This is a genomic window from Streptomyces sp. NPDC058646, assembly GCF_042716875.1.
Lineage (GTDB): Bacteria > Actinomycetota > Actinomycetes > Streptomycetales > Streptomycetaceae > Streptomyces.
The window spans coordinates 55637-111392 of sequence record NZ_JBHXRK010000013.1; the positions used below are offsets into that span (position 1 = coordinate 55637).

53 protein-coding genes and 4 pseudogenes (1 of these 57 only partly in view) are annotated in these 55756 nt (G+C 70.1%); 33 read left to right on the top strand and 24 right to left on the bottom strand.

Going from position 1 to position 55756, the window contains the following annotated elements; translation table 11 throughout:
* Positions 1–69, bottom strand: partial view of a DUF1206 domain-containing protein gene (locus ACFWUZ_RS17725; RefSeq protein WP_384373097.1) — the beginning only. It extends 822 nt beyond the left edge of the window; the window shows 69 of its 891 coding nt (coding positions 1–69); its start codon is at positions 67–69; the stop codon falls past the left edge of the window.
* Between the two features lie 232 nt (positions 70–301).
* Between ACFWUZ_RS17725 and ACFWUZ_RS17730 the strand changes: the two genes are divergently transcribed.
* The 4 genes from ACFWUZ_RS17730 (at position 302) to ACFWUZ_RS17745 (ending at position 5327) form a co-directional block, all read left to right on the top strand.
* Positions 302–490, top strand: a complete 189-nt coding sequence (locus ACFWUZ_RS17730) for a hypothetical protein (protein WP_384373099.1) — start codon at positions 302–304, stop codon at positions 488–490.
* Between the two features lie 1794 nt (positions 491–2284).
* Entirely contained in the window at positions 2285–3670 is a 1386-nt protein-coding gene (locus ACFWUZ_RS17735; protein ID WP_384373101.1) for an ATP-binding protein, read from the top strand.
* 2 nt (positions 3671–3672) lie between these two features.
* Positions 3673–4743 (top strand): tetratricopeptide repeat protein, encoded by a 1071-nt coding sequence (locus ACFWUZ_RS17740; RefSeq protein ID WP_384373345.1) that lies wholly within the window; start codon positions 3673–3675, stop codon positions 4741–4743.
* A 449-nt stretch (positions 4744–5192) separates the two neighbouring features.
* Positions 5193–5327, top strand: coding sequence for a hypothetical protein (locus tag ACFWUZ_RS17745; protein ID WP_384373103.1), 135 nt, complete (start codon positions 5193–5195; stop codon positions 5325–5327).
* A gap of 24 nt (positions 5328–5351) precedes the next feature.
* Here ACFWUZ_RS17745 and ACFWUZ_RS17750 read toward each other — a convergent pair whose 3' ends face one another.
* Positions 5352–6047 (bottom strand): RICIN domain-containing protein, encoded by a 696-nt coding sequence (locus ACFWUZ_RS17750; protein ID WP_384373105.1) that lies wholly within the window; start codon positions 6045–6047, stop codon positions 5352–5354.
* A 566-nt stretch (positions 6048–6613) separates the two neighbouring features.
* Positions 6614–7951, bottom strand: coding sequence for a protein kinase (locus tag ACFWUZ_RS17755; protein WP_384373107.1), 1338 nt, complete (start codon positions 7949–7951; stop codon positions 6614–6616).
* Between the two features lie 424 nt (positions 7952–8375).
* Here ACFWUZ_RS17755 and ACFWUZ_RS17760 point away from each other — a divergent pair.
* Positions 8376–9129: pseudogene (locus ACFWUZ_RS17760) on the top strand (IS5 family transposase).
* Here ACFWUZ_RS17760 and ACFWUZ_RS17765 read toward each other — a convergent pair.
* The 4 genes from ACFWUZ_RS17765 to ACFWUZ_RS17780 all read right to left on the bottom strand — a co-directional run bounded on the left by ACFWUZ_RS17765 (position 9110) and on the right by ACFWUZ_RS17780 (position 12338).
* Complete coding sequence (locus tag ACFWUZ_RS17765) at positions 9110–9517, bottom strand: Imm10 family immunity protein (RefSeq protein ID WP_384373109.1); 408 nt, start codon at positions 9515–9517, stop codon at positions 9110–9112. The pseudogene ACFWUZ_RS17760 and the gene ACFWUZ_RS17765 overlap by 20 nt on opposite strands.
* A 300-nt stretch (positions 9518–9817) precedes the next feature.
* Entirely contained in the window at positions 9818–10981 is a 1164-nt protein-coding gene (locus ACFWUZ_RS17770) for an oxygenase MpaB family protein (RefSeq protein WP_384373111.1), read from the bottom strand.
* A 27-nt stretch (positions 10982–11008) separates the two neighbouring features.
* Positions 11009–12061, bottom strand: a complete 1053-nt coding sequence (locus tag ACFWUZ_RS17775) for a polyprenyl synthetase family protein (RefSeq protein ID WP_384373113.1) — start codon at positions 12059–12061, stop codon at positions 11009–11011.
* A complete protein-coding gene (locus tag ACFWUZ_RS17780; protein WP_384373115.1) occupies positions 12054–12338 on the bottom strand; it encodes a polyprenyl synthetase in 285 nt (94 codons plus the stop codon). Before ACFWUZ_RS17780 ends, ACFWUZ_RS17775 begins: the two co-directional genes overlap by 8 nt.
* A 990-nt stretch (positions 12339–13328) precedes the next feature.
* Between ACFWUZ_RS17780 and ACFWUZ_RS17785 the strand changes: the two genes are divergently transcribed.
* Positions 13329–13745 carry a hypothetical protein gene (locus ACFWUZ_RS17785; protein ID WP_384373117.1) on the top strand — a complete coding sequence of 139 codons (417 nt, stop codon included), beginning with the start codon at positions 13329–13331 and terminating at the stop codon, positions 13743–13745.
* Positions 13746–14147: 402 nt separating this feature from the next.
* On the opposite strand, the gene ACFWUZ_RS17790 is transcribed toward ACFWUZ_RS17785, so the two are convergent.
* Positions 14148–14327: a hypothetical protein gene (locus tag ACFWUZ_RS17790; protein ID WP_384373118.1), complete on the bottom strand. Its 180-nt coding sequence runs from the start codon at positions 14325–14327 to the stop codon at positions 14148–14150.
* Between the two features lie 49 nt (positions 14328–14376).
* Between ACFWUZ_RS17790 and ACFWUZ_RS17795 the strand changes: the two genes are divergently transcribed.
* The 5 genes and pseudogenes from ACFWUZ_RS17795 (at position 14377) to ACFWUZ_RS17815 (ending at position 18730) form a co-directional block, all read left to right on the top strand.
* Entirely contained in the window at positions 14377–14826 is a 450-nt protein-coding gene (locus ACFWUZ_RS17795) for a papain-like cysteine protease family protein (protein ID WP_384373120.1), read from the top strand.
* 10 nt (positions 14827–14836) lie between these two features.
* Positions 14837–15718, top strand: coding sequence for a hypothetical protein (locus ACFWUZ_RS17800; RefSeq protein WP_384373122.1), 882 nt, complete (start codon positions 14837–14839; stop codon positions 15716–15718).
* Between the two features lie 402 nt (positions 15719–16120).
* Complete coding sequence (locus ACFWUZ_RS17805) at positions 16121–17086, top strand: YihY/virulence factor BrkB family protein (protein WP_384373124.1); 966 nt, start codon at positions 16121–16123, stop codon at positions 17084–17086.
* Between the two features lie 61 nt (positions 17087–17147).
* Positions 17148–17252, top strand: a pseudogene (locus ACFWUZ_RS17810) (IS5/IS1182 family transposase); the annotation flags it as partial.
* 275 nt (positions 17253–17527) lie between these two features.
* A complete protein-coding gene (locus ACFWUZ_RS17815; protein WP_384373126.1) occupies positions 17528–18730 on the top strand; it encodes an esterase/lipase family protein in 1203 nt (400 codons plus the stop codon).
* Between the two features lie 237 nt (positions 18731–18967).
* Here ACFWUZ_RS17815 and ACFWUZ_RS17820 read toward each other — a convergent pair whose 3' ends face one another.
* Positions 18968–19315 (bottom strand): ATP-binding protein, encoded by a 348-nt coding sequence (locus ACFWUZ_RS17820; RefSeq protein ID WP_384373128.1) that lies wholly within the window; start codon positions 19313–19315, stop codon positions 18968–18970.
* A 596-nt stretch (positions 19316–19911) separates the two neighbouring features.
* On the opposite strand from ACFWUZ_RS17820, the gene ACFWUZ_RS17825 reads away from it, so the two are divergent.
* Positions 19912–20226: a hypothetical protein gene (locus ACFWUZ_RS17825; RefSeq protein ID WP_384373130.1), complete on the top strand. Its 315-nt coding sequence runs from the start codon at positions 19912–19914 to the stop codon at positions 20224–20226.
* Positions 20227–20522: 296 nt separating this feature from the next.
* Here ACFWUZ_RS17825 and ACFWUZ_RS17830 read toward each other — a convergent pair whose 3' ends face one another.
* Positions 20523–20897 carry a hypothetical protein gene (locus ACFWUZ_RS17830; protein WP_384373347.1) on the bottom strand — a complete coding sequence of 125 codons (375 nt, stop codon included), beginning with the start codon at positions 20895–20897 and terminating at the stop codon, positions 20523–20525.
* 374 nt (positions 20898–21271) lie between these two features.
* Here ACFWUZ_RS17830 and ACFWUZ_RS17835 point away from each other — a divergent pair, with 374 nt between their 5' ends.
* Complete coding sequence (locus ACFWUZ_RS17835; protein ID WP_384373349.1) at positions 21272–22213, top strand: LysR family transcriptional regulator; 942 nt, start codon at positions 21272–21274, stop codon at positions 22211–22213.
* A gap of 193 nt (positions 22214–22406) precedes the next feature.
* Here the strand turns inward: ACFWUZ_RS17835 and ACFWUZ_RS17840 are convergent, their stop codons facing one another.
* Positions 22407–23924 carry a serine/threonine-protein kinase gene (locus ACFWUZ_RS17840; protein ID WP_384373132.1) on the bottom strand — a complete coding sequence of 506 codons (1518 nt, stop codon included), beginning with the start codon at positions 23922–23924 and terminating at the stop codon, positions 22407–22409.
* Between the two features lie 434 nt (positions 23925–24358).
* Between ACFWUZ_RS17840 and ACFWUZ_RS17845 the strand changes: the two genes are divergently transcribed.
* Entirely contained in the window at positions 24359–25651 is a 1293-nt protein-coding gene (locus ACFWUZ_RS17845; RefSeq protein ID WP_384373134.1) for a hypothetical protein, read from the top strand.
* Positions 25652–25780: 129 nt separating this feature from the next.
* Here the strand turns inward: ACFWUZ_RS17845 and ACFWUZ_RS17850 are convergent, their stop codons facing one another.
* Positions 25781–26224 carry a MarR family winged helix-turn-helix transcriptional regulator gene (locus ACFWUZ_RS17850; RefSeq protein WP_384373136.1) on the bottom strand — a complete coding sequence of 148 codons (444 nt, stop codon included), beginning with the start codon at positions 26222–26224 and terminating at the stop codon, positions 25781–25783.
* On the opposite strand from ACFWUZ_RS17850, the gene ACFWUZ_RS17855 reads away from it, so the two are divergent.
* The 4 genes from ACFWUZ_RS17855 to ACFWUZ_RS17870 all read left to right on the top strand — a co-directional run bounded on the left by ACFWUZ_RS17855 (position 26199) and on the right by ACFWUZ_RS17870 (position 29575).
* Positions 26199–27101 carry an MFS transporter gene (locus tag ACFWUZ_RS17855; RefSeq protein WP_384373138.1) on the top strand — a complete coding sequence of 301 codons (903 nt, stop codon included), beginning with the start codon at positions 26199–26201 and terminating at the stop codon, positions 27099–27101. The two genes, ACFWUZ_RS17850 and ACFWUZ_RS17855, sit on opposite strands and share 26 nt — an antisense overlap.
* Positions 27102–27356: 255 nt before the next feature.
* Positions 27357–27632, top strand: a complete 276-nt coding sequence (locus ACFWUZ_RS17860; RefSeq protein WP_384373140.1) for an isoamylase early set domain-containing protein — start codon at positions 27357–27359, stop codon at positions 27630–27632.
* Positions 27633–27736: 104 nt separating this feature from the next.
* Positions 27737–28978 (top strand): PP2C family protein-serine/threonine phosphatase, encoded by a 1242-nt coding sequence (locus ACFWUZ_RS17865; protein ID WP_384373142.1) that lies wholly within the window; start codon positions 27737–27739, stop codon positions 28976–28978.
* Between the two features lie 189 nt (positions 28979–29167).
* Positions 29168–29575 (top strand): STAS domain-containing protein, encoded by a 408-nt coding sequence (locus ACFWUZ_RS17870; protein ID WP_384373144.1) that lies wholly within the window; start codon positions 29168–29170, stop codon positions 29573–29575.
* A gap of 273 nt (positions 29576–29848) precedes the next feature.
* Here the strand turns inward: ACFWUZ_RS17870 and ACFWUZ_RS17875 are convergent, their stop codons facing one another.
* The 3 genes from ACFWUZ_RS17875 to ACFWUZ_RS17885 all read right to left on the bottom strand — a co-directional run bounded on the left by ACFWUZ_RS17875 (position 29849) and on the right by ACFWUZ_RS17885 (position 31882).
* Complete coding sequence (locus ACFWUZ_RS17875) at positions 29849–30139, bottom strand: hypothetical protein (RefSeq protein ID WP_384373146.1); 291 nt, start codon at positions 30137–30139, stop codon at positions 29849–29851.
* Positions 30140–30394: 255 nt separating this feature from the next.
* On the bottom strand, positions 30395–30817 hold the full coding sequence (locus ACFWUZ_RS17880; protein ID WP_384373148.1) for a hypothetical protein: 423 nt from the start codon (positions 30815–30817) through the stop codon (positions 30395–30397).
* Positions 30818–31285: 468 nt separating this feature from the next.
* Positions 31286–31882 carry a hypothetical protein gene (locus ACFWUZ_RS17885; RefSeq protein ID WP_384373150.1) on the bottom strand — a complete coding sequence of 199 codons (597 nt, stop codon included), beginning with the start codon at positions 31880–31882 and terminating at the stop codon, positions 31286–31288.
* Positions 31883–32389: 507 nt separating this feature from the next.
* Here ACFWUZ_RS17885 and ACFWUZ_RS17890 point away from each other — a divergent pair.
* Complete coding sequence (locus tag ACFWUZ_RS17890) at positions 32390–33844, top strand: acyltransferase family protein (protein ID WP_384373152.1); 1455 nt, start codon at positions 32390–32392, stop codon at positions 33842–33844.
* 15 nt (positions 33845–33859) lie between these two features.
* On the opposite strand, the pseudogene ACFWUZ_RS17895 reads toward ACFWUZ_RS17890, so the two are convergent.
* Positions 33860–34399, bottom strand: a pseudogene (locus tag ACFWUZ_RS17895) (isochorismatase family protein); the annotation flags it as partial.
* Positions 34400–34457: 58 nt separating this feature from the next.
* On the opposite strand from ACFWUZ_RS17895, the gene ACFWUZ_RS17900 reads away from it, so the two are divergent.
* The 5 genes from ACFWUZ_RS17900 to ACFWUZ_RS17920 all read left to right on the top strand — a co-directional run bounded on the left by ACFWUZ_RS17900 (position 34458) and on the right by ACFWUZ_RS17920 (position 38325).
* Positions 34458–34889 carry a cupin domain-containing protein gene (locus ACFWUZ_RS17900; protein ID WP_384373154.1) on the top strand — a complete coding sequence of 144 codons (432 nt, stop codon included), beginning with the start codon at positions 34458–34460 and terminating at the stop codon, positions 34887–34889.
* A gap of 373 nt (positions 34890–35262) precedes the next feature.
* Positions 35263–35757, top strand: coding sequence for a MarR family winged helix-turn-helix transcriptional regulator (locus tag ACFWUZ_RS17905; protein WP_384373156.1), 495 nt, complete (start codon positions 35263–35265; stop codon positions 35755–35757).
* Positions 35758–35885: 128 nt separating this feature from the next.
* Complete coding sequence (locus ACFWUZ_RS17910; RefSeq protein ID WP_384373158.1) at positions 35886–36530, top strand: DsbA family protein; 645 nt, start codon at positions 35886–35888, stop codon at positions 36528–36530.
* Between the two features lie 166 nt (positions 36531–36696).
* The gene (locus tag ACFWUZ_RS17915; protein ID WP_384373160.1) at positions 36697–37506 is read left to right on the top strand and encodes an MBL fold metallo-hydrolase; all 810 of its coding nucleotides are present in this window, start codon (positions 36697–36699) and stop codon (positions 37504–37506) included.
* 387 nt (positions 37507–37893) lie between these two features.
* Positions 37894–38325, top strand: coding sequence for a nuclear transport factor 2 family protein (locus ACFWUZ_RS17920; protein ID WP_384373162.1), 432 nt, complete (start codon positions 37894–37896; stop codon positions 38323–38325).
* Between the two features lie 12 nt (positions 38326–38337).
* Here ACFWUZ_RS17920 and ACFWUZ_RS17925 read toward each other — a convergent pair.
* Positions 38338–38715 (bottom strand): annotated as a pseudogene (locus ACFWUZ_RS17925) (transposase); the annotation flags it as partial.
* Positions 38716–38945: 230 nt separating this feature from the next.
* On the opposite strand from ACFWUZ_RS17925, the gene ACFWUZ_RS17930 reads away from it, so the two are divergent.
* From ACFWUZ_RS17930 to ACFWUZ_RS17950, 5 genes are all read left to right on the top strand, one after another.
* Positions 38946–39260, top strand: coding sequence for a hypothetical protein (locus ACFWUZ_RS17930; protein WP_384373130.1), 315 nt, complete (start codon positions 38946–38948; stop codon positions 39258–39260).
* Positions 39261–40008: 748 nt separating this feature from the next.
* Positions 40009–42081 carry a HelD family protein gene (locus ACFWUZ_RS17935; protein WP_384373351.1) on the top strand — a complete coding sequence of 691 codons (2073 nt, stop codon included), beginning with the start codon at positions 40009–40011 and terminating at the stop codon, positions 42079–42081.
* A gap of 148 nt (positions 42082–42229) precedes the next feature.
* Entirely contained in the window at positions 42230–42772 is a 543-nt protein-coding gene (locus tag ACFWUZ_RS17940) for a GNAT family N-acetyltransferase (protein ID WP_384373353.1), read from the top strand.
* Positions 42773–43591: 819 nt separating this feature from the next.
* Entirely contained in the window at positions 43592–43870 is a 279-nt protein-coding gene (locus ACFWUZ_RS17945) for a cold shock domain-containing protein (protein WP_384373164.1), read from the top strand.
* 71 nt (positions 43871–43941) lie between these two features.
* Positions 43942–44268, top strand: coding sequence for a hypothetical protein (locus ACFWUZ_RS17950; RefSeq protein ID WP_384373166.1), 327 nt, complete (start codon positions 43942–43944; stop codon positions 44266–44268).
* A gap of 603 nt (positions 44269–44871) precedes the next feature.
* Here the strand turns inward: ACFWUZ_RS17950 and ACFWUZ_RS17955 are convergent.
* From ACFWUZ_RS17955 to ACFWUZ_RS17965, 3 genes are all read right to left on the bottom strand, one after another.
* The gene (locus tag ACFWUZ_RS17955; RefSeq protein ID WP_384373168.1) at positions 44872–45432 is read right to left on the bottom strand and encodes a GNAT family N-acetyltransferase; all 561 of its coding nucleotides are present in this window, start codon (positions 45430–45432) and stop codon (positions 44872–44874) included.
* 196 nt (positions 45433–45628) lie between these two features.
* Positions 45629–47998, bottom strand: a complete 2370-nt coding sequence (locus tag ACFWUZ_RS17960; protein ID WP_384373170.1) for an ABC transporter permease — start codon at positions 47996–47998, stop codon at positions 45629–45631.
* Positions 47998–48762, bottom strand: a complete 765-nt coding sequence (locus ACFWUZ_RS17965; RefSeq protein ID WP_384373172.1) for an ABC transporter ATP-binding protein — start codon at positions 48760–48762, stop codon at positions 47998–48000. The genes ACFWUZ_RS17960 and ACFWUZ_RS17965 overlap by 1 nt, the downstream gene beginning before the upstream one ends.
* A gap of 108 nt (positions 48763–48870) precedes the next feature.
* Here ACFWUZ_RS17965 and ACFWUZ_RS17970 point away from each other — a divergent pair, with 108 nt between their 5' ends.
* Positions 48871–50091: a sensor histidine kinase gene (locus ACFWUZ_RS17970; RefSeq protein WP_384373174.1), complete on the top strand. Its 1221-nt coding sequence runs from the start codon at positions 48871–48873 to the stop codon at positions 50089–50091.
* Complete coding sequence (locus tag ACFWUZ_RS17975; protein ID WP_384373176.1) at positions 50076–50723, top strand: LuxR C-terminal-related transcriptional regulator; 648 nt, start codon at positions 50076–50078, stop codon at positions 50721–50723. The genes ACFWUZ_RS17970 and ACFWUZ_RS17975 overlap by 16 nt, the downstream gene beginning before the upstream one ends.
* Before the next feature lie 193 nt (positions 50724–50916).
* Here ACFWUZ_RS17975 and ACFWUZ_RS17980 read toward each other — a convergent pair whose 3' ends face one another.
* The 3 genes from ACFWUZ_RS17980 to ACFWUZ_RS17990 form a co-directional block, all read right to left on the bottom strand.
* A complete protein-coding gene (locus tag ACFWUZ_RS17980; protein ID WP_384373178.1) occupies positions 50917–51360 on the bottom strand; it encodes a DUF2267 domain-containing protein in 444 nt (147 codons plus the stop codon).
* A 57-nt stretch (positions 51361–51417) separates the two neighbouring features.
* The gene (locus tag ACFWUZ_RS17985) at positions 51418–51813 is read right to left on the bottom strand and encodes a DUF2267 domain-containing protein (protein WP_384373180.1); all 396 of its coding nucleotides are present in this window, start codon (positions 51811–51813) and stop codon (positions 51418–51420) included.
* Between the two features lie 96 nt (positions 51814–51909).
* Positions 51910–52344 (bottom strand): Hsp20/alpha crystallin family protein, encoded by a 435-nt coding sequence (locus ACFWUZ_RS17990; RefSeq protein WP_384373182.1) that lies wholly within the window; start codon positions 52342–52344, stop codon positions 51910–51912.
* Between the two features lie 127 nt (positions 52345–52471).
* Here ACFWUZ_RS17990 and ACFWUZ_RS17995 point away from each other — a divergent pair, with 127 nt between their 5' ends.
* Both ACFWUZ_RS17995 and ACFWUZ_RS18000 read left to right on the top strand, forming a co-directional pair.
* A complete protein-coding gene (locus ACFWUZ_RS17995) occupies positions 52472–53143 on the top strand; it encodes an HSP18 transcriptional regulator (protein WP_384373184.1) in 672 nt (223 codons plus the stop codon).
* A 73-nt stretch (positions 53144–53216) separates the two neighbouring features.
* Entirely contained in the window at positions 53217–53615 is a 399-nt protein-coding gene (locus ACFWUZ_RS18000) for an STAS domain-containing protein (RefSeq protein WP_384373186.1), read from the top strand.
* Between the two features lie 407 nt (positions 53616–54022).
* Here the strand turns inward: ACFWUZ_RS18000 and ACFWUZ_RS18005 are convergent, their stop codons facing one another.
* Positions 54023–54763, bottom strand: a complete 741-nt coding sequence (locus ACFWUZ_RS18005; protein ID WP_384373188.1) for a class I SAM-dependent DNA methyltransferase — start codon at positions 54761–54763, stop codon at positions 54023–54025.
* Between the last annotated feature and the right edge of the window lie 993 nt (positions 54764–55756).

Genomic DNA, 55756 nt, shown 5'->3' on the forward strand with positions numbered 1-55756 from the left:
CATGGCGCGGCTGTCGGCCACACGCTGCCCCGGCGTCTTGCCCTGGGCGGCATCCTTCTCGGTCGCCATACCCGACACCTCCCCGTGCGCGGACGCCATGGCATCCAGTCACAGCCCCTACCCCCACCATGGCACCAAGCAGCGCACCCGACCAGCGCAGTCCTCCGCTTCCAGAGAAGGCGGAAGGTCATGGCATATGGGTGAACTCCGCTCGGGCAGTGCACGCGGTCCTGGCCATCGCCGTCGTTGCCGGCCCCCGTCTGTTCCGAGCCCTTATCGATCTCAGCCTCGGACTCAGCGCATGGGGCTGGGTTGCCGGACTCGCCAGGCCAGCATCCTCGTCAGCACCACCTACGGGTGGCTCATCGCCTCTTCCGACACCCACGGCTTCACCTGCCGGCTGTTCCCCACCATGATCGTCGTCTGCAACCTCGGCGCCTTCTGCGTGACTCCCTACGCCCTCGTCCGCGGCACCATCGGGTGCGGCTGACCTGTCGCGTACTTGCACCCTTCCGCGCGGCCGGCGATCCCTGGACACGGCGGGACGTTCCCCCGATGTTTCCTCCCTTGTGTGCCCAGCTCCAGGCCGACAGACCGGCTCCCGGAGCCGTCCCACGCGTCCGGGACCGGCAAGCGGGCTCACTATCGGCCTCGGCAGAGTCCCGCTCCTCGGGGCCGGCGCCTCGCCATTCCACGATCGGGCCCGATGAGGACGTGGCCGGCCTGCTGTCCGGGCGGTCGCGGGAAGAATGCGAAGCTGCGCGTACCGGACTGCGGCGGGCCGCGGTAGAGCAGGCAGCTGGGTCGGAAGTGCTTCCGTCCGCGCACCACGTCTCCGAGCGCGTACGGCGCGGACGCGGGCCCGGACTGCGCTCCGTTCGGTCGGTGTAGACGCCGATGCAGTCGATCCCGAGCCCGCGGCCGACCAGGGCGGCCTGGGGATGAAGCAGAGGATGGGCGAGCAGGGCATCGGCCCCGCTACCCGCGACCTGCAGGAGGTGCTCTGCCGCGATGGCGGCCATCTCCTGTGAGTTCTTCGTCCGGGCGCCCCGTGAGGTGAACGACCCGATCGCCGCTTCATGACGGTCAAAGGGCATGGCACGGACCCCGAGCCCCAGAGTTCGAAAGACGGACGCGTAACGGTTGGAGGTCACCACCACGACGTCGTGCCCCGCTCTCACCAGGCCGGAGGCGAGGCCTGTGTAGGGGGCGATGTCACCAGCCGTACCCCACGTTGCGGGACGCTCACAGGGGCCACCGGGTCGCAGTCCATGGCTTGAACCTTTCGTTGACGGGGTGGGGAGGGAGCAAGCCCAGCAGCGCAGGAAACCCTCCTCCCCCGCAGCAGTAGGAGGCGGAGCGACAGTGAGCGGCGCAAGGGCGGTGATCACACCTCGGACAGGCTGCTTCGGACCCGACGTCAACTGATCCGGCGCAGAAGGGCACCCGATCATCTCGGCGGATCGATGCGACCCTCCGGGTACATCCTCCAGGACGGGCCAGGTCCTGCCGCCTGTCCCGACCGGCCCGGTCGTCACTCGAAAGCGCCGACCCGTGGCAGCACACCAGCCAGTGCGCGCCAGTCGTCCACACCGGTACAACGGAACTCCCGTCCGGGCGTTACGCATCCTGCGGTGAAGCGTGTACGTCGGCTGAGCGAGGCGCACGCGAGGGGCACCCACGGCCCGGGCACAGTGCTCGTTGTTGCAGAGCGCGCCGCGATCAACATGGACTGGGCACGGTACGGAGCCGCCCCGGACGCCCCTCGAAGACGTGCAGGTTTCCACCGTCACCGGGATGTCCGCCCCTGCGGAAGGCGCAGTCTGGGCTACGGGCCTGCGCGAGAAGGCACGGGAGCTGGAACGGCGCCTACCCCGCTGACCAGAGCAGCCGCGTCCAAAGGAACCGATCGCAATCCCTCACGGCTGCAGCCCGTCATGAGAAGCACACGGCGGAGATGTCTTCCTCTGCACCCGTGCCGCGGTCGTCGCCGCCGGCCGCGGCGAATTCGACAGCGGCCTCCAGGCACCCGCGGCCTTCACTCCTTACGCCACCGACCTCATCTGGGACCGCGACACACGCTGCTCCCACGAGTCGTGCTCGAACACCGAGGGCCGGGCTGGTTGAACGGCACGGCCCGCAGATGGTGACGAACTCCAGCGCCGTTGATCGTCCTCACGGAGTGTGGGCCAGAACCTGGCTCTCACCTACGCAGCCCCCTTGGTGATCCACCACACACCACCCCGCCTGGACTCCCGTCGGCGGTCCCGCGTAAACATGGATCATGCCGGAAGAGTCTCCCGCCCCCGAATCCCCGCTGATACACAGCCTGCGCACAGCCGTGGCCGCCGCCCCCGGGGATGTCCCTCTGCGGCTGCACCTCGCGGAGTTGCTGCTTTCCGCGGGTCTGCACGACGCTGCAGTGACGGAGGTCGCAACAGCCTTGCAGCATGCTCCGGGGGACGGAGCGGCGCGGGAGTTGATGGTGCGGGCGATGGGGATGCCGGCAGCCCCCACGCCCGCGGCCCGGAACACGTCCACGGTCGCTGATCCTGTGTCGTCCCCCGAGCCGGCCGCGTCCGCCGAGCCGGCCGCGTCCCCCGAGCCGGCCACGTCCGCCGAATCGGCGGCGCCGGCGGATCCGGTAGGCGCCCCCGATGAGTCGTCCCGCCCTGCCCGGTTCGACTGGCGGGCGGCCGAGCAGGAGGTCGACGGCATCGTCGAGCCCCGCTTCGTCGAGCCCCCGCTCAGCGCCAGCGGCAGCGGCGACCCCGGGGACGCCGCTGCCTGGGAGGTGTCCGCTCCCGGCGTCGTGCGGCTCGCCGACGTCGGCGGCATGCAGGAGGTCAAGGACCGCCTCGAAGCCGCGTTTCTCGCGCCGATGCGCAACCCCGAACTGCGCAAGCTGTACGGCAAGAGCCTGCGCGGCGGGCTCCTGCTCTACGGTCCGCCCGGCTGCGGCAAGACCTTCATCGCCCGTGCCGTCGCCGGCGAGCTCGGCGCGAGCTTCCTGTCCGTGTCCGTCAACGACGTCCTCGACATGTGGATGGGCAACTCCGAACGCAACATGCACGAGATCTTCGAGACCGCCCGCCGTCAGGCGCCCTGTGTCGTCTTCCTCGACGAACTGGACGCGCTCGGCGCCAAGCGCAGCCGTACGCAGCACAGCGGCATGCGCAACACCGTCAACCAGCTCCTCACCGAGCTCGACGGCATTCACTCCGCCGCGAATGAAGGCGTGTTCGTCCTCGCCGCCACCAATGTCCCCTGGGACGTGGACATCGCGCTCCGGCGTCCGGGACGGCTCGACCGCACTCTGCTCGTCCTGCCGCCCGACGCCACCGCCCGCGAGGCGATCCTCCGCTACCACCTGCGCGAGCGTCCCATCGAGGCAGTCGATCTGGGACGTCTCGTCAAGGCGACGGACGGCCTCTCGGGTGCGGACCTGGCCCATGTCTGCGAGTCGGCGGCCGAGAGCGCGCTGCTCGACTCGGTACGCACCGGCCTGATCCGCATGATCGGAACGAAGGACCTGCTCGAGGCTGCGAAGTCGGTGGTCCCGTCGACCGAACCGTGGTTCGCGGCGGCGCGGAACGTGGCGATGTTCGCCAACGAGGGCGGTATGTACGACGACCTGGTGACGTACCTGAAGAAGAGGCGGAAGCTGTGAGCATGAATCCGGTGGTGGCGCGCGCCGGTGCGCTGCAGGCGGCAGACCGGTTCGAGGAGTCCAAGGCCGTGCTGGCCCCCCACCTCGCCGAGGAGCCGGACGACGAGTGGGCCTGGCAGCTGCTCGCCGTCGCCCACGAGAGACTCGGCGAGTACGAGCTCGCGGAGCGGGCAGCCACCGAGATGCTCCGGATCTCGCCCGGGCACGTCGGCGCGCTCATTCTGCTGTCCCGGGTGCTGCTCCGCCTGGGCAGGCCGTCCGAGGCTCGGGCCGCGGCAGAGGAGGCCATCCGCAGAGCGCCCGACAAGTGGTCCTCGCATCTCGCGCTGTCCGGCGTCCTCGTCGCCTATGCGACGGCCCCGCCTGCCGATCACGAGCGAGCGTACGAGGCGGCCCACGAGGCGGTACGCCTCGCCCCGCAGGAGCCCGACGCCTACCAGGCCCTGTGCTTCGCGGCCGTACGCACGCAGCGACAGGACGTCGCGAAGCGGGCCCTGGTCGAATGGCTGCGCCTCGACCCGTCCAACGAGACAGCACAGGCCATGCACACCGACGCGATGGCCGACACCCCGGACGTCACGGCCGCCCGGGCCGCGGAGATGTACTCCGCAGGCCTGGCCGGCGCACCCCAGTCCCCGCTGCTGCGCAGCGGCCTCGACCATGCCACGTACCGCCTGCTGCGGGGAACACGCTGGCTCGCGCTCGTCTGCCTGGCAGCTGCGGGAGTGATGATCGACCTCTTCGCCACGGCCAAGGACCCGATCTTGCGGGAGCTGCCCGTACCGCTCGGCAACCGCATCTGGGTGCTGATGGTCATGGCCGCGATCTGGGGCTTCGGCGCACTGTTGCGCTACCACCGGCTGCGTACCGGAGTGCAGCTCAACATCCGCTCCCTCGTACGCCGTGGCCGCTGGGCCCGGATCGTGCTGGGACAGGCTGCGTGGACCATGCTCTGCGCACTGCTGATATCCCAGATTCCGTGGACCGATCGGAGTGTGCCCGAGGTCCTCTTCTGGGCCGGCTTGGTGGTGCCGCTTTCGACCATGGCGTACGACCGCAGGAGGACCGGGTGACCGGATGATCCGCAGCAGTCGTCGGGCCTCGGCGTCTAGGTCTCACAGCGGCCGGCCCCCCGCGTAGCCACCGACAGCCGGCCGATCGACGTGCCCCGGTGCGGGCTCATCGTGGAGGCGGAAGAGGAGAGGGAAGGGCTGGAGGCGGAAGTTTCCGCTCCACCAGCCTCTGCCTCGCCCCGGCCGCCGGTTGGTTCAGCGCCAGCCACCGTGGCGAGGGTCCGGGTACTCGCCGAACGGGGGTCATGTACGGGCCGCGCCGAACGCCCAGGGCGACCGTGCCGTCGGGTACATCGACCACCCCGACAGCTTCGTCGAGTTCGACGTCTTCGCCGCTTCCGCCGGGGACCACACCCTCTCCGTGCACTTCGGCAACGGCTCCCTGGACCACACGGGCGCCCGGGTGGCCTCCTCGCACCTGCTCTCGGTCAACGGCAGCGCCGGGCGCCGTGCACTACCCGCACACCGGGTGGGACACCTGGCGCACCGCGCGGGCGCCGCTCACCCTGAGGGAGGGCTGGAACACCGTCCGGCTGGGCAAGGGCGAGTGGTACGCCGAACTGGACAGCGTGGATGTCGCCTGACACCACCGGCACGGTCGGGCGGCGTCAGCCCCACCTCTGGTGATCCGTACGGGCGCAGGGCAGGGCCCGCAGGCCGGCCTCGGCGCTGTCGTCGAGGCGGGCGCCCGTGGCCTTGCTGCGGACCTCGACCGACTCGTCGGGCCAGGGAGTGACCGCCCACTTCTGGGACGGGGCGGCGGTACGGGCCGCCGTGGCCAGGCCGTCCGGGCCATGGGCAAGGCAGGCGCCGGTGGCGTGGTTGCGCAGCCGGAGGGCGCCGTCCGGCTGCCGGTGCAGGGTCCACCGCTGGTAGCTCATGCCGTTGCAGGGGTAGGTGCGCAGTCGTTTGTCGACGCTGTGGTCCAGGCAGGCGCCGGTCCGGCGGCTGACGACGATGCGCACGGTGTCGGCCGGCCCCGGCCCGCCCGTCGCGGGCTCCCCTGCGTCGGGTGCCGTTCCTGCTGCTCTTTCGGCTGCGGACCTGCCCTGGGTGGTGAGGGCGCCGTCCGCCCGCGCTCCGGGCGCTGACGGCATGAGGAACCAGGTGAGCACCGCGCCCAGCGCAGCCCTGGCCAGGGCGCCGGCGAGGGTGCACGCGCGGCGGCCGCCCGGCAGCGGCCACACCCTGCGCCGCGGCGCGGGGGCCCGGGGAACCGCGCTGTCGGCCGCCCCCGCGGGTGCCGCGGCGGGTGCAGCGACCTCGGCGGCCTCGGCCACTTCCTCCTCGGCGACCTCGGCCACGTCCTCTGGCTGATGCGCCTACCGCAGGCGGCCGGGGCTCGTTGCGCTCGGCGGCCTCCCACAGCGCGCGGTACTCCGCAGCATCGGCGCCCAGCGCCCGGCACAGGTCCCGGAGACGGTCCAGGGCGGAACGGTCTGCCCGCGGAAGTAGCGCGACAGCGACGAGTCGCTGATGGGCATCCGGTTCTCCAGGATCGCGCAGTGTGCAACCGGATCGCTGTTGGAGGGCACGCAGCGCGGCGCCCATTCGGCGGGCGTCCGTGGTGTGCCGGTCCGTGCCGTCGAGGTAGCTCATTCCCTGCCCTCTCCCCAGAAGGCCGCTGAGGTGTCCCATGCGGCGCGGCCTGTTCCGGGACGCGCCCGTCCCAGGGGTCTCGCTCGCCGGGGCGCGGCTCGTACAGGGCCGGGCGGCCGACGCCGAACTGCCCGATCTCCGTCATCAGCGCGGCACCGGTCTGGATCTCATCCGCCGTCCAGCGGGCGGGACACGGCAGCGGGTGGTGGGGGCAGTGCTCGGGAGCGCCAAGCACTGCTTCAGCGCGGGTGCTCTCTCGAGCAGTGTTGGTTCACCGTCCCTTGTCCTTCTTTGCCTTGTCCTGCCCAGGGTTATCCTTCGTCTTCGGAGCCCCCGGCGCCCTCGCCGGCCGTTCTGTGACCGGTCGCGCGGAAGATGGGCCGGTTGAGCTGGTCGGCGCGTCGGGTTCTGGTGGAGTGGAGGGCGCCGCGGCCGGCGGCTGCGGGGTTGATGCCGAGGCGGATGGCTCGGGCGCCGCGGATCGTGACTCCGGCGGGGCTGCCTCCTCGCTGTTCGTCGGGGCCGACGGCTGCTGATGCGAGGGAGCGGTGGCGGGTGGGTTCTTGTCTGCGGGGATGCCGCCGATCAGCAGCGCGCAGATGCCCGCGACGCTCGCGGACGCAAGGCCCCACCAAACCGGACGGTTACGCCGGACATCCCCCTTCTGTGTAGGTTCGGGCGTTCGTGCGGCGTCAGCGGTGGGGGGCGGGGGAAGGGAGCGGTGTGTGGAGGTCTCATCAAGGGCTGCGCTGACTGCGGTGCGGGGTCGCGGTGCTCGTGCGAGGTCCTGCAGGCGGTGGTGAACGGCGGCGGCGTCGGGGCGTGCCTGGGGGGCCTGGTCGGTCATCGCGGTCAACAGGCGGGCGAGGCCCTCCGGCAGTCCTTCGGGTATGCGGGGCCGACGCATGAGGTGGGCGGTGCCGATCTCCACGGGGGTTCCCCGGTATTCGCGGTGTCCGGTGAGCGCCTCTAGAAGGGTCACCCCCAGGGCATAGATGTCGCTGGCCGTACTCGCCCCTTGGCCCAGGAACTGTTCCGGGGCCATGTAGGCGAGCGTGCCGACGAGGGTGTCGGGGGCGCTGTGGGATTGGTCGTGGATGGTCCTTGAGAGCCCGAAGTCGGCCAGGTGCGGCGAGCCCTCCTCCCCCAGGAGGATGTTGGAAGGTTTCACGTCGTGGTGGATGACGCCGTGGGCGTGCACGTGGTCGAGGGCTGAGGAGATGTCGGCGCCGATCCGCGTGACCTGGACCGGGCCCAGGGGGCCTGCGTCCATCCGGGTGCGCAACGTGACGCCGCGGATCAACTCCGTGACCATGAAGGCACCGTGGCCGTGCCGGCCGGCGTCATAGACGGTGACGAGGGCGGGATGGGACAGGCGGGCCAGCGTACGGGCCTCGTCGCAGAAGCGGTCGGCCGTGACTGTATCCGCGCCCGGGCGGAACACCTTGACGGCCACTTCACGGCCTAGCACCTGATCGACACCGCAGAATACGTCCGCCGTACCGCCGGAACCTATGGGACCCCGGAGCTGGTAGCGCCCGCCCACGAGGACGTCGTATTCGTCGCGTTCAGGCAGTGCTCCGTGCTTTGGGACGGACCGGGCCGGCATGGGTCCTCCTCCACTCGCGGGCAGTGCCGCGCGCCTACCCCTCGCTGGTCGCCTTACGCACAGGTCTCCGACAGCTCCGACCCGGTACGCGGGGCAAGCGGTACGGGAACCCCCCGTGGGTGCCTCGCATGGGGGGCCCGGGCCGCGACAGCCGTGGGGACGACGGTGTGCCGGTCGGCTGCTGGCACGCCACGAGGCCCCCACTGGAATTCCGGCAGACACCTGGCTCCAGCCGCAACCGTCCCGGCCCACCGCGTCCCCTGTCCATCCACCCATCCCATCCGCAACCTCCGCTCCCCGACCTGGCCCCTCCACTACCTGCCGACCAGCGCCAGCGAGCCCGCGACCTCCATCGATTCTTATGGCGTGATCGTTCGTTGAACCGTGCATGACGGATTTGGTTCAGCGGTAGGTTCCGGAAGAGTTGTGGGTGTTGTTTCGGCGGGTGGTGCCGCCGACGGAGTTGATACGTCCGCAGGGTGGAGGCCGGCGCCGGGCGGGTGACCGTGAGGCTATGGCCGCGATCGTTTTCGTGGCGACCTCGGGCTGCACGTGGCGGCAGGTGCCGCCGGTGTTCGGCCGAGCTGGCAGACGGGCTACCGACGCTCCACCACGTGATCCTCGACGAACTCGGCGCCCGCGGAGAGCTGGACTGGTCGCGGTGTGCGATCGACTCGGTCAGCCTGCGGGCGGCAAAGGGGGCCACTGACGGGACCGAATCCGACCGACCGTGGCATGTCGGGATCGAAGATCCATCTGATGACCGACCGGGACGGACTGCCTCTGCCCTTGGGCGGCTCGGGCGCCCACATGCATGACAGCCAGGGCCTTGAACCGCTCGTGGGGGGATCCTGCCCATCCGTTCCCGACGTGGCCGCTGTCGTCGGCGCCCGGCGAAACTGCACGCAGACAAGGGCTATGACTACGACCACTTGCGCCGATGGCTCCGCAAGCGTGGGATCCGCCACCGCATCGGCCGCAAAGGAGTCGAGTCCTCGCAAGGGCTCGGCCGCCACCGCTGGGTCGTCGAAAGGACCGTGTCCTGGTTCGCCGGCTGCCGACGGCTCCCCCGCCGCTACGAACGCCTAGCCGAACACTTCCTCGCCTTCGCCGGCATGGCAGCACTCCTGATCGAATACCGCCGCCTCGATAGGCCGATCAAACCGAGAAACCAGTGAGCCGAGGCCGGGCCTCCTCGCGTCCGAAGGTCAGCACCCTCGCAAGTACCTCGCGCATCTCGTTGATGCCTTCGGCCGGCACATCGAGCACCGCCTCGATCTCCGCGTCCTCCAACTCCAAGTCATCCAGACAACCGGGGTCCAGCGACACCGCGAGCAGGCTGCCCGTCAGAGCTACCTCGCGGACACAGCCATAGGCCGTGTACTGGTCCGGGGTCATCACGCAGTACGTGTCGAGCCCGAGCGAGATGTCCTGTGCGGACGGTTCACCGCTAGGGCTCGTGAACAGCAGGAAGAAGCCCTCATCCCCCTCCGCCACGCCAGCCTGCATCTCGCCGTCAACGTCGACCTCGGCAGCCACCGCACGGGCTGTGAACCTGTATGTCACACGCCGGTTCTACCAGGACCCCAGCCCAGCCCAGGTCACGCTCACCCCAGCTCACCGCCCTTGCGGACCACCTGACCGAGCGTGGCCTGGTGCTGGAGATGCCCGCCGGGCTACTGCTCCGTATCTACGACCCCACGGGTCCCGGCAAGCTGCTGGTCGGCTTCTTCGACGCGATGGCGGAGACGGAGCGGGAGAACATCCGGATTCGACGCTGGAAGGGCTGGAGACTGCGGCCCGCAAGGGCGCGACGCCGACGGCCGGTTCGCCGGCGTCCCTCGGCGCACGTTTCCCCGGTTGCGCCTATCGGCTGATGGTGGCTGGTGGTGGCGTCCATCGGCTCTTGGGGAGCACGGTGGTGCTGACTCCGAAGTCGCTTTTGAGCTGTTCGGGGATGGCGTAGTGCATGACGCGGCCGCGGGTGAGGGAGGACAGTTCGAGGATGCTGGTCAGATGTCCGATCCGATCCAGGGCCCAGGCCGCCAGGGGTGAGCGGTCCTCGATGGTCTCCAGCACGCCCAGCAGGGCGGGGGCGGCCTTGACGACGGTGTCCCAGGTGGTGCGGGGCACCTGCAGCCAGTCGGCGCAGGTGTCTCCGATCAGGTATCGGATGAGGGCGGAGACCACGGGGTCGAAGAAGGTGCCGGGTACGACTTCTTCGTAGAGGTCGATGAGCTGTCGGGTGAGTTGGGCGCCTTCCTCGCTGGGGCCCATGTGGCGGGTCATGTACAGGTCGGAGAAGGCTCGGGCCTCCTGGAGGTTCTGAGGGACATGGGTCTGGTCGATGCCGAGGATGGCGCCGACCACCTTCCAGGCGTAGTAGTAGGCGTCGGCGCCTTCGTTGCTCATGTGGATGCCGAGGCGGTGAAGTGCGTCGAGGACCTGGATGGAGAACATCATCTGGCCGCCGATCATGTCTTCCTGACAGATCGGGATGCCCAGAGCCGCGGTGTCCCAGCGGTCCTCACGCTTGAGGTGATGCCGGATGGAGGCGTGCAGGAGCCGTACCTTCTGGGCCGCCGGGATGAAGCGGCTGCCGGCTTCGAAGGCATCGGGCTGCATGAGGTAGACGGTGAACTGGCCGGTCTCGGCCATCCGCTTGGAGGGGTACTTCAGCGAGTGGGTGGCCGACAGCAGCTTGGCGACGTGAGGAAGGACGTAGCAGGCGGGCATCGAGGCGAAGGACAGGGCGGTGGAGATGTGCACGTTGTTGTCGATGAAGAACAGCCTGGCCTTCTCCATCTCGGTCCAGTCCACCCAGTCCGGTGGCGCGCTGGTCGCGTGCAGGTACTCACGGGCCACATCGGGCAGCCCTTCGGGGAGATCGTGGCCGGCGGTAGAGACGTAGCGCATGAGCGTGTTGAACTTGCCGACGTCTCCGCGTTCGAACAACGTCGCCACGGTGGCGTCTGCAAGTTCGTCGCCCTGCGTGCGCAGGGCGTCCATGGATGCCGGGGTGTAGGCCATCGTGCTGCTCCGGTGGGGTGACGGTGGTCAGTGGATACGGGTCGCTGCGTACGTCGCCAGGGCCGACAGCGCCCGGTGGGCCTCGCCGGTCAGGTCGGCGTCCGCCAGGGCGTCGTGGGCCGCGCGTAGCCGGGCGGTGATCATGTCCTCGACGCGGGTGACGGCACCGGTGCGGTGGACGATCTCCCGGACCCGTTCCACCTGCTGCTCGGTGAGGTCGGGCTGCCCGAGCAACTGCTGCAGCTCGGCGCGTTCCGTCTTCGTGGCGCGGGCGAGCGTGTGGGCCATCAGGACGGTGGGGCGGTTCGCGGTCAGGTCGTCGGCCGGGTCCTTGCCCGTCTGCTTCGGGTCGCCGAGCAGGCCCAGCAGGTCGTCGCGCAGCTGGAACGCCTCGCCCAGCGGGAGGCCGTAGTCGCTGTACGCCTGGAGCAGTCGCGGTGGGGCGCCGGCCAGGAGGCCGCCGATCTGCAGCGGGTGTTCGACGGTGTACTTGGCGGTCTTGTAGCGGATCACCTTCACCGAGGCGTCCGGGTCCGGATCACGGCCGGTGCACAGGACCTCCAGGCACTCTCCGGCCACCAGTTCGCGGGCCAGGACGGCCCACAGTGGCCGGGCCCTGTTGAGGAAGGCGGCGGGCAGACCGGAGGTGGTGAACAGCTGGCCGGCCATCGACATCAGCAGGTCCCCGGTCAGCATGGCCAGCGCCCGGGCGCCTGCCTTCGGCCGGGCTCGGCCGGTGAGGGTCTCCCGCAGGGCGATGTGAGGGGTGGGGCGGCCGTGCCGGGTACGGCTGTGGTCGATCAGGTCGTCGTGCACGACGGCGGCCGCGTGGACGAGTTCAATCGCGGCCGCGGCCCGTACGAGAGCCTCGCTGCAGGGCTGACCGGTTCCGCGCCAGCCCCAGTAGCAGAACGCTGCCCGCAGACGTTTGCCGTGCCCGGCCGCGGCGTGGAGCTGCTCCGATATCGGCGCCAGGCAGGCGTCGATATCGGCCAGCGCCTGTGCTTCCGCAGTGACGAACGAGTCGAGGACCCGGTCGATGCGCTCCTTGAGCTGGGCATGCTCGTCCCGCTCACTCACTGCCGTTCTCCGCACGGTCGGCGACGGTGACGGTCCGGGCCAGGACCTCGAGGTGGGCGGGCGCGACGGCTGCGTGCCGGTCGAGGAGCAGACGGCCGCGGGCCTTGGTGTCTTCCTGGCCGTCGGCCAGAAGGGCCGCGAGATCGGCGCGGCGCAGCAGACCGCTGATACCGCCCACCGCGCTGCTCAGTCCGCTGCACGCGAGATCGGCGAGGCCGGCCACCAAAGCCACCGCGTCCTCGGCGAGGCCTGGACCGCGTTCGTCATGATGTGTCATAGCATGTCTCCCTTTCAGGGCATGGCTCATCCCGGTCTTGGCCGGAGCGGTTGCTTGTGGGGGGGCGCTTACGGGCGCCAGCCTGGTCCGATCAGATCTTTGAACGGCCGGGAGATCTGCCGCAGGAACAGCCCGCCCTCACCGGGCATCGAGCCGGCCTCCGAGGACAGGCCCCAGGCCAGGACGACGGCTGACGGGCCGGCCTCGTCGCTCAGGACCGCACACGCGTCCTCAGCCGTCCGAGCCCGCCGCGCGTCCAGCCCTCGGTTCTCCCTCTCCTTACCGATACGCCGCAGCTCATCACCGCTGACGCCCCGGCCCAGGGGCTCGACAAGGGCAGCAGGGCACTACCGTTCGCCATGACACTCCCCCTGCGTTGCATCAGCAGCCCACCGGGCAAGTCTCGAGGGCACGCAGCGCGCGCCGCGCCGAAACCATCGGCCTATCACCCGTACGAGGAGCCACGCGCGAGTAAGGACACCGAGGCGCGGACAGCGCCGCGTGCAGCGGGTGCCGATGTTCCGGTGTCCGTTCGGCGGCCGTTGCGGCCCATTGCGGGGGCGCCGACCGGTCCTCACGCGGCATACCCGTCCATACGCCGAACCACCGGCGGAACACAGAGGTGTCCCGGTTCGACGCGGCCTGGACGGCCAGGGTGGCGGCGGAGTCGCCGAGCACGATGACGGGTGACCGGGCCGTAGCGTTCGGCGATGCGCTCGGGGTACCACCCCCAGGGCGGGAGGCGCGTCCGCTGTGACGGCGAGATCCTCGGCCGCTCCTTCGGCCCCGGCGGCCTACTCCAGTTCCTGCGGCGGGCCGGCCCGGACCCCGACATCGTTCGCCTGGACGATCCGCTGCTGATTGAGTGGCGCGGCGGTGGGCCTGCCGCTGGAGGCCCAGCCCCGATGAATCTTGAGTGCCTGACACTGTCGGGGTTCTGGATTGCCCCGCTCTGTGTCGCGCTGCGGGACCGCTATTAGAGTGAGCCGTATGGATATGCGGAGGATCGTCGCCGTGCTGGCCGAGGAAGCAGAGCAGCAGATCCAAGAGGGGGTGTGGGAGCTGGCGCCGAGCGACCGCGCGCTCGCCCGTAAGGCCGAGGCCGGCCTTCGCGACGCTGTCGGCCCGCCGGACGTCCAGGAGTCGTTGCCGCAGATCGACCGGCTCGAACACCTGCGGGAAACCCTCGCCGTCCTGGCGGTCTCCCTCGCCCGCACTCATGGCCGCCTGGCCTGGTTCCTCTCCGGTGCCATCAACGCGCTCGAACCAGTCCTGCGCTGGCGTGCCCTGCCCGCCGGCCATGGCGGCACCTTCGGCACGGTCTCGCCGACTCCTGACGAATACACGGAGGCGGAGGAGGCCGTCCGCCGGCTCCAGGACGCCCTTGCGCAGATCACTGCTCCCTAGGGGGCACCCAGGCGCGCTGTTCATGTGGGTAGAGAGGTCCTCGGGGCGTCGATCAGCCAGCAGGGCGGGGTGGCGACGCACCAGGAACGCGGCCGGGGGTGCCACGCCGTCGGGGCCGTCCTGCAGCGCGGTCGGATTTCTGGGCCGGCGCTCGGGTGCTGCGGGCAGGTGGGCGCCGACGCGTTCGCGGTTGACTGCGATGGCGGACATGACCGCGTCGGCGACGGCGTTGGAGCCCCGAGGGTCCGAAGCCTCCGGCGACGGGAGCAGAACGTTGATCAACGCGGACGTCCAACGTCGCGGCAGCTCGATTCAGCCCCCTGGGGAACGAGACGAAGCCGCGGCCTGCCTCCCCGGACCCCGAGGCCATGAACCGCACGTACACGATGACCTGACAAATAATCAATAGGGGGTAATTTCCCGCATTGCTCCTATGTGCCCCAGACACGATGCGCTGTCATATTTCTGCCAGTTTGCCCCGCTCATCTCGTTGTAGCCATCAGGGGAAGGCAGAAAAATGAGCAGGTTCAGGTACGGAACCACGGCTGCGGCCATCGCGCTGACCGCCTTGGGATCGGTCACGGCCGCGGGAGGCACAGCTCACGCGGAAGCGGGCCAGGACACCATCAGCATGCTGAAGCAGGAGAAAACCCAGTGGTGCTGGGCTGCCTCAGGGCTGACCATCGCCAAGTTCCAGGGCTTCGGCTCCACGCAGACAGACTTCTGCAACCGGGCCCAGCCCTACTACGGCTGCAACAACCAGCCCGCCACGCTCGACGACATGGCCAGGGGCTGGAGCAGCCTCGGCATGACGCACACCGGCTCGGGCCTGAACAGCGCGGCCACGTTCAACCAGGTGTACACCGACGTCAAGGCGGCCCGGCCGATCGGTGCCCGCATCGGATGGACGTCCGGTGGCGGCCACATGAACGTGGTCTACGGCTTCGACACGTCGAAGAACACGATCGCCGTGGCCGACCCGTGGCCGGACACCACCACCTACACGTGGTGGAACTACAACGACTACGTGAGCAACAGCTCATCCAAGTGGACCCACTCCCGCATCGGTATCTCCCGCTAAGGCAGGCGACATGCGCGACATCAGCGGCACCAAGATCTCCGACACGCGGGCGGTCTCTCACCTCTCCCGCCTGTCCCTCGTCATCGCAGTGTGCGCCTCCGCACTGCTGTCCGTAGTAGGTCCAACGCAGGCGGCCCCGGCCAAGGACCCTCTCCCGGCCGACATCCCCGACTACCAGGCCGCCCTCGACGCCGTGAAGTCCACCGACGTCCGCAACGCCGTCTGCCGCTTCCTGCGCACTCCGGTGCCCACCGACAGCGCCGGCGGGCCGGTGCAGACGATCCCCGAAACGGCCGAGCCGTGCCAGGGCCTCCCCCTTTTCACGATCAAGGACCCGGTGGCCCTGAACGAGATCACCCCCGGGTTCGTCGCGGGCACAACCCCGCCCTTGCCCACCGAGGCGATCAAACTGACGCAGCTGGTCTCCTCGCTGAGCACCACCGTCAACGGTCGCAACGTCACCGTCATGCTCGCCCCCACCCAGGGCGGCGGCTGGCACCTGGCGGCCGTGCGTGACGGCGACAGCGACGCCGCACATGCCGGCAAGGCCACTTTGGGCACGTTCGTCTTCACCGAGCCGCAGATCCGGGGCTGGTACCAGCTCAAGCTCACCACCGTCGAGCCGATCAACGACCAGGCCCGGGAGGGGCTGGGCGGCCAGGCGTCGGTGTCGCTCAGCGACTACCAGAAACTGGTCAAGGCCCGCTACGCCGACAAGCTGCCCGGTTCGGAGTACGACACCAAGGGCTACTCCAGCGGCTACAGCCTCCAGCCCACGGACGACGACGGCCCATCCTCCGCCCTGCTCCTCGCCAGCGGGTCCGGCACGGCACTCGCCCTCGTGGGCGGGGCCGCCCTGCTCCACCGACGCCGGCGCGCAAGCGTCCGCTGAGCCCAACCCCGTACGGCCCCCTGCTCCGTCCCGGCAGCCAGCCGGGACGGAGCACCCCCAAGCTGATCGTCTACCCACCGGACGAACAGGGCTGGTGCCGGTTCCGCTACGACGTCGTCGCCATGGGGGTCACACCGCCCTCCGGCATCCGCATCTTCCTCGCCGCGGTGGGGGTCGAACGGCGGGTAGCGCTCGCTCACCGCGTGGTACGTCAGCCGCTGGAGGCACGAAGGTGCCGGCGGACGCACGCGGCCCCGGCTGAGCCGGGGCCGACCACAACGATCCTCCGTCGTGCCACGGTTTGCGTCCCTTCTCAGGCCTGCCAGGTCATTGCGCCCTGCCCGTGCTGGCGGAGTCTGCCCGCGGCCGCATGGAAACGGCCCGACGGAGCACATCTCCTGCATGGGAACAGTGGTGCACGTACCGCAGACGAGGGACATGATCGGTGACGAGTTGTCCGGAGACGAGGCGTGGACCGCGCTGCGCCGCTACGGGGGGCGTCGGCTGGCGTCCGACGCGTTCCTGCGCTTCCGGTACGCCGACGGGTTCAGCTTCGCGCGCGCCCTCGCCTTTCAGTTGGTCATCGGGATGGTGCCGCTCGCCATCGCCCTGGTCGGGGTCTCTGCGGCCGTCCACACCGAAAGCGTCGGACGGCTGATCGAACTGACCTTGAGCGAGATCGTTCCGGCGGCCAGCGCCGAGCTCGTCCGCGAGGGCTTGCTGGCCACCCGCACGCATGCCGGTGCCGACACGGCGGGCACCGTGGCCATGTGGCTGGGCCTCGGTTTCGCCGTACTGAACCTCGCATCGGCCATGGGCCAGGTCGAGCGGGGGTGCAACCGCATCTACGGGATCGAACGCGACCGGCCGTTCCTGGCGAAGTACGGCCGCAGCCTGCTGCTGGCGGTCGGTGCGGGCGGGCCGCTGGTGCTCGGCTTCCTCGTGACGGTGGCGGGCGGGGCGGTGAGCAGGGCGGTAACGGAGGTGTTCGGCCGGCCCGGGGCGTGGCTGAGCTGGTGGCACTGGGGGCAGGTCCCGGTGGGCGTGGCACTCGCCTGCATGGCATCGGCGGTCGTCCTGCGCTGGGCGCCCCGGCGCGACCAGCCGGGTTACACCTGGCTGGCGTTCGGGTCCGTCGTACAGCTCGTCCTGTGGATCACGGCTACCTGGCTGCTGGCCCTCTACGTGGGGCACAGCGGATCCTTCGGTTCCTTGTACGGGCCGCTGACAGCGCTGATGGCCCTGTTCCTCTGGGCCAACCTGGCCGGCGTCGCGCTCTTCTTGGGCGTGGCCTTCGCGGCCCAACTGGAGGCCGCCCGGGCCGGCATCACCAGGCCCGTGCACCCGGATCCCGGTTCGGGGCCCTGACCGACTGACCGACCGCCTCGGGAGGGGATGGCGGGGACCAGCCGACGATGTCGGCGAGGAGGAGCTGGGCTTCGGATCGGGCATGACATGCTGGCGCCGCCTCGAGGCCTGGAATGAGGCCGGCGTCCGAAACCGGTTCCACACTCATGATCTTCTTCGTGCCCGGTGAAACGATCTTCGCGCTGCGCAGAAACCACCTCGTCCGCGTGGGACACCAGGCCCCATCGGGACGCCCACTCCATCACTCCGCGCTCGCGCGTGCCACCACCGACCACACGTCCCGGACCGCATCAGGCCTCCGGCACATGCCAGAAGCATCAAACAATTTCCGTGCCCGCTCCATCAAATGTAATGAACCTCGCAGGTCAAACGGGTGATCGGGCCGAATCGACCACCATGATGACGTCGTCTCCCCATCCCCTCCCCCAAAGGAGTACGACCGTGTCCGAGACGACCGAGCCCAACGTCGGAGCATTCACCCTCGGCGGTGTTCTGACCGCCGAACCCACCACAACGATCCAGGTACCGGAGCACGACGAGTGGGTCCTGCCCAACGGCTTCGCCTGGGTCTTCCTCGGTGAGGGCAACCGCAGCCTCACCCGGCCCGTGATCATGGCCGACGGCTTCAACCTCGGCCGCAGCAAGCTCGACGCGCTCTACCAGGGGCTGGAGAGCGGCTACACGTTCGTCTCCGAGCTGCGCCGGCGCGGCAGGGACGTGATCCTGCTCGGTTTCGAGGAGCGCAGCGCGTCGATCCTGGACAACGCGCGGGCGGCCGAGGCCGCCATCCTGCAGGCCATCGCCGAACAGCACGGCGACGCCCGCCTGGTCGTCGGCGGCTTCAGCATGGGCGGCATCGTCACCCGTTACGCACTCGCCCACCTCGAGGCGCAGCGGATGGACCACCGGACCGGCCTCTACTTCTCCTACGACAGCCCGCACCGCGGTGCTTCCATCCCGGTCGGCGTACAGGCCTTCTCGCACTTCATCCCGTTCCCGAACAACTTCGCGAAGCAGATGAACAGCCCGGCCGCACGCCAGATGCTGTGGCAGCACTACGACAAGGACACCGGCAAGATCGGCGTCGCCCCGGAGCGGACGGAGTTCCTGGCCGCCCTGGAGCGGGTGGGGAACTGGCCTCGGATCCCGATGACGATCGGCGTGGCGAACGGCCGCGCCGACGGGATCGGCCTGCCGCAGGTGAAGCCCGGGGATGTTGCGCTGCGCATCGAGGGGATCTACCCGGGCACGACCTTCTACACCCAGGCCCAGGGCGACGACGTGACCGCCGCCTACCTGAGCCGCAGGTTCCCCAAGGCCGAGAAGACCATCACCACCAACGGCTTCCCCGAACTGGACGGTGCGCCCGGCGGAACGCTCCACACCTACAAGATCCTCGCCGACACGATCAAGAAGCTCGGCGGCAAGGCAGACCTGCGGCACGGGGACGTGTGCTTCGTCCCCTCCGTCAGCGCGGTCGCCCTCCGCAACATCGACAAGCAGGACGACCTGTACGCGGACATCGACACGCCGGACCGGGAAGACGGCGAACTGGGCGAGTTCCTCTGTTCGTCCACCACCACCGCGCACACCGCCATCACCGAAGAGCTGTGCTCCTGGATCATGGACCGGCTGACCGACTGACACCCGTCACCAGCTGACCGGCCTCGGCCCCGGACTCCTGCCTCTGACCCAGCCACACGGGGGCCCAGGAGTCCAGGGCCTCTTCGATGCGATGACGGCCCGCGGTCGACCCGTACCCGAGGTCGGCAAGACCCGTCGCGGACGTCACCGATCCCGGCCTGGCGAAGTGGCGCTCTGGGATCCGTCCCGCGCTGGGCCGGCGTGGCCGACGGCATTCGAGCGGGCCGCAGCGCCTCCCTACCAGGGCAGGGCCGCGCAGATGGTCTTGCCGCCTTCCGGCACCGGGTTGATGCGGATGCGGGTGGCGAGTCGGTTGATCATGAACCATCCCCACCCTCCGCTCCCGTCCGTACCGGGGGCCCGCGGCCGAGGACGTTGTGGGCTGTGGTCGGTGACGCAGACGTCGATGGAGCCCTCGATCAGTTCCAGGTGGAGGGCGCAGGGGCCGACGGTGTGCCGGATCGCGTTGGCAACCAGCTCGCTCACCACCAAGAGCACGTTGTCCGTGCTCTCGTCCTTGCCGGGCGCCCGCAAGCGGGCTGCCCGGGCGAGGAAGGCACGGGTGGCGTCACGTGCTGCCGCCACCGGTCGATCCAAGCGGGACAGCGGCTGATCCAGGACGGTTCCACTCACCTGTTCCTCCTTTCACTCTGCGGGGCTTGTATGTCGCACATGCCCCGCTACGCGAGCGGGAACCGGACATGGCTTGCCTGGTAAGGCCGGGGAGCAGAGGAGAGTCAGCCCGCCGGGAGCCGACCCCTCACGAAACCTCGGCCCCGGCCATCAGAGGAGGTCGTGATGTTCTGCGCCTGCCACTCACCACAGAAGTAGGCGTCCCCAGCACGACGTGGTGGGCCGGACTCGCCCTGTACCGCAATCCGAGGAAGAAGTGCACCGGCCGAGTCCGGCCCACCAGGCACCTGCCCCCCACCCCCCGTCCCATGCCAGACGGAGTAGCCAAGCGCCGCCTGGACGACATCGGCGACACCGTCGGCTCGCGAGCTTCGAGATGCCGACAGGGCAAAGCACCGATGCCCGGAGATCCACCAGCCCGATTTGTCCTTTACGTGACGTTTACCCGCCTCTTTTCGGGTAGTAGCCGAACGGGACGGCGTCGATCTTGACGTGTCCCGAGGCGCGGAGTGCACAGGCGCTCCGCACACCAGGATTGGACAGCTCCCATGACCACTCCGGCGCCGGGCGGCACCCCCTCAGGCCGTCCCACCACAAGCACCGACGTCTCCGGACACGGCACACACACACGCCGCCTGTCGACCGAGACGAAGTCGGCCCTGAAGACGACGGAATTCTTCGTCTACATCGCCTGCGTGATCGCAGTCCTGATCGCCTCCATGGTGGTGGGCACCGAGGACGACCACCGCGACTACTTCCGCGCCGACACGGCCTGGCTGTACATCGTGATCCTCACCTTCGGCTACATGATCAGCCGCGGCCTGGCCAAGTCCGGCAGCAGGGACCACTACGACGGCTCCTGACCGGCCCTGCTCCAGTAGCCGGCCGAAGTTCCGCGCCCCAAGAGGTGGGGCAGAGGGCCAGACGGCGGCTCCCGGTAGGGCGGGAGGGCCATCAGTCGCGGCGGCGAACCGTCCACGGAGGCCCGGGGTCGGCGGCGGTCAGGTGCTCGGCGACCTGGCGGGATCCTCGGCTGTCGCCCGGGCAGGGGTGTCCTCGCCTGAAGGACTACCCACCGGGTCTGACCTGCAAGAACAGATCATGTCCGAGGGGGAGGCTCCCCTCTGCGGTCCCGCCCTTGGCCGCGTCGGCCTGCTCGTCAGGGGGCGGTCAGCGCATCGACGAGCCGAGCGAACTCGGCGCGCTGCCGGTCGGTCAGACGGGCGTAGAGCTCCGCCTGCATTTCGTCGGTGATCCGCTCGGCACGTTGCCATCGGGACGTCTGAGCCGTGTCGACGGGTCGGGGCTCCTGCCGGCCGTAGTGGGCTGCCTGCTCGACACCGAGGTTGACCACCATGGCTGCCCGGGCTCTCAGCCCGCACAGGCGCACCGCCGCCAGGTGGCAGGCACCCCGGTGTTCCCGTAGTACGTGTATGCGCTGCATGGCCGTGCCGACCGGGTCGTCGCCGGGGCACCGCTGCGCGCGCCAGCCGGCGAACAGGGGCAGGGCGTCGGCGTCGGCGGCATCGATCAGCTGCTGCCAGGTGGTTGAAGTGCTCTACGTCCACGTGGGCGGGGATGTGTGCACGCCCCCAGTCGCGGACAGCCTGCGCGTAGCAGGCGGCCTCTTTCGCTGCCATCACGGGCTGACCCTCCAGCCAGCCTGCCGTCACGAGCCGGGGGCTGAGAAAGCCCGGTACCGCTTGGACCACCGCGACGGGTGCCTCGCCGAGCACTCCGAAGCGTCCGCGGCAGTAGAAACTGCGGACTGGAGCGAACCCGGCACGCATACCGATCTTTGCGGTCGCCTCATCGGACATGAACTCGTCACCGAAATCGTGGAGGGGGCGGGCCACAGCGGCGATGCACTGAGAGATTTCCATGCCCTGAAGGTCCCACTCACTGGCACTGACCGCTGGTGCCGTGTCCCAGCAACTGGCCGCTCTGAGAAGCGACGTGGGAGTCGACCTGCTGCGCCCCGACGGGCGAACCGTCGCCCTCACGGAGGCCGGCCGCGTCCTCCTCGAACACGCCCACCGGATCCTCGCCGCCGTGGAGGAGGCCGAAAGCGCCATCGCGGCAGTCAAGGGCACGGTCGGCGCCACCGCCACGCTCGCCGCACTGCCGTCCACCGTCGCCAGAATCGTGGCCCCTGCACTCACCACACTCGGCTCACGGCACCCGCAGCTCACCGTGACCTGCCTCATCACCGACCAGGCGCAACTACGCGAACTCGCACTCGGCACCGTTGACGTGGTGCTGGGACAGCGCTATCACCACCTGGCCGACGCGACTCCCCGGGGCATCGACGTCTCACCCCTGCTCGGCGATCCGCTGCTCGTCGTCACCGCGGCCGGCGAAGGCGACGACCGTCCCGTCAGTCTGCAGGAACTGGCCGCGCACGAGCTCGCCGTACCACCGCCTACCACGGACTGCGGACAGGCCATCCTGCAAGGCTGCCACCGGGCTGGCTTCATGCCCACGCCCCGCTACATCACCGCCGACATCACCGCCCAGCTGACCCTCGCCCGAGCCGGCCTCGCCACCGCACTCGCCCCCCGCACGGCCATCGACCCGACCACACCCGGGATCCGCACGAACCCGATCACGGACCACCCGATCCGACGCCTCCTCTTCGCCGCGTCCCGTCACACCGAGAACGCGAACCCGACAACCACCGCCGTCATCGCAGCATTGCGCACAGCCGCCCAGGAAGGACGCTCCCCTACCGCCGGCCCAGGAATGACCCGTCGCCTCCCGCGATACCGGGTGCGACCACACGGGCGCTGCACGGGACCCTGGTGCGAGCACGTTGGGCGCGGGCGGCGTCGACGGCCTGGTGTGCGGTGACCGAGCCGTCATACGAGCGGGTACTCGTTTCGTCCTGCCGCTGCCAGCTGGTGAGGTCGGGGGCGACGAGCAACTCCACGGTCAGGTCGAGGGCCTCGACCCGGTCGGCGGGTCGGCCCGCTGCTGCCTGCGTCCGGCGTAGGACCCGGAGCGGGCGGGTCGCCGCCCCGCTCCGGCGCGTGGTGCGGCCGGGTCATTCCTCATTGAGCCAGCCGCATACGTAGTACTGCTGGTTCGCGTCCCGCTCGATGATCCATTGGTTGAGGACGTCGCCTGCGAGTTCCCCGGTGTCGGGGTCCCGTCGGGTGATCTTCGCTTCCACGCTCAGCTCGTCCATGCCCTGGGGGATCTCGAAGGGCTGGAGTTCCCAGCGGTCCACGAAGTAGCCGTTGAGAGCGAATCCGAGCAGGCCCGAGCGCAGCCGGGGGCAGGTGCCTCGGCGCAGCGAGGTCATGTCGTGGTCGGCCAGGCCGTTCATGTAGAGCGCGAAGACGCGCTCGATGGCTTGGCGGTCGAGGGGGGTGTGTGGGGGCTTGCCCGTGGGGGTGAGGGGCGGCGTGGGGGTGGGGCTGGGGTTGGGTTCGGGGATGGACGGGGCGGCAGGAGAGGGGGACGGGGAGTGGTGGATGGGCGCCGCGGAGTCGGTCGGGCGGGTGCGGCCGTCGTCGTGGTCGGGGGTTCCGGAGGACGGTAACCACCAGGGCATCGCGATCAGGGCGACCGCGACGACCGCCGCCAGGCCGCCCAGCACGTACCCCCGCCGTCGGGCAGGACGGGCGGGGCCGGCCGCGGGTGGGGTCGGCCCTCCCGCCCCGTGGCCGGCGCCCGGCGCCGTACCCAGCCGCAGCGTGGACGCTGATGTCGGCGCGGGGTCCGGTCGGGACAACCCGCCTTCGCCCGCGGGTCCGGCGAGCAGCTCGTACGCCTCCTCGGCGGTGAGGCGCTGCGCCGGGTCCTTGCGGAGGAGACCCGTCAGCACGGGGGCGAGCTCCCCGGCGCGGACGGTGGTGGCAGGTTCTTCGGTGGCGACGGCGACGAAGACTGCCCAGGAACCGGAGCCGCTGAACGGAGGGTGGCCCTCCACTGCGGTGAACAGCGTCGCGCCCAGGGACCAGAGGTCGGATTCGGCGGTCGCCGGGAGACCGCGCACCTGCTCGGGGGACATGTAGTCCGGGGTCCCCATGAGGGCCCCAGGCCGGGTCAGACCGGGCTCGTCCTCCACGGCGGCGATCCCGAAATCGGTCAGCACCACCCGGTCGCCTTCGAGCAGCACGTTGGCGGGCTTGATGTCCCGGTGGGTGACGCCCGTGGCGTGCACGGCGCGCAGCGCGTCCAGGACCTGCCGGCCGATCCTGGCCACCCGGGCCGGCGGGAGGGGGCCGTCCTCCTTGATCAGGTCGTCCAGGGAGCAGCCCCGAACGAGTTCCATCACGATCCACGGCCGACCGTCGTCGCCGGCTATTCGGTCGTGGACGGTGATGACCCCCGGGTGCTTCAGCCTGGCGGCCGCGCGCGCCTCTCGGTCGAGGCGGCCGATCCAGGCCTCCCGCCCGGAGGCGTCGAGGTCGTGGGGGAACCGGAGCTCCTTGAGGGCGACCTGCCGGTCGAGCTGCTCGTCGTGGGCCCGCCAGACGGTCCCCATGCCGCCCTGGCCGAGCAGTTCGGCCAGCCGGTACCGGCCGGCCAGCAGTCGTCCGCGATCGTGAGTCACGACCAGGAACCTAACCCAACGCGCCTGGTCGTGAGAACGCTCCCCGGCTCAGGTGCGGTGCCGATGGTGTCCCGCCCGCTGCGCCCGAACACCGAAATCGCGTTGATCACCCGGCAGCTGCCCTCACCGATGCCTCACCGTCCCCACCGGAACGGCGAGGCCAAGGGGTGGTGGCAGGCGGTGCGCCCGTTGTCACCGGACCGGAATGTGTGGCCGGAAAGCGCTCGCCGCGGTGGGGCGGAGGACCGCCGCGGGCAGACTGGCCGGGAATGCATGCGGCAGCGAGCGTAGGGGCGTGCGGGATGGGCACACGGGGGCGCGTGGCCGGTGGTTCGGTGACGACCTATCACATCAAGCATCTGCCGACCGGGACTCTGCCCGAAGACGTTGTCGCCGCCTGGTCCGTGACCCGGGACGGCGTCGCCTCCCGATCCGTGTCCAGAGGTGCCGGCCCCACCTGGTCCGTGGCCGACGCCGAACGGTGGCGGAAGGCGGGGGTCCCGGCCGTTCTCGCCCCGGCCGTGGGCGGCTGGGGCCTGGCCGTCCTGGTGGCGGCGGCGTACGTCCTGCTGTTCGGGCTCTCGTCCGCGTCCGCGGCCTGGCACAGCGGGCCCGGGGACGGGACGGACTGGCGGAGGTATCCGGGTCTGATCCTGCTGACCGCTCTGCCGCTCTGGTATCGGTACGTTCCGGTCGCGGCCATACCGGCGGCTGTGTTCGTCGCTGGGGAAGCAGTCCTGACTCTGGCCCGGTCCGGCGACGTGGACCATCCGGCGCGGGCCGGGTGGCTGGTCGTCCTCGCCGCCTGCGCCGTCGCGTTCACAGGAAGCTGTCTGCGGCTGCGGGCCCGACACCGACAGCGGGCCCTGTCCCTCGCCGCTGCGGGAAAGCGCCGCTTCCCGCTGCCCGCAGGCACGCCGGAATCGGACGACCACCGCGGCTACCAGCACATCTACCTCGGGGTGGCGCTCTGCCTGGTCGCCGCAGCCATCCTCACCGAAGGCCTGTTCGGGGAACCGACCGCGTCCGGCACCGCCTACGACGCCGTCGGGCAACAGGGCATCGGCCTGGTGCTCCTTGTGGCGGGTACGACCTTCTACGGCCGCGGCCAGCTCGCCTACCGGGCGGCCCGGCGCTTGCACGAGGAACCCCAGCCTGCCCTGATCGTCGGCGTGCGGGCGGGGGCGGACGGGCGCCACTGGGTGTGCGCGGACGCCCGCACCCGCTCGGCAGCACCCCTGATCGCGTACGTTCCCCGCAAGAGCGACACCCGCGACAGGACGCGGCTCCTGGGCAGCGGCTCGGCGTACGGGGTGGGGAACGGGCACCACGACATCGACCCGAAGCACGAGCCCTTCGAAGCGGTCCTGTACGGCACCCTCGCGGAAGGCGACGAAGTCGTCCTCGAATACGCCTGCGTCGAATACCACCGCCACCAGGAGATGGGGCGGATGTACGCGACCGTGACCACTGCCCCGCTCCGCCCGGACCGCCGCCACGGGCTGGGCCTGTGGGAACCGGCGGACGGCCCTGCCCGGCAGCAGCAACGGCTCCGCGAGGAGCGGGAGAGGGCGGAGCGCTACCGCCAGGCGCAGCGCGAGGCGGAGGAGCGCCACAGGAACCCACCGCGCGGCTCGTCGACCCGGGGACGCGGGAGCGGCTCAGGCAACCGGCACAACGGGGGCGGCCACGCCTCCGGTTGCGGGTCGAGCTGCGGGGGCGAGTGAGCCTCGGCAGCTGGCAACAGCCCTCCGGCAGCGCCCGGTGACGTGGGAAGAACCAGGGAGCAGGACTGGGGTCACGCCGAGCCCGAGATGGCCGATTTCAAGCTTCCGTCCGCACTTCTGTGAAGCCGACTAGCCATCACTCGTGGCCAGTGTTGAAGCGAGTCGTTCGAGTAGGTCGGCAAGCCGAGTCTGTTCGTCTGCGCTGAGCCCGGAGAGGAGCAGTCGCTGGTTGTCCAGGTGGACGGCGATGAGCTCGTCGGTCAATTCGACGCCCTCGGCGGTGAGGGTGATGAGGCGTCCGCGCGCATCGCTCTCGGCGACGGATCTGCTGACCAGGCCGCGGGCTTCAAGGCGGTCGACGCGCTTGCTGATCGCGCCGGTGGTGACCAGGACGGTGCGGCTGAGTTCACCTGCGGACAGCGCGTAGGGCTCCCCTGAACGCCGGAGCGCCGCCAGCACGTCGAAGTCACCGCCGCCCAGGCCCGCGGCCTGGAAGGGCGGGCGCAGCCGTTGGTCCAGTGCGTCCGTGAGGCGGAGGAGCCTGCCGATGACGAGCATCGGTCCCGCGTCCATCGCCGAAGGCGCCGAGCGTGACCGGCTGCTGGCGTGGGACCGCAGCCTGCGCAACGCCGGCATGGGATTCGGCAGCCTGGCGGCGGCGGGCATGCTGGCGTGGAACGGCAGCGCCGGCTTCATCAGCGCCGCAATGGTCCTGGCCGCGGTCTTCGCCATCGCCGCGGTGCTGGTGGCCCGGATCCCGGCCGTCCACGGCGCAGCCAGGGGACCGGAGGGGACTCGGGACGGATACCGGCAGGTGCTCGCCGACCGGCCCTACCTGCTCATCACGGCAGCCAACTTCCTGATCGCCTTCGGGTACACCACCCAGGCCATCGCCCTACCCATCTTCCTCACCCGCGACGTCGGCCTCCCCGACGCCCTGGCCGGGGCCGTATTCGCGCTCAACACCTTTCTGGTCGCCGCGCTCGGCGTCCCGGTCGCCCGCCTGACCCTGCGCGGCAGACGCACCCGCGCAGCCGCGTCCGGCGCAGTCATCTTCGCGCTCTCCTTCGCCGCCTTCGCGGTCCTTCCCCAACTGACCAGCGGGACCGGCGCCATCGTCGCCGTCCTGGCGGTCGCGGTCCTCTACACCGTCGGTGAACTCGTCCACTCCGCACCGTCGCAGAGCCTGTCGATCCAGGCCGCCCCCGATCACCTGCGGGGACGTTACCTGTCGACCTATCAGTTGTCGTGGTCGGTCTGCCGCACCATCGCGCCCATGCTGCTGGGATTCCTGCTCGACGCCGGCCGATGGCACCTGTGGACGGTCCTGGCGCTCCTGGTCCTGACCGGCGCCACGATCTTGCTCTGCGCCGAGCGCGTGCTGCCGGCACACGTCGTCAGTGGCGCTCGCAGAGCCACCGTCACCACTCCGCAGGAGGTCAGGACCTGATGGCCAACAGTCTGCGCGTGACACGTTCCGGCGTCTTCGGGTCTTCCCTGACGACTGCCCCGCCAGCATTGTCGAAGCGGGCAGCTACGACTTTCCGGTGTGGGGGCGCAGTGCGGCCCTTCGGTCCGGGGCGGCAGGTCGTGGCGGATCGTGGCGGGCAGGTGATGGTGCCGCCGTGCGGCGCGTCGACCGGTGATGCGTGGAGCCGGGCCCGACGATGGGGGCGATCCGATCCCCCACCCTGAGGAGTGCGCCGTGCTGGAGCGCAAGCCGCGCAAGGACCGCACCGAGGTCACCTTCGTCCTGCCCGCCGACACCCCGCCCGGGCCGGTCAGCGTGGTCGGTGATTTCAACGACTGGCAGCCCGGCACCCACACCCTCGTGCCCCGTAGCGACGGCACCCGCGCGGTGACCGTCGCCCTGCCCGGCAAGAACGAACACTCCTTCCGGTACCTGGCAGCCGGTGACTACTGGTTCGACGAGGAAAGCGCCGACAGTCACGACGGTGTCAACAGTCTCCTGCGCACCTGAACTGGGCGAGCAGGCCACGAAGGCAGGGCCCGGCCCGTACAAGCCGGGGTAGGGAGGTGCGCCTTCCTGACGAAGGCGCATGCTGGGAAGGAGACATCCAGGGCTTGGAGGATGAGGACGTGGACCGGCCACCGGACATGCTGGAGATGCTCACCCGGATCCTGGACAACGGGCACCTGCGCTCGTTCGATCAGCTGCCGGGCCTGGTGGCCGACCACGCTGGTCCGGCTGGCATGGACAACGTGCGGATCTTCCTGGCCGACCTGCGCGAGCAGGTCCTGCGGGAGGCCACCGGCCGCGGCATCGATGCCGCCGAAGGCGGCGAGACACTCCCCATCGAGGGCACACTGCCCGGCCGCGTATTCACCACCATGCACCCCCTGCACGGCCCGGAAGGCACGCCCCGCCGATGGTGGGTGCCCATCCTCGACGGCGCTGAACGCATCGGTGTCCTGGGCGCGGACCTCGCCGACGGCGTCGAGACGGAACAGCTGAACACCCTCGCCTCACTGGTGGGCCTGCTGGTGGTCGCCAAACGGCCCCACAGCGACGCCTACCCGCGCCTGGTGCGCACCGAGGCGATGAATCTCGCCGCCGAACTGCAGTGGAATCTGATGCCGCCGCGCTCCTTCGCCAACCCGAACGTGGTGGTCGCCGCAGCGATGGAACCCGCCTACGAGGTCGGGGGCGACGCGTTCGACTACGCGATCGCCGGCGATCAGGTGCATTTGAGCATCTTCGACGCCATGGGCCACGACAGCCACGCCGGGCTGGCCGCGAACCTGGCGGTGACCGCCTGCCGCAATGAGCGCCGACAGGACACCGACCTGGTCACCACCAGCGAACGCGTCGAGGAACATCTGATCGAACACTTCGGGCACACCACTTACGTCACCGCCGTGCTGGGTGACGTCAACGCTGACACCGGTCTCTTCAGCTGGATCAACCGGGGCCACCACCCTCCCATCCTCATCCGCGCCGGCCGCTGGACCACCGCCCTGTCCTGCCCGCCTGCCCACCCGCTCGGAACCGATCTGGGACTTCCCGTCACCCTGTGCCGCGAGCAGCTGGAGCCCGGCGACCGCGTCCTGCTCTACACCGACGGCATCACCGAAGCCCGCGACCACAGGGGCCGCCCTTTCGGTATGGACCAGTTCACCGACTTCGTCATCCGCCACCACGCCAACGGCCTGCCCGTCCCCGAAACCCTGCGCCGCCTCATGCGCGCCGTCCTGGACCACCACGACGGACGCCTCGCCGACGACGCCACCGTCCTGTGCGTGGAATGGCACGGCCCCAGCCGCAACAAACAACTACGCCCTACAGGCCCCGCACACTCCGCGTAATACGAGGTCGTCATCCGATTGCGACAGGTCTCGATCCGGACCGCATACGAGGGTCGGACAGGCGCGTCAGGAACGCCGGCGGGGGTCCATGCGCCGGGCTCTTCAGCGCGCCGCGCCCCGGCAGCACGCCCTACCGCGCCAGGATGAGGGCCCGTGGGTCCGGAGCCTTCGGGTGACGGGAGCAGAACATTGATCAACGTAGACGTTCAGCACTGCGGCAGCTCGGTCCTGGTCAGTGCCACCGGGGAACTCGACGAGGATGCGGGAGAGGTACTCGATCGTGCACTGGACCACGTGCCCATGGACCAGCGGGATCTCCTGGTAGACCTGCACGCTGTCGCGGCCATGAACGCCGACGGCCTGCTCCACCTCTTGCACATGCACCGGCGAGCAGAACGCATGGGCTTGAGGGTCCTGGTCACCGGGTGGCAACCCCAGCCTCAACAGCTCATGGCCACGGTGGCCGGCATCCCCGGACCCCGAGCGGGCACCGGGGAACGCTACGCCATGCCCGGCTTCCGCCGACTCCTCGAAATCCGGGCACAAAACGCACGCGACCGCACCGACCTCACCGCTGGCTGGCTCCCCCGCAGCTAGCTACGCCCCTGCATGACCACCGCGCGGCACGGATCAGCCTCCCCCGGTGCGGGCTGCGCCAGCCGCGCGGTGGGACGAGTGACGCGGGAGACGGCGCAACCGGGCGGACCTGCCGCGGTTCCGCTTGCCTTCCGCGGCTCCGCTTACCTTCTGCGGCTCCGCAGACCACCCGCAAGCCTTCAGGTGCGGCCGAACGAGACGCGATCCACCCCGTACCAGCGCATCTCGCGCCTGCCGTTCCAGGCCCACCGCGTCAGGCCGGGCTCCCCCACCTCATGGGGCCGTGGCCGAACGGTAGAGCAGCGCCATCACCGAGAGGACGGCGGTGAGGCCGGCTGCGAGCATCGTCGCTCCGGTGGGCCACGGGAGGAGGCCACCCACTGCGATACCGAGGAGATTGACCCCCGTCGCGGCTGTCAGCGCGTGGAGCGATACAAGTCCGATGCCGAACAGGGTCGTTGCCGACCACACCCACGCGCGGTCCCCCACCACCAGCAGCACGCCGAGGACCAGGCACACGCCCGCCATGCCCAGCAGCAGCCAGGCCAGACTCCCGGTGGGCATCCCCTAAGACCGGCTCGGCACGTGGAGGAGAGCGGAGACAGCCAGGGTCAAGGCCGTCGGCCAGCGCAACACCCTGCCGGACGCGCTGGCCTCACGAGCCCCGGGCACCTCTCGCGGCAGGTGGTCGGCAAGCTGGTGGGGGTCAGGTGAGGGTGGCTGCGGTTCCTGTCCCGGGCCGTTGCGGTCCGGGGCGGCCGACTCTGGCGCGACCTGCGGGGCCTGGGGGCGGTGCCGCTGCGGCCCCTGCTGGGGATCTCAGTCCTGCTCGGGGTCGCACTGGGGGGCTTCTGGCGTGTGCGGGTGCTGCCCGTCTGCGCCGGCGAGGAGGACGGCGAGAGAGATGACGTCCTCGATGGGACGGGAGACCGCAGCAGCCCGCAAGGCCTGGTCAGCCCCCTCGGGAAGCTGCCCGGACCCGCGCAGGAGGGTCACGAGATCGGCGATCCCATCCACGGACCGTCGCACCACCGCCGTCTCCAGCAGCATCCGCAAACTGGCAGCGCCATCAGTCGTCCGCGACACCTCGTCCAGGTCCTGCTCCTTCCCCGTCGGCGGGGCGTCAGGAGCCGGAAGGACCGGAGTTGGCGGCTGCGCGGCCGTCGCGCTGCGGGCCTGCACCCGGTCGCCGGGCTCGGGCTCGGGCCCGGGCTCGGTGTCGGGTATGGCGTGGTCACTCATGGATCGCTCCGTCCGAATGGACCGTGCCGGCCACGCGCCAACTCGCGCTCACAGTACGCGACCGAATGTTTACACCACGTAACTCTGCGGCATGGTGAAAGGCTCCACCATGCGGAGCAAGCAAACGGGTGCGACCCCTTGTCCAGACGGGCACCGAGGCTCTTCCAGCGTCGGTCCAGCTCGGCGTCGTCCCGCGCAGTGCGGGGGCGAGGGCCGGTCCCTGCTGGCTGGTCTCCCTTGCGCGTGGCGTGCTCCCGCCCCGGCCACCAGCCCGCCTCCTGGCACAGCCCGCCCTCCAAGCGCCTGCCAGGCTTCGTCCTGTCGGCGGCCCGGCCGGAGAGAGAAGCAGTCGCAGGGCCGGTCGCGTCCGGTGTGCGCAGCCTGGGGTCGCGGCGGCAGGACCGGGGAAGGTCATGCCCTGTCCCGCCGCCGCCCGTACGGTTCGACCTGTCCCCGCCGAACGCCGGCTCAGCCGCGCAGGTGCGGCCAGTGGTCGCCGGACGGCACGTGGGGCGACATGTCGCGCGCACGCTGCCACATGCCTCTCGCCTGTTCGGCCGGGCGCTGCTGCTCGCCGTGCAGGGCGCTCAGGATGAGCAGGCCGCCGGTCAGCGCGGGGACCAGCCACTGGACGTACGAGAGGTGCCGCTCCGCCTTGCCGGTGTCGAAGGAACCGGCGGCGTCCTCGGAATCCTGGGGTTCCTGGGAGGAGGCGAGTTCGATCTTCTTGCCGAGCATCCGGGCGTAGGCCGTGGCAGCCAGAGCGGCGCCGGTGAGCACGGTCTTGGCCAGGGTGGAGGCGGCCACCCCCTGCTGCGTGGCCACCCGGGACGCGTTCACGGCAAGCAGCCCACTGGTGCCGACCAGGTGCGCGCCGATCGCCGCGGCGTTCACAGGGGTCCACTTCGCCCAGCCGTCGCTGGCGATCTGGGCGTTGTCACGCCAGCTGCCACTGTGGCCTTTCGCCGCGCCGTTGAGGCCGACCGCCCCCATCAGGGACCCGCCGAACCATGCGGCCAGGCCCACATCGTGCATGCTGCGCAGGACGGTGTTGCGTTCGGACATGAGGGCTCCTCCACGGGACGCGGCGCGTGCGCCGGCGAGGTGCCGACGCCACGGTCACGGTCGCTCCTCGTCGGACGTTCTGCCATAGCGGCTGGGCCGAACGGCTGCTGCGCCGAATGCGGCAGCAACCGCCGGGCGGGGATTCAGCGGGCCCCGGTCGCCCAGGACCACATGGCCGTGACCGATGACCTATGGCGCTTGTTCTCGTGCCGACAGCCGCTGCGCCGTATCCGGCCTGGTCGGGCACGGCGCACCGGCGACCGGTGGCGAAACGGTTGAGTCCCGCCGACCACCGCCCGTACCGCCGGGTGCTGACGCGTCCCGGCCGGTCGGAGTTGCGTCAGGGTTCGATCGTGCTGATGACCTCTGGGGAACCGGCTGCCCTCTCAACGCCAGGGTCGAGGCCCTCTTCGACGTCCTCCAGGCCCACCACGCCGTCCGCGCGTCGAGCGGACGATCGCACCCCGACCGCGGCTACGGTGCTGCGCATGGGCTAATCTCCGGCGGATGATGACCAAGGGATTGCTGGCTCGACGGGGAGCACGGAGGGCCGGGCCGGGGGAACGCGCCGCCCCGCCGGGGAGCCGGCTCGGCTGGCTGGACGCGCTGCGTGGGATCGCCGCGCTGGCCGTGGCGGCTCACCACTTCGAGATCCTGAGGTTGATCCCCAACGGCGCTACGATCGCGGCCCGCTTCGACCTCGGCTTCTACGGGGTCATCGCATTCTTCCTCGTCAGTGGATACATCATCCCGGCTTCGCTGGAGCGCCGGGGTGACGTCCGGGCCTTCTGGATCGGCCGGATCTTCCGGATCTATCCGGCGCTGATCGTGACCATGCTCCTCGCCCAGTTCGTCCTGCCCCCCGACTATCAGGTCCTCACCTTCGACGGCTACGGGCACGACAAGCTCTGGCTGGCAGGTAACGGCCTGATGCTGTCGGACATGCTCGGCGTGGTGAATGCGCTCGGCATCTCGTGGACGCTCACGTACGAGATGCTCTTCTACTTCTTCGTCAGCAGCCTCTTCACGGTCGCCTGGCACCGGCGCACCACGCCGATCGCGGTCGCAGCGGCGGGGATCGCGCTCATTCTGGGCGTCTGGATCCCGTCGTACAGCCTCACCCGAACCCAGACGGAGCTCAACCATTTGGTGGCTGCCGCCGTGCTCGTCGTCGTCATGGGCGTGCTCTGCATGATCAGCGGCAATGCGGCGCTGGCCCGGATAGGCGGTTTGCTGCTGGGCGGATTCGGCGTGCTGCTGGTGTTCACCAACGGCCGGACTCCGGCGTACGAGACCTTCACCATCCTCGCGACGATGTTCGCGGGCACGGTGATCTATCGCGCGCAGCACGGGCAGATCGAGCGCATCGAGGCCTGGATGTCCGTCGGTTTCGTGGTGGCGGCGGGCGCCATGGTGGGCTGGATGTACAACCGGGACGAGTTGGCGCGCGCGACCGCGACCTTCACCTGGCCGGCGTGGACCAACGCCTACCTGGCGGCGTGGGCCTCGTTCGGGCTCTTCTTCCTGCTGCGAAACCGGCGGCTGCCGCGCGTACTGACCTGGCTGGGCGCGGTGAGCTTCTCGGTCTACCTGCTGCACTGGCCGGTGAAGAAGTTCCTGCTGTGGCGGCTCGGCTGGGACAGCAACCACTACTACAGCGAGCTGGCTGCGATGCCGTTCGTCGAGCGGTGGTCGTGGGTGGCCGGGTACGTCGCGGTGCTGCTGGTGGTCAGCTGGGTGGTGTACCAGCTGGTGGAGGTGCCGTTCCAGAAGCTGGGCCGCAAGCTGACCGAAGCGATGACTCGCCGCTGGCCGCCGCAGTCCCTGGAGCAGTCGGTGCCGGCCGCGGCGGTCGCCGTCGTCCCGGCACATCCCTCCGCGGCGGCGGAACCGGTGCTGGCGGGCACAGGCGGGGGCCCGAGCTCGGGCTCGGGCTCGGGCGGTCAGGGGAAATCCGTCTGAGTGAGCGGCGCCGGATGGCATGCCCCGGCGCCTTCCACGCGGCCCATGGAAGTCTTCCAGGGTGGAGGCCGTGGTCTCGGGGGCGACTCCGACCGAGTGGTCCAGGCGTACCCGGGTGTTGAATCCCGCCGCGGCGGCGTCCAGGGCGGTGGCGCGCACGCAGTGGTCGGTCGCGATGCCCACCACGTCGACGTCCCTCACCCCGCGGGCGCGCAGCCAGTCGGCGAGGGGCGTTCCTTAGGCGTCGGCGCCTTCGAAGCCGCTCTTGGAGGCGCTGTGGGCGCCCTTGAAGAAGACGGCGTGGACCTTGCCTCCGGCGGCGGTGGGGGCGAAATTCGGGTGGAACTCGCCGCCCTCGTCTCCCGCCAAGCAGTGGACGGGGAAGCTGTCCTTGAAGTCCGGGCTGGAGGATAAGTGGCTGCCCGGGTCGATGTGATGGTCCCGGGTAGCCACCACGTACTGGTAGTCACCGCTGGCGGCGCTCTGCTCCACCAGCTCGGCGATCGCGGTGGCGATCTGCGCACCTCCCGCAACGGGAACGCATTCGCATCGCACTCTTGAAGGTCTGGCGGGAACTGATCGAACAGCCTGAGCAACCTGTTGTACTGCGCGTATGGCAGATCAGAAGCAGTGCACGGTGGTCCGGACCGGACAGTATGAGGGTGTTCAGGGCGGCATGTTCGGTGCGGGGGTCAGCGCCCAATCGGCGGGAGCGGAGCGGCTGTGTCTCCACCGTCTGGTGATGGCGGCCGGGACCTGCGGGCGGCCTCACCTGCACGAGGGGCACGAGTCGGCCATCTTCATCCAGTCCGGCCAGGTCGAGGTCTGGCACGGAGAGGGACTGGTCGAGCATGTGCTCCTGCAGGCGGGCGACTACATCCACATCCCCGCCGACACTCCCCACATGCCGGTGAACCCCGGCACCCAGGACATGGTGTGCCTGGTCGCACGCACCGACCCCAACGAACAGGAAGGCGTCCGGCTCCTTGACCTGCCCGTGTGGCTGGAGTCCCGGGTCGGGCCGCTGCCCGTCGGGGCGGGCTGAACCACCGGACCCGAATCGAGAGGCGGACCGCGAGCCAGTGAGTCAGAAATGCAGCACCAACCTCCCCTCCCCTGCCTGCCGTGAGGTCACGAAGGGTAAAAGCCTATTCCTCTACCACTAAAGGCTGAGCGGCTTCGGCTCAACGGGCCCGTTCGACAGCCCCAGACCATAAAGAATCAGTTCAGAGCTTATTTCTGAGCCCTTCAAACGTAGGACGCTCGCGGGCCCGGCTACCGTCCGCGCCCCCCGAGGGACGTCAGGCCACCACCCTCCCCCGGCGCGCAGGTCAAGGAGGACACTGCCGCGAGCCGGGCGGCCAGGAGGGGCGATGATCGTGCTGAGGTGCGGATCGGGCTAGCGAAGGGTGTGGCGGGTGGGCGAAGGTGCGGGAATCGCTTCGGCACGGGAGGCGGCGAACGATGAGCTGGTGCTCGCGTTCGGACGGCTGCAGGGGGCCGCGGGGCGGCTGGAGTACCTGCTCGGTGGTGCGATCGAGGAGGAGTTCGGGATCAGCCACGCGATGTACGAGGTGCTGCTGATCGTGGGCCGGGCGGGCGGCTCGGGCATGTCGATGCGGGCCATCGCGCAGGAGCGGGTCCTGACCACGGGCGGGATGACCCGCTTGGTGGACCGGATGGAGGAGGCCGGCTTGGTGGTGCGCGCCGACGACCCCGCGGACCGCAGGGGCAAGCTGGTGCGGCTCACCGAGCGCGGCGAGGACATCGTGGTGCGGGCCAGCCGGCTGCACGTGGAGAACATCCGCCGCTACTTCCTGGCGCCGCTGCCCGAGGAGTCGCGGCAGCAGTTCATGGAGTGCCTGCGGATCCTGTCGCACTCGGCGCGGGACGCCCTGCCCCGCCTGCGGTAGGGGCATAAGCCCGCGAGCGAGGGCTCCTCCACCATGCGGAATACCTGACGGAATACCTGACACAACAGATACTGTTCAAGCAGGTATATCGCTTCGGTGCGGAGCGGCTCCCTCTGCAAAGGCTTTCCATGAAACTCGTCTACGTCTTCGACGCCTACTGCGGCTGGTCCTACGGCTTCACCCCCACCCTGGCCGAGGTCACCCGACGCCACCCCGAACTGCCCGTCGAGGTCGTGTCGGGCGGCTTGTTCCGCGGGGAGCGGGCCGCGCCGATCCGCGAGTTCGGATACGTCCAGGGCGCCAACTCCAAGATCAGCGAGCTGACCGGCGTCGGGTTCGGGGCCGGGTACGAGCGGCTGATCGCCGACGGCTCGTTCGTCATGGACTCCCTGGACGCCGCCCGAGGCATGGCGGTGCTGCGGCAGGCGGCACCGGAGCGGGCGGTGGAGCTGGCCATGGCCGTGCAGGCCGCGTTCTACCAGGACGGCCTGAGCCTGTCCGACCCCGACACCTTCACCCGGATCGCCGCGGCAGCCGGTCTCGTCACGAGGGAAGCGGGCGACGCGCTGACCGCACCGACCGCACGCCGCGCGGCCGAGGCCGACTTCCGGCGAGCGGCCGACCTCGGCGCGAAGGCCTACCCGACCCTCCTCGCCCAGGACGGCGACCGCACGACGGTGCTCGCCGTCGGCCACGCCGGTCCCGACAGGATCGACGCACTCCTTGAGCTGTTCGCAGCCGATGGCGCCCGGTCGGCTGCATCCGACCGCTGAATCCGCGCCGACACACCGGCACGCCCGGTGCCGGTGTGTCGGCGCGGAGCGAACCTGAACCCCACACGGCCGGCAGCCGGCCTCACCCCGCACCGCCTCTCACGCTGATCCCACCTGGTCCACCTGGTCCACCTGGTCCCACCTGATCCCGGCAAAGGACATGATGATGAGCACTCTCGACTTCAAGGTCATCGACCTGGACTTCCCCGTCGGCTCGAAGAACAAGACCGCCACGCTCATCACCGGTGAGCGCGACGCCTTCCTCATCGACACCGGGTTCACCCGCGCCGACGGACACCGGCTGGCCGCCGAGATCCTCGACTCCGGCAAGAACCTCACCAAGGTCTTCATCAGCCACGCCGACCCCGACTACTACTGGGGCGCCGAGGTCATCGCCGACGCCTTCGCCGACGCCGAGATCCTCGCAACACCGCTCGTGATCGAGCACATCAAGGCCGCGTACGAGGGCAAGCTCAAGGCCTGGGAAGCCGTCGGCGCCAACCGCCCCACCCGCCTGGTCGAGATGGCCGACCTCAGCGGCGACCTCACGTTCGAAGGCCACGTCTTCCAGCTCAAGGGCGGCCACCCCGGCCTGCCCGACCGCCACTACCTGTGGCAGGCCGAACACCGGGCGATCGTCGCCGGCGTCCTGCTCTTCCAGAACGAGCACGTCTGGGTCGCCGACACCGGCAAGCCCCAGGACCGCGCCGTGTGGATCGAGCTGCTGGACGAGATGACAGCCCTGAACCCTGCCTTCGCCGTCCCGGGCCACCGGCTGCCCACCGCTGCCGCCCTCGACGCGAGCCCGATCGCCTACACCCGCACCTACCTCACCGCCTTCGAGGACGAACTGGGCAAGGCCGACAGCGGCGAGGCCCTCACCAACGCGCTGGTCGCCCGCTATCCCGAATCCGGCATGCTCATCGCGGCCCAGCTCGGCGCGAAGGTCGCCAAGGGCGAAATGACCTGGGGCTGACCCACCCCCGACCACGGACCCGCCGACCGCGGACCGACCCCGGGCCCGGCCGGACCGTGCCCGCCGGGCCAAGTGACAGCCCATGAGCACCACCGCCCGCGACATCCAGGTGCGACGGCGGGCACGGGGTCTGCCTCGCCGTCGCACGGCACCGATCACCGGCGTGCTCGAAGCGCGCAGCGGCGGCGCGACGAACCCGGCCCGCAGGTCCGGCCCCGCACTCCTGTCCGGCACCTACGACTACCTCGCCGTCTACCTGATCGCGCCACCAGTACTCAGGGCCGCCCTCGGGGCCGGCATCGCTTCGACGCCACGGAGCAGCCAGGCACGTACTGACCTACCGCCTGTGCCCCCAGCCACCACCCCACCTGAGAAAGGCCGTGTCCCATGCGTGAGACAGCCGACTTCCAACCCTCCGCCGCCCCCGTCGACGTGGTGCGCCGCCAGCACATCGCCTCCGCCCCCGGTGACCTCGAAGCCCTGCGGGCCACCCTGGCCGACGACGTGGAATGGACCGAGATGGCCGGCTTCCCCCTGGCCGGCACCTACCGCACCCCCACCGGCGTCACCTCCGCCGTCATGGAACAGCTCGGCAAATCCTGGGACGGCTGGACGGCCCACGACGACACCTACGTAGTCGACGGCGAGAACGTGGTAGTCCTCGCCCGCTACACCGCCGGCAACAAGGCCACCGGCAAACCGCTCAACGTGCGCGTAGCCCACCACTTCGTCGTGCGCGGCGGAAAGATCGTCCGCTTCGAACAATTCGTCGACACCGCCCTCGTCCGCGACGCCATGCACCCAGCAACGGGGAGGTAGCCCGTGCGAGGGCATGAGGGTGATCACGGCCCCGGTGACGAGCGATCCGGAGTGCTGGATGAGCGGTCGTAGTCGCGGGCGTGTCTGCGTGGGCGGTGCATTCATGGCCCAGGCAATCGACCTCTCGACCACCCGGCGGCGGGGCAGGACGGCTGACCCGACACGTTCTTCGGCCGGCTGACGGTCTGCAGCCTCTCAGGTACTTCCCCACCCGGTCGACGAGCTGGGCTCCGGCGCAGGCGGAATCGGCCCGGACGGCGGTGATCTAGGGGGGGCATGAGCCGCAGCCTGAACAGGACGTCCTTCGCCCCGTCGCGGTCGGTCCGCCGGCCGGGGTGACATCACGAACAGCGGCAAGCCTTCGGTGTCGACCACCAGCTGCCGCTTCCGGGCTCGCCCTGTACCGCCATCCGGAGAAAGTGCACCGGCTGAGTGGCCCACGAGGCACCCGTCCCCCACCCTCGTCCTCTGCCAGCACCCCACACCTAGGCCGATTTGTTCCTTATGCGACGTTCACCCGCCTCTTTTCGGGTAGTAGCCGAACGGGACGGCGTCGATCTTGACGTGTCCCGAGGCGCGGAGTGCACAGGCGCTCCGCACACCAGGATTGGACAGCTCCCATGACCACTCCGGCGCCGGGCGGCACCCCCTCAGGCCGTCCCACCACAAGCACCGACGTCTCCGGACACGGCACACACACACGCCGCCTGTCGACCGAGACGAAGTCGGCCCTGAAGACGACGGAATTCTTCGTCTACATCGCCTGCGTGATCGCAGTCCTGATCGCCTCCATGGTGGTGGGCACCGAGGACGACCACCGCGACTACTTCCGCGCCGACACGGCCTGGCTGTACATCGTGATCCTCACCTTCGGCTACATGATCAGCCGCGGCCTGGCCAAGTCCGGCAGCAGGGACCACTACGACGGCTCCTGACCGGCCAAGGATCTGCGGCAAGGGGTGACGGTCACGCGGCGCCCGGCTCATCGAGTTCCCGGATGGCCTGCCTGACCGGCAGTGCGCGCTTTGCCGGAGCGCTTCGGGGCGCCCCCGGACCTGCACGGAGCCGCCGTCTGGAGAGCCTCGTACCATTGCCCACCGGTTGACGGTGCTCGGGGCAACCGTCCCCTCCCGGTGCCGGGTCGCCCGGCCGCGCCTACGGGAGCAGCTCAGCCGACTTCGGCCGCTCCATCGGGTGAGTCGGCTGGCGGTCCCGGCCTGCTCCTCGAAGACACCCGGGGCCTCGAACCGGTCTCGTCCAGCACCAGGTTCTGGCGGTCGGTCGACACGCCTGCAGACCAGGTGACCATGCCGCTCCCCCGTTGCGGGGGCCCGACACCAAAGACGCTGAGGCCGAAGATCGGAGGGGGCCGCCGACACGGGGGTCGGGCAGTGGTGGACCGGTCGAGGGCTTATCCCATTCCGTGCTCGTCTCCTCGGTCGGGTCGCCTTTTCCTGAGCGCGGCAAACCATCGCCTGCGCCCACGGGCGGGCTCGCCATGAGGCAGGCGGGTATCGGGAGCGCAATGGGCGATATATGGGACGGCGGAATGCGGGAACGCCATACGGTCAGCGTCATGGATTCGACCGTAGGGCCACGGCACACCAAGTAAGTCAAGACTTACCTTCAGGGAAGTGTGACCCTATGGTGGGGCTCGAATCGAAGGAGCCCCTGTTGTCGAAGATGAATGATCCCGCTGTGCGTGCGGTGGAATCGGAGCGGGATTACGTGTCCTCCTTATACGAGTTGCTCACCGAGCGGCTTTCCGAGGCGCGAGTACACCGAGTGAGGGTGCTGAAGGCCCCAGCGGAAAGCGCCGGTGAGGTATACGAGAAAGAAATCGCCGCCGGGCGTTTGGCCAAGGAAATCAGCCGACTGGAGGGCGCCGAAAAAGGACTGGTCTTCGGACGCCTCGACTGGACGGATGGCACGGCCCTGCGGATCGGGCGGATCGGACTGCATACGGAGGAGGATGACCTGCCTCTGCTCGTGGACTGGCGCGCGAACGCGGCACGGCCCTTCTACGAGGCGACACCGGTCCACCCGATGGACCTGCGGCGGCGCCGGCACCTGCGCCTCGAGGAGCGCTCGGTCATCTCGGTGAGCGACGAACTCCTGGACGGGACCGCCCCGACCGACGAGGACGTCGTGGGGGACGGCCCGTTGACCGAGGCCCTGTCGGCACGGCGTACGGGCAGGATGCACGCGGCCGTCGCGACGCTGCAGGCCGAACAGGACGAGATCGTCCGCTCCGCCCACCGCGGGGTGACCGTGGTGCAGGGCGGGCCCGGCACCGGTAAGACGGTGGTCGCCCTGCACCGGGCGGCCTATGTCCTGTACGCGTTCCCGCGCGCCGCGGAGGAGGGTGTCCTGGTGGTGGGCCCGAACGCCCGGTTCCTCGACTACATCTCCCAGGTCCTTCCCTCGCTCGGAGAGAACGACGTCGTTCTGGCGACCTGCCGGGAACTGGCCGGGGTGTCCACGGACACGGTGGACCCGTTCGATACGGCGCGTCTCAAGGGCAGCTCCGACCTCGCCGACGCCTTGGCCGGCCTGCTGCGCGTCCACCAAGCCCCCGCCGGTGACTTCACCGTGCGGGTCGGACAGGAACGGGTTCACCTGTCCGCCGAGGAAGTCGCCAGGGCACGTGACGCCGCCGTGGCAGCCGCACCGGGGCACAATCCCGCGCGCCAGGTGTTCAGGGAGCTCTTGGTCGACGCCGTCACCGACGCGATGCAACGAGACATGGGCGACCTCCTGGAGCAGATCGACGCCGATGCCGCAAGGATGACGGACATGGACCTGGACCGGTTCACGGGAGCCGCCCAGCACCGTGCCGAGGGGGCGGCCGACCCGGGTCCCGTCCACGAGCTGGACCTGGACGCCATCCGGGCCGATCTCCTCGACGACGCCGGCGTCGACCGAGCGGTCGAGATGTTGTGGCCGCGGCTGGTACCCGGTGACCTCGTGAAGGCGCTCCTGACGAACGCCGGCGCTCTCGCCGAGCACCTGCCCCGCCTGACCGCCCAGGAGCGGTCCCTTCTGCTGCGCGGTCCTGACGACCCGTGGACCGATGCCGATGTGCCGTTGCTGGACGAGGCGGCGAGCCTGGTCGACGGCGCCCCCGAGCAGACGTACGGGCACGTCGTCGTCGACGAGGCACAGGAACTCACCGCCATGCAGTGGCGGATGATCGTCCGCCGCTGCCCGGCAAGAGCGATGACGCTGGTCGGTGACTTCGCCCAGGCAGGGCCGGTCGCGACAGCACGCGACTGGAAGGAAGCGCTGAGCCCCCACGTCGGACCGCGGTTCAAACTCCACCACCTGACCGTCAGCTACCGCACCACGCAGGAGATCCTGGAGAGCGTCCGGGACCTGCTCACGCGGATCGCTCCGGACCAGAGACCCACACGGTCACTACGAAGCGGTGAGAGCCCTCGCACCGTGACCACACCTCCGGACGCGTTGGTCACCGCCGTCGTTCAGGAACTCCGCGCCCAGAGCACCGCGCACCCGGGCGAGCTTTTGGGAGTGATCTGCGCGGACACCCGGGTGAACGAGCTGACGGCCCAGGGCATCGCTCACCACGCACGCATCGTGCCGGCGTCCGAGGCACGCGGCCTGGAATTCGACGGGGTCGTCGTCATGAACCCCGAGGAAATCATCACGGCCCGCCCCGGTGGGGCAAGGGACTTGTACGTAGCCCTGACCCGGGCCACCAAGCGCCTCGCCACCATTACCGTCCAGCCCGCCTGACGAGCGGCGCGTCCGCCAGATACCGCAGCAGTTTCACCGTACGGATCACGAGGCCGGCCTCGCGCAAGGCCACCGGCGAGGCTAGGGCGTGTATCGAAGGTGCCTGGTGATGATGGCGGAGACCCAGTTTGTGATCCAGAATGATTGGGTGGTCACGCTTGAGACTCCCCGTTTGATCCTGCGTCGCTGGCGCGAAGAAGACGTTGCGCCCATGGCTGCCGTCAATGCCGACCCCGAGGTCATGCGGTGGATCCGTGACGGCAGCGTCCGTGACGAACAGCAGACTCGCGGCGGGATCCAGGCTTGGGAGAGCGAGTGGGAGTCACGGGGCTTCGGCCTGTTCGCCGTGGAGATCCGGTCCACTGGCGAGCTGGCCGGGTTCACCGGCCTTTCGGTGCCCGACTTCTTGCCGGAGGTACTGCCGGCGGTGGAGGTCGGCTGGCGGCTGGGACGTTCCCACTGGGGGCAGGGCTTGGCCACCGAGGCCGCTGCGGCCGCTGTACGGTTCGGGTTCGAAGAGCGAGGGCTGGAGCGGATCGTCAGCATCACTCAAGTGGGCAACGACGCCTCCGAACGGATCATGACCAAACTGGGCATGCATCCGGTCCGTGAGACCGTCAATCCCACTGGCGGTCGGCCAGTTCGGGTGTTCGAGTTGTCGTCGGACCAGTACGTCACAACCACTCGGTGATGGCGGCAACGAGGGCGGTATCCTCGTAGCGGACCGCGAGTTTGTCGTACCTGGTGGCCACGGCTCGATGTCTCTTGAGGCGATTGATGCCGCACTCGACCGCGTGCCGGGCCTAGTAGTCCTCTGGGTCGAACTTCGGTGGTCGGCCACCGCTGGACCCGCGCTTCCTGCGATTGCGGACCAGGTCGGCTTTGTCCGGAATGGTGCAGCGGATTCCTCGGCGACGCAGGTAGGCGCGGTTCTTCCTGCAGGCGTTTGCCTTGTCAGCCCGGACGCGGTCGGGGCGGACGCGCGGCCGACCCGCCCTATGCGAGGCACACGGACCTTCTCAAGCACCGGTTCGAACTGCGGCGAGTCCCCCCGCTGCCCTGCCGTCACCACGATCGACATGGGCTTGTGACCCCGCTCGACAACCAAGTGCAGTTCGGTCGTGAACCCGCCGCGCGAACGCCCCAATCCGTAACAACGGCTCCAGCACCGCCCACTGTTCATCCGAGAGATCTCCCCGCCCCATGAACCGAGATCATCCACAGCTCAAGATTCACTTTCGATACACGACCTAGGGGTAACAACACCGCCTTGTGAGGACCGGTCCCGCGCAAAGCTCCTCGCACCCCTCCCGATTGAGCGCCAATCCTCCCTCACCTCACCCGCCACAGCGCGTTGTTCGCAAGGGGCGCCTGCCGGCTGCAGTCACGCCGAGCCCCGCTGCTTCACGCCCCTGCTCACGCCCTCCTCACCGGGGTGGATAGAGCGGACAGTTCAGCTTCCGGATCCCACCAGAAGCGGAGAGCGGGAAATGTGTCGCCCTGCGGTGTCGTGAAATGGTTCGACCCTGACCGGGGTATCGGTCTCATCAGCCAGGAGAGCAACGGCCCGGACGTACGGGCAGAAGCCTGCGCCATCCATGGAAAGGACGGCCGTCTACGTCAGGGGGAGACAGTCCTCTTCGACATCACCCTGGACAGTGCCGGCCTACGGGCCGACAACATCCACCGTCCGGTCCCCAGCGAGGTCCAGCCCCTCGACCCAGCGAACACGGTGACCCTGCACAGGGGGATCTTCTGTCCCCGGCCGGCCGTATCACGCGTCCCATAGGTTCCCCGGCGCGAACGCGTTCTGGGCGCCTGCCCCGTCCCGGGACGTAGCCCGCCCGCCTTCGGGGCCCCGTGCACGCCGGGGGAGGCCAGACAACGATCATCGATGCGGTCAACGCGGCGGAGGAGGCGCGGGAGCAGTGGCGGCTGCCGGCGGCTCGTCATGGCGTGCCGGTGGTGTTCATCGAGGTGGTGTGTCCGGATGCGGCCGTGCATCGCGGGTGGTTCGAGGGCCGGTCCCGGGTTATCGAGGGCTTCCGCGAGCCGGCGCGGGAGGCGGTGGAGCTGCGACGGAAGGAGTTCGTACCGTGGTCGGATGACCGGTTGGGGCTGGACGGCATGCTCGGCCTGCCGTCGAACGTCGCTGCGGCCCTCGGGTTCCTGGCCGCGGCGTCGTGATTCCTGAGTGGCCGCCGGTCGTCGGCTTCTTGAGGCGGCAGCGGGCTGTTCTCGCCCCGTGCGCTGCCACCAGCTGCGCGGGCGGACGTTGGGATGACGTCCACGGCGGTCCTAGAAGGATCGGGAGGTCGACTCCGACTGCGGTGCCCACTGACAGAGGCCAGTTGGTGGCGAGGCACTGGCCTCTGTCAGTCGCGGAGGGTCACGGTGATGCCTGGCGAGCGTCCCGGGGCCGTCCTGTACCCGCCCTACGGGATCCGGATGAGGTCCATGGTCCAGTTGGTTCGCCACGTGGCTCCGTCGTCGTAGGAGAACGACTGCTCCCAGCGGGGAGTGTCCCGGTGGGGAAGCTCCATACGAACCGGACCCGCACCGCATGCCCTCCCAGCACGTCTTCGCACCGGAACTCGCCGCGGCCATCGGTGAAGCGTCCCTCGACCGGTGGGTCGAGGTGCCCGGGCCCGGTGCTGGAGGCCCACCAGATCCGCCGGCCCTCGGCTTCGGGATCGAACTGGCGGAGCGCGAGGCCCTCGCAGCTGTCGGTCCGTATCCGGTCGATGTGGCCCAGTCCACCCAGGATCGGTTCAGCCGGGCGGCTGGCTCCTACGAACGTTGCTCCCACGCGGTCCGGGTGAGTTCGTACTCGACTTCGCCGTGCTCGGAGCCTTCGATCGCCTCCGGCCAGTCCCCGGTGAAGTGGCGGAGGAACGACAGGCCGGCCTTCTCCATCACACGCCGGGACCCCACGTTCACCGCCATGGTGTTCGCGGTCACCCGCTCCACGCCGAGGCTCGTGAAGCCCTTGCGGATCAGAGCGCGTGAGCCCTCGGTCGCGTAGCCGGTGCCCCAGGCGGCCCGGTGCAGCCGGTAGCCGAGTTCCACCACGGCGGGGCTGTGGGCGTCCAGGGGGCGGAACTCGAACCAGCCCAGGAAGGTGCCGGTGTCCTTCTCCTGCGCGGCCCAGTAGCCGCGGGTCCCGAAACACGGGTACTCGTGGAGGAGCCTGGGCAAGGTCTGCGCTCGGATCACCTCGCGGCTCGTGGGCCGGCCGCCGTTGATGAAGCGCATGACGTCCGGGTCGTTGTCCAGTGCGATCAGGTGGTCGACGTCGGCCTCGCTGAACGCGCGCAGCACGAGCCGATCGGTCTCCAGAAAGACGTTCATTCCGCGATCCTCACCACCGGCAGCGGAACCCGCCACCGGATATTCGCCCCTTGCCCGAAGGGAGGCGTACGAGGGCGGCCCTGGGGATTTCCCGGGGCCGCCTTCGTAGGTTCCTCGCCCGCTGCGGTCGTTCCTTCCTGTTCTCCTCCTCTTCTCTTCCTCCGTGAGCGGGCGGGTACGTTCGCTGTCCGGGGGGTTAGGCGGACTTCCTCAGTGTCTTCCCAGTGACCATCACCCCTGCCAGGACTGCCGCGACCAGGGTGCCGGTGATCGCCGTGATGACGGCTCCGACGTTCAGGTGCAGGCTGACGTCCGACGAGGTGGCCTGGGAGAGGCCGGAGGCCATGCCTGCCAGCGGGGGCAGTGTCACGAGGACACCAAGGCCCGCGCCGACGGCCACCAGCACCGCGGTCTCGCCCGCGGCCAGCTTGAGGAGCTGGCGGACGGTGCCGCCGGCGGACTTCATCACCGCGTAGTCACGGCGACGTCCGTGAGCCGCCATGGCCATGCTGTTGGCGACGGCGATCACGCTGTAGCCGACGGCGATGGCGATGAGCATGGCGGCCAGGCTGTCGGTGAGCTTGGCGTCGGTGTTGTAGTCGTCGAGGGCGTACTGCACGGCGTCGTGCAGGACGGTGCCGGGGACCTCGGCGGAGGCCGTGTTCTGCGCCGGGACGAAGATGTCGTCGGTGAGCGCGGCCGGGTCGTGGGCTCGGACCAGGTCGCGGGCGACCACGAAGTCACCGCGGGCCGGGTCGTCGGGCAGGACCTCGCTGATCCTCAGGTCGACGCTGGCGCCGTCGGTGAACCGGACCGGGACGCTCTGGCCCTGCTTCAGGCCCAGAGCGGTGGCGGTGCGCCGGCCGAGCACGGCCTCTCCCGGCTTGTTCCACCGGGCGTCACGGGTACCGAGGACGTCCAGGACGGTCCGCTTCTCGCCCACGAAGGCGCGGGTCGGCAGGGAGGCCTTGCCGACGGGGTTGGCGGCGACGACCTCATCGGTGTTGCCGGGGGTGCCGTCCGAGGTGACGATCGTCTGGCCGGCGACCTTGAGCGCCTCGCCTGCCGGGTAGGCCGCTCGCATCGTCTCGACCGCTCCGCTGAGCAGGACCGCGAAGCCGACCGCAGCGATCACGGGGGCCACCAGGGAGGCTGCGCGGCGGGAGTTGGCGGTGAGTTCGGAGCGGATCAGGACGGGCCCGGCCGAGCCGCGCCTCTGGAGGGGGGCGGTGAGGAAGCGGCCGACGGGGCCTACCAGGACGGGGGCCAGCAGGGCGGCTGCGACGATGAGCGTCATGGTCGCGAGGAGCGCCGTGCTGATGCGGCTGTCGGCGCCGGTGGTGGCGGTGCCGAGGGCCAGGACGACGCCCAGGCCGAGGACGGACAGTCCGGCGATCCAGCGGCCGCGGGCCATGCCGTTGTCGGCGGAGCGGCTGTCGAGCAGGGCCTCGATCGGGGCGACCTTGGCGGCCTTGCGGCCGGCGGCCCAGGCACCGGTGACACTGACACCGATGCCGACCGTGGAGGCGGTGAGCAGCGGCCAGGCGGCCACGCTGATCTGCATGTCCGGGGCGGTGACGTCCAGTCCCTTGAGGATGTCGCGCAGCAGCGGGGAGGCGGAGATGCCGGCCAGGCAGCCGACGACCGAGCCGAGCAGGCCGACCACGGCGGCCTCGCCGAGGATCATGCGGCGGATCTGGCTCGGTGCGGCGCCGATGGTGCGCAGCAGGCCGATCTCCCGGCGGCGCATTCCCGTCGACAGGATCAGCATGGAGGCGACGACGAAGACCGTGGTGAAGAGACCGAGTGCGGCCATGGCGCTGATCAGTTGGACGCCGAGGAAGCGCTTGTGCTCGATGTGGGCGGGCTGAAGTTCGGACCGGGCGTCCCCGTGGAGGACGGTGCCCTTGTCCCCGAGGGCCTGCCGGGCGTCGGAGGCGATGGAACCTGCCGACGCTCCCTTGTCCGCGATCAGTGCGAGGGCGCCCACGCCGGGCTGCTGCTGGGCGGCGAACGCCTCGCTGAAGTAGTAGCCGGGGCCGTCGACGGTGCCGGCAACGGTGAACTGCTTGCGGCCCTCGGTGATGTTGACGGTGAGCTTGCTGCCCGCTGCCACGCCCAGGGCGCGGTCGACCACGACCTCGCCGTTCCCGCTCGGGGCCCGGCCGGAGACGAGCGGGTAGGGCGCCATCTGCGCGCTGCCCCAGCCGTGTCCCGCTTCAGCGGCGCCCTCGTCGGTGACGGGCTGGTCGCCCTGGAGGGCCTGGGCGTAGAAGGACCGGTCCACCACGACGGAGGCGACTCCGGGCAGCGCCTCGAGCGCGGCCTGGATCGGAGCGGCCTCGGCCTGGCTCCACGGCATCCGGTCCTCAGGGCTGCCCTCCTGGTCGAGGGCCCGCTCGGGCAGGGCCAGGGCGGCGGTGCCGGTGTAGCGGTCCTGGACGGTGGGGCGGGAGGAGTCGTAGATGACCAGGGTGGTGGTGATGAGGGCCACGCCGCCCATGACGGCGAGGAAGGCTCCGAGGAAGCTGGACCAGCGTTCGCGTACGTTCGCGAAGATCAGCATCACGCCTCCAGCCGGGCCATGTGGGCGGCGATCGCCGCGGCGTTGTCCTGGGTGTCGCGTTGCAGCGGGAGCCGGTCGGCGATCCGGCCGTCCTTGATGAAGACGACGACGTCGGCCACGGAGGCCGCCACCGGGTCGTGGGTGACCATCAGCGTGGTCTGGCCCTCCCGGTCGACCAGCATCCGCATCATCCGCAGCACCTCGCGGGAGGTGACGGTGTCCAGGGCGCCCGTGGGCTCGTCCGCGAAGAGGACATCGGGACGGGTGACCAGGGCGCGGGCCAGGGCCACTCGCTGCTGCTGGCCGCCGGAGAGCTGGCTGGGCCGGTGGTTCGCGCGTTCGGTCAGACCGACCGAGGCGAGCGCGCCCGCGACCTGCTCGGGTTTGACCTTGCGGCCGGCGAAGCGGGAGGGCAGCTCCACGTTCTGGGCCGCCGTCAGTGACTCCACGAGGTTGAAGGCCTGGAAGACGAAACCGATGTGCTTGCGGCGGAGCTCGGTGCGCTGCTTCTCGCTCTGCTTGCCGATGTCGACGCCCGCCAGAACGATCTGTCCTTCGGTCGGCTGCTCGAGGCCGGCAGCGCACTGCAGCAAGGTGGACTTCCCGGAGCCGGAAGGGCCCATGATCGCGGTGAAGGTGCCGCGGGCGAAGCCGATGGAGATGCTGTCCAGTGCGGTCACCGAGTGATCGCCGGTGCCGTGGACCTTGCGCACGCCGTGGAGTTCGACCGCGTCCTGTCCGGAGGTTTGCCTCGTTGTCGTCATGGGTCGATTTCACGGCACGAGGGGTGGGCGGGGCACTGGCCCACCCTCTACTTCCGAGGTGGAGGCAGCTCTACCCCCAGGTCCGAAACGCCGGGTTACGGTGGGGACATGCGACCCACAACGGCCTGGCAGGCCATGGCTCAGCGCCCCGTGAGCTTTCTGACGTCGAGCTGGCCCTGGCGGTCGCTGGGTTATCTGGGCAGCGGTGTCCTGGTCGGTGCGGCGGCGGTGATGGTCTTCGCCGTCGGTCTGACAGCGGGAGTCGCGCTGCTGGTGGTGCTGATCGGAATAGCCCCCCTGGTGGGTCTGGTGCTGGCCTCCACGGTGGTCGCCACGGTGGAGCGTCAACGGCTGCGGCTGGTGGACCTCGACCGGCTGCCGGACCCGCACCGCCGCCCGGACGGGCCCGGGGTGAAGGCCTGGGTGGCCACCCGGCTCAAGGAGCAGGTCACCTGGCGGGAGCTGATGTTCACGCTGATCTCGACGGCCGCGCTGTGGTGGCTGGACCTGTTGGTGCTGGGATTCTGCTTCGGGATGCCGGCCGTCTTCTTCAGCTCGCTGGACAGCGAGACCTGGCCCTGGGCGGTCTTCAGCGTGATCGTACTGCTCGCCTCGCCCTACACGGTGACCTCATGGGCGGGCGCCCGGGCCGCCATGGCCCGTACCTTCCTCGCCCCGCGCGACCGGGAGCTCGCAGAGGAGCTGCGCGAGGTGCGCGCCTCGCAGGCACGCCTGCTGGACTCCTTCGACGCAGAACGGGTACGGATCGAACGCGATCTGCACGACGGGGCGCAACAGCGGCTGGTGTCCCTGGGATTGACCCTCGGTATGCTGCGCCTGGAGGTCCCTCCGGGCTCCCCGCAGGCCGAACTGCTCACCCAGGCGGAGGCCCATCTGTCCACCGCCCACCAGGAGCTGCGGGCTCTGATCCGGGGCCTCAATCCGCCGGTACTGGCGGATCACGGGCTGGTCGCGGCGATCGAGGATTATGCGGCCCGGTTCCCGATCCCGGTCGCGGTGGACCTGCGGCTGCCCGAGGAGCTGCCCAGGAAGGTGGAGGTGACCATGTACTACCTCATCAACGAGGCCATGACGAACATCGCCAAACACAGCGGGGCCGCGAGAGCGGAGGTGCGCGGTCGGTACCATGCCGATCTGTTGATCTTCGACATCACGGACGACGGCCGGGGCGGCGTGGACACGGAAGCGGGCAGCGGTGTGACCGGGCTCGCCGACCGGGTCAGGGCGCTCGACGGCCGTTTGCGGGTGTCGAGCCCGGTCGGTGGTCCCACCCTGTTGCATGTGGAGGTACCGTGTCGCTTCGCCTGATCGTGGCCGAGGACGCCGTGTTGTTGCGCGAAGGCCTGGTCGGGCTGTTGCAGCGGGTCGGGCACGAGGTGGTGGCGGCGGTCGGTGACGCCGACGCCCTGGTCGCGGCGGTGCACGCCGAGCGGCCCGACCTGATCGTCACCGACGTGCGGATGCCGCCGACGCTGAGCGACGACGGGCTGAAGGCCGCCGTACGGCTCCGGGAGGAATTCCCGGGGTTGCCGGTGCTCGTGCTCAGCCAGTACGTGGAACGCTCCTACGCGCTGGGCCTGTTGGACTCCGGTGGCGGAGCCGGAGTCGGCTATCTGCTCAAGGAGCGGGTGGCCGCAGTGGCCGATTTCACGGCCGCCATCGACCGGATCGCCATCGGCGGGACGGTGGTGGACCCGGAGGTGATCCAGCAGCTCGTACGGTTGCGGAAGGACCCCCTGGAAAGGCTGAGCCCTCGGGAGCGCGAGGTGCTCGGCCTGATCGCCCAGGGCCGCACCAATGCGGCCGTCGCCGCCGAGTTGTTCATCAGCGAGGCCGCCGTGAACAAGCACATCGGCAACATCTTCTCCAAGCTCGACCTGCCGGTGGCCACCGAGGGGCACCGGCGCGTGCTGGCGGTACTCGCCTTCCTGCGGTCCTGACAGGGGCCTCTGTGACGGCGAGGCACCCGTCCACCCCACGGTGGGAGAGGACAGGGTCGCGCGTACGCAGGTCGAGGTCGCGGGCATGCCACCGGTGCAGAAGTGGAGTCGCCGTTCACGTCCCGGCCGAGTACCGGTCTCGGGGGGAGACCGAGACCTCCCTCTGCCGGGCCGCTCCGTCGCTCGTACGGGGTCAGGCGGCGGCCTGGGCTTGGCGCAGTTCTGCCTGGCCGAAGAGGAGGGCGTAGCCGCCGGGGAGCTGGCGAAGGATCCGGGCGAGGAGGTCGGGTCCGGCGAGGCGTGCTACGACGGCGAGTACGGCTCCGGTGTCCCAGCGGGCGGCGGCGGGGGTGCAGCCGGTGCGGGTGGCCAGGTCCTTGACGAAGCCCCAGCCGGTCAGGTGCTCGCTGTCCGGCGCCGAGGCGGTCAGGGCGAGGGCGGCCTCGACGGGCAGGCACTGCGCGAGGTCGATGCGCTCCTCCCCCTCGACCTGGCGGCCGAGGGCGGCGAGGACGTCGCGGACGGCTTCCCTGGCACGCTCGCACGTCGGGTAGGCCCCCTCGTAGCGGACGCGCTCCAGCATCTGGTCGAAGGTCACGGCCGCCAGGGACGAGGTCGTTCGGGTCGGGTCGTACATGACGGTGCACTGGCCTTTCTCGGGGAGTTTCGGGCGGAAGGTCGGCCTTCCCGTGGGTCAGGTGGGCTGGGGGTGGCCGAAGAGGAGGTCGTAGCCCGGCGGGAGCTGGAGCAGGACCTCGCGCATGAGGACATCGCCCGCGGCGGAGGCCACGGTGGACAGGACCGCACCGATGTCCCACAGGGCCGTCCTCTCCGTGGCGCCCTCGATCCAGGCCGCGGCCGCGCGGACGAACCGCTCGGGCGGGAGCGGTTCTGCGGCCTGCAGCGGGTTGAGGAGGATCAGGGCGTACGTCTCGGGGAGCCGGGCTGCGAGCTCGGCCCGCACGGTGCCGACCAAGTGGGCGCCCAGCAGGGCCAGGACGACGCGGGCGGCCCGTTCGGCCTCCGCCCGGGTCTCGTATTCGCCGCGTTCTTGGACTTGACCCAGGAACGCCTCCGGGCGCATCGGCATCACGTCACCTCCAAGGGGTGAGGCGGCACGGGAGTGCGGAGGACGGAGTGCCGGAGGGGGCGGGTCCCCGTCCTCCGCCGCGGGCGACGGGTCGGCTCAGCCGGAGATCTGCTTGCGGCCGGACTCGCTGCCGATGGTGATCTTGCGGGGCTTGGCGCGTTCGGCGATCGGGATGCGCAGGGTCAGGACACCCGCGTCGTAGTCGGCCTGGATGTGCTCGGTGTCGAGGGTGTCGGCCAGCATGATCTGGCGGGAGAAGACACCCAGGGGCCGCTCGGAGAGCTCCATCTGCACGCCGTCGGACTTCCCCGAGGGCCGGCGCTCGGCCTTCACGGTCAGCATGTTCCGCTCGACGTCGATGTCGATCGCGTCGCTGCTCACTCCGGGAAGGTCGAAGGCGATGACGTACTCGTCGCCCTGACGGTAGGCGTCCATCGGCATCACGGACGGCTTCGACCAGGTACCCGACGCACCCGAGAGCTGCTGGACGATCCGGTCCATCTCACGGAAGGGGTCGGTGCGCATCAACATCGTGAAACACCTCCAGTCGGTTCAGGCAGAAACTGCCAATGCGCTTCAACGTGCTCCCGTTGTAGCATGTCATCGAAACGATGACAAGCAGGACGTCATCTGGAGGATGACGGATGGGAGACCCGTGATGAACGAGGCCACCGAGCCGCCCGAGCCGATCCCCTTCCTGGCCGCCGCAGCGGCGCTGGAGGCGATCAATCAGTCCGTGAAGGACGCGCAGCAGCTCTCCGCGCGCACGTCGGCGGCCGAAGCGGCTGCGACCGCGGCGGACGCCGACCCCCATGCCGCTCTGGCCGCGCTGGTGATGCTGCGCGAGGTCCGCGAGCAGCTCGCAGGCTGGGAGAGCGGCCTGATCGAAACCGCCCGCGGGCGGGGCGCGAGCTGGGCCGACCTCGCGGGCCCGCTCGGGGTCGCCAGTCGCCAGGCAGCCGAACGACGCTACCTCCGGCTGCGTCCAGGAGCAGCCGGAAGCACCGGCGAGCAGCGCGTCCAGGCCACGCGCGACACGCGCGCCGCCGACCGCACCGTGACCGCCTGGGCCCGTGACCACGCGGCCGACCTCCGCCGCCTCGCCGGCCAGGTCACCGCTCTGACGGGTCTCCCCGCCGGCGCCGAGGGCGCCGTCGGCGACCTGAACCAGGCCCTCGCCGACAACGACGCCGCGCGCCTCGTCCGCCCCCTGGCCGACACCCGCGTCCACCTGCGGCCCCAGGACACCGAGCTGGCAGCACGCATCGACGCCCTGACCAGGCACACCGACCAGCTCCGCCAGGACACCCATGACCAGCGCAGCACCTGACCCGCCCCTCCCCCGAACGGGCCATCGGGCCACGGCTTCGGGGGCCACCCGTGGAACCGAGGAGTGACCCACCATGGCCGAACGCCCCTCCCCGGAGGCCGACGGCAACGCCATCGCCGTGGAAGTCCTGCATCACGCCGTCGCCATCAGACCCTCGGGCGAGATCGACATCGAGACGGCCCCCGCTCTGCGGTTCGCCCTCACCGAAGCCCTCGCCCACGCCTCACCGGCCAAGCCCGTGACGGTCGATTGCAGCCGCGTCTCCTTCTGCGACTCCTCCGCGCTCAACGCGCTCCTCGCCGCGCGGCGCGCAGCGCAGGAGACCGGAACCGTCGTTCGCCTGGCAGCCCCCAACCAGCAGCTCCTCCGCCTCCTCGAGATGACCGGCGCCTTGCCCCTCTTCCCCGTGGACCAGGACCCGCCGCAAGGCGAGCGGACTCCACGGGGACGCCCGGACGGCCTCCCTCGGTAGGCCGTCCGGTGGCGTACGGGCACCGCCGGAGCACCGGACCGCAGGCGGTGCCCGTTCTGGCCGCCGCGGATCGTCCTGGTCGCCCACCAGCAAGCGGACAGGACCCCCGTGGATGTCACAGCGGCCGTATCGGCATACGCAGCGTGGGGCGTGGCCGCGGTGTCCTCCCTACAGGCCGACGCCCGGTCGGGTGGGTGTGTTGGGGGCCGTGCCAATCGACGGCCGGGCGCCCAGCCGTGGGCATCGGTGACCGCGCCGGCAAGGGCGAGCACGACCTCGCGCGGGTGCTCGGCCGCGGTTTTCCGTAGGAGACCGGGCAAGGTCTACGGTTGCCGCGTCGCGTTGTTGCCTGCCGTCGGCGTGGAGGACGCGGCAGGCGCCTTACGTCGACGGGCCGGCGGCCGACCTCAGGTCGGCTTGCGCCACACGGAGATGTGCTTCGCGGAGTCCTGGGTGAACGGCGTCCCGTCCCAGTCCGCGACGCGACGTTCCCTCTCGAGCCCGGCGATCCGTGCCATCAGATCGAGCTCGGCCGGCCAGGCGTAGCGGTGCCGGGAGTTTTCGCGGCGGTAGCGGCCGTCGTCGCCGTCGCGGGTGAAGTGGTGCGAGACGAGAATCTGCTCGACGAGGTCGAAGGTGTCGAAGCCGCAATGCTGCTCGGAGACGTCGAACGGCACCGCGACCTGGCCGGGCGGCAGGAGCCGCAGCGGCGGCACGACCAGCTCGATGACAAATCTGCCGCCGGGCTCCAGATGCCGTGCGGCGTTGCGGAAGCACTCGACCTGCTCGTCCTGCGTGAGCAGGTTCGTGATGGTGTTGTAGACGAGATAGACCAGCGTGAACTCGCCCGGAACGACGGTGGTGGCCATGTCCCCGATGACTACCGGGAGCGCGTCCTCGTCGATCTTGCGCCGCAGTACCGCTGCCATGTGCTCGGACAGTTCAATGCCCACTACCGGCACGCCACGTTCCCGGAGCGGGACGCCCACTCGTCCGGTCCCGATGGCGAACTCCAGTGCCCGGCCTTCTCCGGCGAGCTCGGCGAGGAAGGCGAGGGTCGGTCCGAGAACGGCGGCTGAGGACGTCTCGGTCTCCTCGGCGTCGTAGCGGTCGGCGGTCGCACGGGTCCACAGCTCACTGGTCGTCACGGGCGACCACTTTGCCGGGTGCCGAGGGGCGCTGTCGACGGCATTTACCGCCCACCGGCTCCGATCACACGGTTCGGGGCGGGCCGGTACAGGCCTTTCAGGGCAGCGCCCCGCTCGGGGCGCACGGTCAGCATGGCCTCGCCCGACTCCTGGCATCTGCGGCGCCACCAAGGCAGAGCACCAATGGCCGCTCGATCAGCAGGCGGTCATCCCAGAGGGCAGGCCGCGCTCGGCTGCGAAGCGGGCGGCGCAACGGTGCCCTGCTGTGGAAGACGCCGGCCCCGTGTCGCATGCCGTACGAGTGGCCCCGCGCCCGACGCAGCCGTTGTCCTGGCGGATGGCGGCGTAGAGGTCGGGGGCGAGCTGGAGGGGGCGGCCCGTGAGGCTCAGGTAGTCGCGATGCTCGCGAGATCCTCACGCAGGGACCCGGGAAGCAACCGCCGCAGTCCGTCGTTGGCGTGGTCGCGCATCTGCCGGCCCCGGGCAGGGGCCAGGCGACGGGAGCCCGGGGAAGGCCAGCATCTCGGGCGTCTTCGTACAGCTCCGCCACCCAGGCACGTGCAGTCGGGGCATCCCCTTCGGCGGCTGCCGCACGGGCCGACTGCAACGTGGAGTGCAGTCGTGCACGGACCCGGGGATCCTCGGCTGTCCGGGCGGATCTCGGGGAGTCTCGTGCTGGGCAACCTGGTCTCCCGCTCGACAGGGGCGTTGAGCATGGCCCACATGAAGGACGCCGTGCCGCCGGGGCAGGACGTCGCGGGGTACCGAATAGCCTCTGTCGAAGAGGAGTACACCGATCATCCGTCCGGTGACCGTCCCTGCGGCAAGGTATCGGCGGCCATCGCTTCGAGGAAGCATGCGCCCGGGGCCGCGACCCGGGTGGTCCTGGTGCCCTGGAGGCGGCGTGGACAGGACCACGTGGTCAAGTCCTACAGCTTCTCCGAGGACGACGCGGCACAGGTGATGTGCCCCGGTCCCGCTCGGGCCGGGACC

Excerpts from the sequence above, each read along its gene's own strand:
- ACFWUZ_RS17910 (WP_384373158.1), top strand. The coding sequence starts at position 35,886 with ATGAAACTCGTCTACGTCTTCGACGCCTACTGCGGCTGGTCCTACGGC.
- ACFWUZ_RS17970 (WP_384373174.1), top strand. The coding sequence starts at position 48,871 with ATGCGACCCACAACGGCCTGGCAGGCCATGGCTCAGCGCCCCGTGAGC.
- ACFWUZ_RS17920 (WP_384373162.1), top strand. The coding sequence starts at position 37,894 with ATGCGTGAGACAGCCGACTTCCAACCCTCCGCCGCCCCCGTCGACGTG.
- ACFWUZ_RS17930 (WP_384373130.1), top strand. The coding sequence starts at position 38,946 with ATGACCACTCCGGCGCCGGGCGGCACCCCCTCAGGCCGTCCCACCACA.
- ACFWUZ_RS17875 (WP_384373146.1), bottom strand. The coding sequence starts at position 30,139 with ATGCCCACCGGGAGTCTGGCCTGGCTGCTGCTGGGCATGGCGGGCGTG.
- ACFWUZ_RS17885 (WP_384373150.1), bottom strand. The coding sequence starts at position 31,882 with ATGTCCGAACGCAACACCGTCCTGCGCAGCATGCACGATGTGGGCCTG.
- ACFWUZ_RS17740 (WP_384373345.1), top strand. The coding sequence starts at position 3,673 with ATGAATCCGGTGGTGGCGCGCGCCGGTGCGCTGCAGGCGGCAGACCGG.
- ACFWUZ_RS17990 (WP_384373182.1), bottom strand. The coding sequence starts at position 52,344 with ATGTTGATGCGCACCGACCCCTTCCGTGAGATGGACCGGATCGTCCAG.
- ACFWUZ_RS17965 (WP_384373172.1), bottom strand. The coding sequence starts at position 48,762 with ATGACGACAACGAGGCAAACCTCCGGACAGGACGCGGTCGAACTCCAC.
- ACFWUZ_RS17980 (WP_384373178.1), bottom strand. The coding sequence starts at position 51,360 with ATGTACGACCCGACCCGAACGACCTCGTCCCTGGCGGCCGTGACCTTC.
- ACFWUZ_RS17915 (WP_384373160.1), top strand. The coding sequence starts at position 36,697 with ATGAGCACTCTCGACTTCAAGGTCATCGACCTGGACTTCCCCGTCGGC.
- ACFWUZ_RS17770 (WP_384373111.1), bottom strand. The coding sequence starts at position 10,981 with ATGGCCTACACCCCGGCATCCATGGACGCCCTGCGCACGCAGGGCGAC.
- ACFWUZ_RS17880 (WP_384373148.1), bottom strand. The coding sequence starts at position 30,817 with ATGAGTGACCACGCCATACCCGACACCGAGCCCGGGCCCGAGCCCGAG.
- ACFWUZ_RS17900 (WP_384373154.1), top strand. The coding sequence starts at position 34,458 with ATGGCAGATCAGAAGCAGTGCACGGTGGTCCGGACCGGACAGTATGAG.
- ACFWUZ_RS17795 (WP_384373120.1), top strand. The coding sequence starts at position 14,377 with ATGCTGAAGCAGGAGAAAACCCAGTGGTGCTGGGCTGCCTCAGGGCTG.
- ACFWUZ_RS17785 (WP_384373117.1), top strand. The coding sequence starts at position 13,329 with ATGGATATGCGGAGGATCGTCGCCGTGCTGGCCGAGGAAGCAGAGCAG.
- ACFWUZ_RS17735 (WP_384373101.1), top strand. The coding sequence starts at position 2,285 with ATGCCGGAAGAGTCTCCCGCCCCCGAATCCCCGCTGATACACAGCCTG.
- ACFWUZ_RS17995 (WP_384373184.1), top strand. The coding sequence starts at position 52,472 with ATGAACGAGGCCACCGAGCCGCCCGAGCCGATCCCCTTCCTGGCCGCC.
- ACFWUZ_RS17825 (WP_384373130.1), top strand. The coding sequence starts at position 19,912 with ATGACCACTCCGGCGCCGGGCGGCACCCCCTCAGGCCGTCCCACCACA.
- ACFWUZ_RS17960 (WP_384373170.1), bottom strand. The coding sequence starts at position 47,998 with ATGCTGATCTTCGCGAACGTACGCGAACGCTGGTCCAGCTTCCTCGGA.
- ACFWUZ_RS17850 (WP_384373136.1), bottom strand. The coding sequence starts at position 26,224 with ATGGACGCGGGACCGATGCTCGTCATCGGCAGGCTCCTCCGCCTCACG.
- ACFWUZ_RS17805 (WP_384373124.1), top strand. The coding sequence starts at position 16,121 with ATGGGAACAGTGGTGCACGTACCGCAGACGAGGGACATGATCGGTGAC.
- ACFWUZ_RS17935 (WP_384373351.1), top strand. The coding sequence starts at position 40,009 with ATGAATGATCCCGCTGTGCGTGCGGTGGAATCGGAGCGGGATTACGTG.
- ACFWUZ_RS17780 (WP_384373115.1), bottom strand. The coding sequence starts at position 12,338 with ATGACACATCATGACGAACGCGGTCCAGGCCTCGCCGAGGACGCGGTG.
- ACFWUZ_RS17755 (WP_384373107.1), bottom strand. The coding sequence starts at position 7,951 with ATGCCGGCCCGGTCCGTCCCAAAGCACGGAGCACTGCCTGAACGCGAC.
- ACFWUZ_RS17985 (WP_384373180.1), bottom strand. The coding sequence starts at position 51,813 with ATGCCGATGCGCCCGGAGGCGTTCCTGGGTCAAGTCCAAGAACGCGGC.
- ACFWUZ_RS17955 (WP_384373168.1), bottom strand. The coding sequence starts at position 45,432 with ATGAACGTCTTTCTGGAGACCGATCGGCTCGTGCTGCGCGCGTTCAGC.
- ACFWUZ_RS17890 (WP_384373152.1), top strand. The coding sequence starts at position 32,390 with ATGATGACCAAGGGATTGCTGGCTCGACGGGGAGCACGGAGGGCCGGG.
- ACFWUZ_RS17855 (WP_384373138.1), top strand. The coding sequence starts at position 26,199 with ATGACGAGCATCGGTCCCGCGTCCATCGCCGAAGGCGCCGAGCGTGAC.
- ACFWUZ_RS17730 (WP_384373099.1), top strand. The coding sequence starts at position 302 with ATGGGGCTGGGTTGCCGGACTCGCCAGGCCAGCATCCTCGTCAGCACC.
- ACFWUZ_RS17800 (WP_384373122.1), top strand. The coding sequence starts at position 14,837 with ATGCGCGACATCAGCGGCACCAAGATCTCCGACACGCGGGCGGTCTCT.
- ACFWUZ_RS18000 (WP_384373186.1), top strand. The coding sequence starts at position 53,217 with ATGGCCGAACGCCCCTCCCCGGAGGCCGACGGCAACGCCATCGCCGTG.